Annotated in this window: 53 protein-coding genes, 2 tRNA genes and 1 pseudogene (2 of these 56 running past the window's edge); 33 read left to right on the top strand and 23 right to left on the bottom strand. The window is 64.8% G+C overall.

What is annotated here, in order from left to right:
• The 7 genes from VH571_RS12320 to pknB form a co-directional block, all read left to right on the top strand.
• Positions 1–484, top strand: partial view of an FhaA domain-containing protein gene (locus tag VH571_RS12320; protein WP_423264836.1) — the 3' portion only. 242 nt of this gene lie to the left of the window's left edge; 484 of the gene's 726 nt are visible here — the last part of the coding sequence; its start codon lies off the left edge, out of view; it ends in the stop codon at positions 482–484.
• A complete protein-coding gene (locus VH571_RS12315) occupies positions 481–1,017 on the top strand; it encodes an FHA domain-containing protein FhaB/FipA (RefSeq protein WP_423264835.1) in 537 nt (178 codons plus the stop codon). The genes VH571_RS12320 and VH571_RS12315 overlap by 4 nt, the downstream gene beginning before the upstream one ends.
• 4 nt (positions 1,018–1,021) lie before the next feature.
• Positions 1,022–2,266, top strand: a complete 1,245-nt coding sequence (locus tag VH571_RS12310) for a PP2C family protein-serine/threonine phosphatase (protein ID WP_055964314.1) — start codon at positions 1,022–1,024, stop codon at positions 2,264–2,266.
• Positions 2,259–3,680: an FtsW/RodA/SpoVE family cell cycle protein gene (locus VH571_RS12305; RefSeq protein WP_423264834.1), complete on the top strand. Its 1,422-nt coding sequence runs from the start codon at positions 2,259–2,261 to the stop codon at positions 3,678–3,680. The genes VH571_RS12310 and VH571_RS12305 overlap by 8 nt, the downstream gene beginning before the upstream one ends.
• Positions 3,680–5,134: a peptidoglycan D,D-transpeptidase FtsI family protein gene (locus tag VH571_RS12300; RefSeq protein WP_055964311.1), complete on the top strand. Its 1,455-nt coding sequence runs from the start codon at positions 3,680–3,682 to the stop codon at positions 5,132–5,134. Before VH571_RS12305 ends, VH571_RS12300 begins: the two co-directional genes overlap by 1 nt.
• Positions 5,131–6,918, top strand: coding sequence for a protein kinase domain-containing protein (locus VH571_RS12295; RefSeq protein ID WP_423264833.1), 1,788 nt, complete (start codon positions 5,131–5,133; stop codon positions 6,916–6,918). The genes VH571_RS12300 and VH571_RS12295 overlap by 4 nt, the downstream gene beginning before the upstream one ends.
• A gap of 112 nt (positions 6,919–7,030) precedes the next feature.
• Positions 7,031–8,731, top strand: a complete 1,701-nt coding sequence (pknB, locus tag VH571_RS12290) for a Stk1 family PASTA domain-containing Ser/Thr kinase (protein WP_423264832.1) — start codon at positions 7,031–7,033, stop codon at positions 8,729–8,731.
• 65 nt (positions 8,732–8,796) lie between these two features.
• On the opposite strand, the gene VH571_RS12285 is transcribed toward pknB, so the two are convergent.
• From VH571_RS12285 to VH571_RS12275, 3 genes are read right to left on the bottom strand one after another with little or no spacing between them, the layout of a single operon-like run.
• Complete coding sequence (locus tag VH571_RS12285) at positions 8,797–9,435, bottom strand: anthranilate synthase component II (protein WP_423264831.1); 639 nt, start codon at positions 9,433–9,435, stop codon at positions 8,797–8,799.
• Positions 9,432–9,593: a hypothetical protein gene (locus VH571_RS12280; RefSeq protein ID WP_423264830.1), complete on the bottom strand. Its 162-nt coding sequence runs from the start codon at positions 9,591–9,593 to the stop codon at positions 9,432–9,434. The genes VH571_RS12285 and VH571_RS12280 overlap by 4 nt, the downstream gene beginning before the upstream one ends.
• Positions 9,594–9,596: 3 nt before the next feature.
• Positions 9,597–10,370, bottom strand: coding sequence for a class E sortase (locus VH571_RS12275; protein WP_423264829.1), 774 nt, complete (start codon positions 10,368–10,370; stop codon positions 9,597–9,599).
• Between the two features lie 72 nt (positions 10,371–10,442).
• Here VH571_RS12275 and VH571_RS12270 point away from each other — a divergent pair, with 72 nt between their 5' ends.
• Positions 10,443–10,706: a cell division protein CrgA gene (locus VH571_RS12270; RefSeq protein WP_423264828.1), complete on the top strand. Its 264-nt coding sequence runs from the start codon at positions 10,443–10,445 to the stop codon at positions 10,704–10,706.
• Between the two features lie 229 nt (positions 10,707–10,935).
• On the opposite strand, the gene VH571_RS12265 is transcribed toward VH571_RS12270, so the two are convergent.
• Both VH571_RS12265 and VH571_RS12260 read right to left on the bottom strand, forming a co-directional pair.
• Complete coding sequence (locus VH571_RS12265; protein WP_423264827.1) at positions 10,936–11,781, bottom strand: rhomboid family intramembrane serine protease; 846 nt, start codon at positions 11,779–11,781, stop codon at positions 10,936–10,938.
• Positions 11,782–11,788: 7 nt separating this feature from the next.
• Entirely contained in the window at positions 11,789–12,328 is a 540-nt protein-coding gene (locus VH571_RS12260; RefSeq protein ID WP_194601191.1) for a peptidylprolyl isomerase, read from the bottom strand.
• A 121-nt stretch (positions 12,329–12,449) separates the two neighbouring features.
• Here VH571_RS12260 and VH571_RS12255 point away from each other — a divergent pair, with 121 nt between their 5' ends.
• A complete protein-coding gene (locus VH571_RS12255; protein WP_055964291.1) occupies positions 12,450–13,073 on the top strand; it encodes a hypothetical protein in 624 nt (207 codons plus the stop codon).
• A 323-nt stretch (positions 13,074–13,396) separates the two neighbouring features.
• Here the strand turns inward: VH571_RS12255 and VH571_RS12250 are convergent.
• From VH571_RS12250 to dnaA, 10 genes are all read right to left on the bottom strand, one after another.
• Positions 13,397–13,469, bottom strand: a tRNA-Ala gene (locus VH571_RS12250).
• A 74-nt stretch (positions 13,470–13,543) separates the two neighbouring features.
• Positions 13,544–13,617: transfer RNA gene (locus VH571_RS12245), tRNA-Ile, on the bottom strand.
• 74 nt (positions 13,618–13,691) lie between these two features.
• On the bottom strand, positions 13,692–14,099 hold the full coding sequence (locus VH571_RS12240) for a DUF3566 domain-containing protein (RefSeq protein WP_055964288.1): 408 nt from the start codon (positions 14,097–14,099) through the stop codon (positions 13,692–13,694).
• Positions 14,096–16,783, bottom strand: a complete 2,688-nt coding sequence (gene gyrA / locus VH571_RS12235) for a DNA gyrase subunit A (RefSeq protein WP_084816301.1) — start codon at positions 16,781–16,783, stop codon at positions 14,096–14,098. Before gyrA ends, VH571_RS12240 begins: the two co-directional genes overlap by 4 nt.
• 106 nt (positions 16,784–16,889) lie before the next feature.
• Positions 16,890–18,896, bottom strand: coding sequence for a DNA topoisomerase (ATP-hydrolyzing) subunit B (gene gyrB, locus VH571_RS12230; RefSeq protein WP_194601196.1), 2,007 nt, complete (start codon positions 18,894–18,896; stop codon positions 16,890–16,892).
• 158 nt (positions 18,897–19,054) lie between these two features.
• Positions 19,055–19,564: a DUF721 domain-containing protein gene (locus VH571_RS12225; RefSeq protein WP_423264826.1), complete on the bottom strand. Its 510-nt coding sequence runs from the start codon at positions 19,562–19,564 to the stop codon at positions 19,055–19,057.
• A complete protein-coding gene (gene recF, locus VH571_RS12220; RefSeq protein WP_423264825.1) occupies positions 19,561–20,757 on the bottom strand; it encodes a DNA replication/repair protein RecF in 1,197 nt (398 codons plus the stop codon). The genes VH571_RS12225 and recF overlap by 4 nt, the downstream gene beginning before the upstream one ends.
• A 46-nt stretch (positions 20,758–20,803) precedes the next feature.
• Entirely contained in the window at positions 20,804–21,694 is an 891-nt protein-coding gene (gene gnd / locus VH571_RS12215; protein WP_055964276.1) for a phosphogluconate dehydrogenase (NAD(+)-dependent, decarboxylating), read from the bottom strand.
• 62 nt (positions 21,695–21,756) lie between these two features.
• A complete protein-coding gene (gene dnaN, locus VH571_RS12210; RefSeq protein WP_055964273.1) occupies positions 21,757–22,905 on the bottom strand; it encodes a DNA polymerase III subunit beta in 1,149 nt (382 codons plus the stop codon).
• A 743-nt stretch (positions 22,906–23,648) separates the two neighbouring features.
• Positions 23,649–24,968, bottom strand: coding sequence for a chromosomal replication initiator protein DnaA (gene dnaA, locus VH571_RS12205; protein WP_423264877.1), 1,320 nt, complete (start codon positions 24,966–24,968; stop codon positions 23,649–23,651).
• Between the two features lie 478 nt (positions 24,969–25,446).
• Here dnaA and rpmH point away from each other — a divergent pair, with 478 nt between their 5' ends.
• The 9 genes from rpmH to VH571_RS12160 all read left to right on the top strand — a co-directional run bounded on the left by rpmH (position 25,447) and on the right by VH571_RS12160 (position 31,364).
• Positions 25,447–25,584, top strand: a complete 138-nt coding sequence (gene rpmH, locus VH571_RS12200; protein WP_043595303.1) for a 50S ribosomal protein L34 — start codon at positions 25,447–25,449, stop codon at positions 25,582–25,584.
• Positions 25,585–25,627: 43 nt separating this feature from the next.
• Entirely contained in the window at positions 25,628–25,996 is a 369-nt protein-coding gene (locus tag VH571_RS12195) for a ribonuclease P protein component (RefSeq protein WP_423264824.1), read from the top strand.
• Positions 25,993–26,415 (top strand): membrane protein insertion efficiency factor YidD, encoded by a 423-nt coding sequence (gene yidD / locus VH571_RS12190; RefSeq protein WP_423264823.1) that lies wholly within the window; start codon positions 25,993–25,995, stop codon positions 26,413–26,415. The genes VH571_RS12195 and yidD overlap by 4 nt, the downstream gene beginning before the upstream one ends.
• A 5-nt stretch (positions 26,416–26,420) precedes the next feature.
• Positions 26,421–27,404, top strand: a complete 984-nt coding sequence (yidC, locus tag VH571_RS12185) for a membrane protein insertase YidC (protein ID WP_055964265.1) — start codon at positions 26,421–26,423, stop codon at positions 27,402–27,404.
• Entirely contained in the window at positions 27,401–28,063 is a 663-nt protein-coding gene (locus VH571_RS12180; RefSeq protein WP_423264822.1) for a protein jag, read from the top strand. Before yidC ends, VH571_RS12180 begins: the two co-directional genes overlap by 4 nt.
• 55 nt (positions 28,064–28,118) lie before the next feature.
• Positions 28,119–28,757: a 16S rRNA (guanine(527)-N(7))-methyltransferase RsmG gene (gene rsmG / locus VH571_RS12175; RefSeq protein ID WP_123940071.1), complete on the top strand. Its 639-nt coding sequence runs from the start codon at positions 28,119–28,121 to the stop codon at positions 28,755–28,757.
• 81 nt (positions 28,758–28,838) lie between these two features.
• Positions 28,839–29,768: a ParA family protein gene (locus VH571_RS12170; protein ID WP_423264821.1), complete on the top strand. Its 930-nt coding sequence runs from the start codon at positions 28,839–28,841 to the stop codon at positions 29,766–29,768.
• Positions 29,768–30,718: a ParB/RepB/Spo0J family partition protein gene (locus VH571_RS12165; protein WP_423264820.1), complete on the top strand. Its 951-nt coding sequence runs from the start codon at positions 29,768–29,770 to the stop codon at positions 30,716–30,718. Before VH571_RS12170 ends, VH571_RS12165 begins: the two co-directional genes overlap by 1 nt.
• Positions 30,719–30,779: 61 nt before the next feature.
• On the top strand, positions 30,780–31,364 hold the full coding sequence (locus tag VH571_RS12160) for a GNAT family N-acetyltransferase (RefSeq protein WP_423264819.1): 585 nt from the start codon (positions 30,780–30,782) through the stop codon (positions 31,362–31,364).
• A 359-nt stretch (positions 31,365–31,723) separates the two neighbouring features.
• On the opposite strand, the gene VH571_RS12155 is transcribed toward VH571_RS12160, so the two are convergent.
• The 6 genes from VH571_RS12155 to VH571_RS12130 all read right to left on the bottom strand — a co-directional run bounded on the left by VH571_RS12155 (position 31,724) and on the right by VH571_RS12130 (position 39,649).
• Entirely contained in the window at positions 31,724–32,698 is a 975-nt protein-coding gene (locus VH571_RS12155; RefSeq protein WP_423264818.1) for a D-alanine--D-alanine ligase family protein, read from the bottom strand.
• A gap of 53 nt (positions 32,699–32,751) precedes the next feature.
• Positions 32,752–34,056 carry a PLP-dependent aminotransferase family protein gene (locus tag VH571_RS12150; protein WP_423264817.1) on the bottom strand — a complete coding sequence of 435 codons (1,305 nt, stop codon included), beginning with the start codon at positions 34,054–34,056 and terminating at the stop codon, positions 32,752–32,754.
• Positions 34,057–34,155: 99 nt separating this feature from the next.
• The gene (gene trxA / locus VH571_RS12145; RefSeq protein WP_055964244.1) at positions 34,156–34,482 is read right to left on the bottom strand and encodes a thioredoxin; all 327 of its coding nucleotides are present in this window, start codon (positions 34,480–34,482) and stop codon (positions 34,156–34,158) included.
• Between the two features lie 59 nt (positions 34,483–34,541).
• Entirely contained in the window at positions 34,542–35,525 is a 984-nt protein-coding gene (gene trxB, locus VH571_RS12140; RefSeq protein WP_423264816.1) for a thioredoxin-disulfide reductase, read from the bottom strand.
• A 171-nt stretch (positions 35,526–35,696) separates the two neighbouring features.
• Entirely contained in the window at positions 35,697–37,421 is a 1,725-nt protein-coding gene (murJ, locus tag VH571_RS12135; protein WP_423264815.1) for a murein biosynthesis integral membrane protein MurJ, read from the bottom strand.
• Positions 37,418–39,649 (bottom strand): DUF6049 family protein, encoded by a 2,232-nt coding sequence (locus VH571_RS12130; RefSeq protein WP_423264814.1) that lies wholly within the window; start codon positions 39,647–39,649, stop codon positions 37,418–37,420. The genes murJ and VH571_RS12130 overlap by 4 nt, the downstream gene beginning before the upstream one ends.
• Positions 39,650–39,757: 108 nt before the next feature.
• Between VH571_RS12130 and VH571_RS12125 the strand changes: the two genes are divergently transcribed.
• The 6 genes from VH571_RS12125 to dnaB all read left to right on the top strand — a co-directional run bounded on the left by VH571_RS12125 (position 39,758) and on the right by dnaB (position 45,021).
• Positions 39,758–41,182 (top strand): CCA tRNA nucleotidyltransferase, encoded by a 1,425-nt coding sequence (locus VH571_RS12125; protein ID WP_423264813.1) that lies wholly within the window; start codon positions 39,758–39,760, stop codon positions 41,180–41,182.
• Between the two features lie 126 nt (positions 41,183–41,308).
• Positions 41,309–41,698 (top strand): 30S ribosomal protein S6, encoded by a 390-nt coding sequence (gene rpsF / locus VH571_RS12120; protein WP_055964237.1) that lies wholly within the window; start codon positions 41,309–41,311, stop codon positions 41,696–41,698.
• A 2-nt stretch (positions 41,699–41,700) separates the two neighbouring features.
• On the top strand, positions 41,701–42,273 hold the full coding sequence (locus VH571_RS12115; protein ID WP_123940088.1) for a single-stranded DNA-binding protein: 573 nt from the start codon (positions 41,701–41,703) through the stop codon (positions 42,271–42,273).
• Positions 42,274–42,316: 43 nt separating this feature from the next.
• The gene (rpsR, locus tag VH571_RS12110) at positions 42,317–42,577 is read left to right on the top strand and encodes a 30S ribosomal protein S18 (protein ID WP_055964231.1); all 261 of its coding nucleotides are present in this window, start codon (positions 42,317–42,319) and stop codon (positions 42,575–42,577) included.
• A gap of 18 nt (positions 42,578–42,595) precedes the next feature.
• Entirely contained in the window at positions 42,596–43,048 is a 453-nt protein-coding gene (gene rplI, locus VH571_RS12105) for a 50S ribosomal protein L9 (RefSeq protein ID WP_055964228.1), read from the top strand.
• A gap of 563 nt (positions 43,049–43,611) precedes the next feature.
• Positions 43,612–45,021 carry a replicative DNA helicase gene (gene dnaB / locus VH571_RS12100; RefSeq protein ID WP_055964225.1) on the top strand — a complete coding sequence of 470 codons (1,410 nt, stop codon included), beginning with the start codon at positions 43,612–43,614 and terminating at the stop codon, positions 45,019–45,021.
• Between the two features lie 87 nt (positions 45,022–45,108).
• Here dnaB and VH571_RS12095 read toward each other — a convergent pair whose 3' ends face one another.
• Positions 45,109–45,447, bottom strand: a complete 339-nt coding sequence (locus VH571_RS12095; protein ID WP_423264876.1) for a transposase — start codon at positions 45,445–45,447, stop codon at positions 45,109–45,111.
• 279 nt (positions 45,448–45,726) lie between these two features.
• Between VH571_RS12095 and VH571_RS12090 the strand changes: the two genes are divergently transcribed.
• The 6 genes and pseudogenes from VH571_RS12090 (at position 45,727) to VH571_RS12065 (ending at position 53,316) form a co-directional block, all read left to right on the top strand.
• A complete protein-coding gene (locus VH571_RS12090; RefSeq protein ID WP_423264812.1) occupies positions 45,727–46,149 on the top strand; it encodes a hypothetical protein in 423 nt (140 codons plus the stop codon).
• A 73-nt stretch (positions 46,150–46,222) separates the two neighbouring features.
• The gene (locus VH571_RS12085) at positions 46,223–47,575 is read left to right on the top strand and encodes a hypothetical protein (RefSeq protein WP_423264811.1); all 1,353 of its coding nucleotides are present in this window, start codon (positions 46,223–46,225) and stop codon (positions 47,573–47,575) included.
• A 599-nt stretch (positions 47,576–48,174) separates the two neighbouring features.
• Positions 48,175–49,539: a hypothetical protein gene (locus VH571_RS12080; protein ID WP_423264810.1), complete on the top strand. Its 1,365-nt coding sequence runs from the start codon at positions 48,175–48,177 to the stop codon at positions 49,537–49,539.
• Positions 49,536–50,108, top strand: a complete 573-nt coding sequence (locus VH571_RS12075; protein WP_423264809.1) for a hypothetical protein — start codon at positions 49,536–49,538, stop codon at positions 50,106–50,108. The genes VH571_RS12080 and VH571_RS12075 overlap by 4 nt, the downstream gene beginning before the upstream one ends.
• Entirely contained in the window at positions 50,105–52,033 is a 1,929-nt protein-coding gene (locus VH571_RS12070) for a hypothetical protein (protein WP_423264808.1), read from the top strand. The genes VH571_RS12075 and VH571_RS12070 overlap by 4 nt, the downstream gene beginning before the upstream one ends.
• 162 nt (positions 52,034–52,195) lie before the next feature.
• A pseudogene (locus tag VH571_RS12065) lies at positions 52,196–53,316 on the top strand (IS3 family transposase).
• 250 nt (positions 53,317–53,566) lie between these two features.
• On the opposite strand, the gene VH571_RS12060 reads toward VH571_RS12065, so the two are convergent.
• On the bottom strand, positions 53,567–53,923 hold the full coding sequence (locus tag VH571_RS12060; protein ID WP_423264807.1) for a VOC family protein: 357 nt from the start codon (positions 53,921–53,923) through the stop codon (positions 53,567–53,569).
• Positions 53,924–54,159: 236 nt separating this feature from the next.
• Between VH571_RS12060 and VH571_RS12055 the strand changes: the two genes are divergently transcribed.
• The 3 genes in view from VH571_RS12055 to VH571_RS12045 are tightly spaced (each overlapping or abutting the next) and all read left to right on the top strand, a layout consistent with a single transcriptional unit that may run on beyond the window.
• On the top strand, positions 54,160–55,122 hold the full coding sequence (locus tag VH571_RS12055; RefSeq protein ID WP_423264806.1) for a type II CAAX prenyl endopeptidase Rce1 family protein: 963 nt from the start codon (positions 54,160–54,162) through the stop codon (positions 55,120–55,122).
• Positions 55,109–56,380, top strand: a complete 1,272-nt coding sequence (locus VH571_RS12050; protein WP_423264805.1) for a sensor histidine kinase — start codon at positions 55,109–55,111, stop codon at positions 56,378–56,380. The genes VH571_RS12055 and VH571_RS12050 overlap by 14 nt, the downstream gene beginning before the upstream one ends.
• Positions 56,377–56,474: the start of a response regulator gene (locus VH571_RS12045; protein ID WP_423264804.1), read on the top strand. Its footprint extends 574 nt past the window's final position; 98 of the gene's 672 nt are visible here — the first part of the coding sequence; its start codon is at positions 56,377–56,379; its stop codon lies off the right edge, out of view. Before VH571_RS12050 ends, VH571_RS12045 begins: the two co-directional genes overlap by 4 nt.

The raw sequence follows: 56,474 nt of genomic DNA, 5'->3' as shown, positions 1-56,474 counted from the left end.
CCATGCCCTGGTCGAGAAGCACGCCTCCACGCAGAACTACTCGTTCGCCGGGCCCGTTCGCATCGCTCTCGAAGAAGTCTCGCAGTTGACGGTGGGGATCATCCGCGTCGAGTCGGCCAACGTGCGCGAGGAAGACGTGACGTGGTCCGGGATCCTTGAGATCGACGGCCGTCGCCACACCCTCCCCAAGGGCCGCACCGTCGTGGGCCGCGGCAGCGAAGCCGACATCACCGTCCAAGACACCGGCACGAGCCGCAAGCACGTCGAATTCGTGTGGGATGGCACGCACGCCCAGGCCACCGATCTGGGGTCGACGAACGGGTCGAAACTCGACGGTCAGGCCCTGACGAAGGCGGTCATCCAGCCGGATTCCGTCATTCAAATCGGTCGTACGCGTATCGTGTTCCGAGTGCTTCCCGTCTCGACGCCCCCTCGCGGCTCCGCCGACCCCGGTCGAAGCGGCTCGTCCGGAGGCCGCCGATGACCTCTGAGCTGACTCTTCTCGCCCTCCGCCTCGCGTTCATCGTGGTGCTGTGGCTGTTCATCTTCTTCATCGTCTACGCCCTCCGCAGCGACCTGTTCGGTCAGCGTGCCAAGCGTCTTCCGGCCGACCAGCAGGCCCAGAGCCACCAGGGCGCAGGATCCGCGGCCACGCCGCCCACCCCGACGCCCCAGGTCGCACCCAGCGCACCTCGCACCCCGCCGCCGTCCGTCCCGGCCGGTGCAGCGGCGACCCGCCTCGTGATCACCAAGGGCGCTAAGAACGGCCTCGAGATGCCTCTCGGCGACGGGCCCCTGACGATCGGCCGCTCCAACGAGAGCAACCTGATCATCCGCGACGACTACACCTCGACCCACCACGCCCGACTCATGCTGTGGAACGGCCGCTGGGTGATCCAGGATCTCGACTCCACGAACGGCACGTTCCTGAACGGCGAGCGCATCACCGTCCCGACCCCCGTCCCGTCGAACGCCACGATCACCATCGGCACCACGAGCTTCGAGTTGCGGCGGTAACCGGGTGACGTCGTCGATCAAAAGCGCCGCCCTCTCCAATGTCGGAAAGATCCGGGCCAACAACCAGGATTCCGGTTACGCGGGCAACCACCTCTTCGTCGTGGCCGACGGCATGGGTGGGCACGCGGGCGGTGACGTCGCTTCGGCGATCGCGATCCGGCGCATTCGCGAGACCGACAAGGTCTACAGCTCGTCGGGCGACGCGGAGTTCGCTCTGCAGTCGTCTCTGATCGCCGCGAACCAACTTCTGGCCGAGACCGTGTTCGAGCACCCCGAGCTCACCGGCATGGGCACGACGGTCAGCGCGATGATGCGGGTCGGCGACAGCATCGCCATCGCGCACATCGGCGACTCGCGCATCTACCTCTACCGCGAGGGGGAGCTCAGCCAGATCACGGCCGATCACACCTTCGTGCAGCGTCTCGTCGACTCCGGCCGGATCACCCCGGAGGAGGCCGCCGTGCACCCGCGGCGCTCCGTGCTGATGCGCGTGCTCGGCGATGTCGACGCGGCTCCCGAGATCGACACCGCGACCCTCGGCACGCAGCCGGGCGACCGCTGGCTCATCTGCTCCGACGGGCTCTCGAGCTACCTGGCCGAGGATCGCATCCGCAAGGCCCTTGCCTCCGGCCTCGACGCCGAGGCCGTGTCGCGTCGCCTCGTCAAAGAGACCCTCGACCACGGTGCCCCCGACAACGTCACCGTCGTGGTCGTCGACGTCGACGACGATGACTCGTCGGCCGCCGACCAGCCCACGACCGTCGGTTCGGCCGCGGCGCCGCTGACCTTCGAGGGCCAGGAGGGTCGACGACCGCTGCGCCTCTCGTCGATCCTCGTGCACCCGCTCAAGGTCGCGACCACGCCCGAAGACAGCCACTTCGAGCCGGAGTCCGACGAGTACCTGGCCGAGCTCATCGCCGAAGACCGTCGCCGGGCCCGTCGCCGTCGCATCACCTGGCTCGCCGCCCTCGTGATCGCGATCCTCATCGTGGCCGTCGGCGTGTTCTCGACCTACCGCTGGACCCAAGACCACTACTACGTCGGCGAGCAGGACGGCACGGTCGTCATCTACAAGGGTGTGCAGCAGGCCCTCGGCCCGATCAAGCTGTCGAGCGTCTACGAGACGACGACGGTCTCGGTCTCCGGGCTCTCCGCGTACAACCGCCAGACCGTCGACAGCACCATCAACGCCGACAACCTCAGCGACGCCCGCATGATCGTCGAGAGATTGGCGAAGTCCGGTGAGTGACAGCGCAACCGAGGCCATCAGCAAGCCCACCAACCCGGGCGGTAAGGCCCAGAACCTCACGCAGGCGATCTCGATCCGTCTGCGGCAGCCGGCGAGGCTCCGCAACATCGAGCTCGGTCTCCTGCTCATCGCCTGCGGAATCGCCGTGGGCGCGCTCGTGCTGGTGCAGCTCGGTGCACTCGGCGAACTGCGGACCGACGTGCTCTGGTCCGAAATCATCATCCTGGTGCTCGCCCTGGTGCTCCACGTCATCCTGCGCGTCGTGGCGCGGGAGGCCGATCCGTTCCTCGTTCCGATCGCGCTGACCCTCAACGGCCTCGGTATCGCCGAGATCTACCGCATCGACATCGCCTCGTGGACGACCCAGAATCCCACCCACGCGGGTGAGCGGCAGATCCTCTGGACCACGGCCGCGCTGATCATCGCGATCGCCGTGCTACTCGTGATCCGCAACTACCGCGTGCTCGCGCGCTACCGCTACATCGCGATGTTCATCTCGATCGTCTTCCTCCTCCTCCCCCTCGTGCCGGGTCTCGGTCGCCGCGGTCTCGCCGCGCGCGTGTGGATCGACGTCGGGCCCCTGTCGTTCCAGCCCGGTGAGATCGCCAAGATCACGCTCGCGATCTTCTTCGCCGGCTACCTCGTTCAGGCCCGTGACAGCATCTCGCTGATGGGCCCCAAGATCCTCGGCATGCGCTTTCCGCGGGCCCGCGACCTCGGCCCGATCCTCATTATCTGGGCCGTCGCCATGCTCGTGCTGATCTTCGAGCGCGACATCGGTACCTCGCTGCTCTACTTCGGCCTCTTCGTCGTGATGATCTACGTCGCCACCGGCAAGGGCTCCTGGGTGATCCTCGGCATGATCCTCTTCGTCGGCGGTGCGCTCGTCGCCGCCCTCACGATGAGCTACGTGCACGGTCGCTTCGAGGCCTGGCTCGACCCGTTCTCGACCGAGGCCTACAACCGCATCGGCGGCAGCTTCCAGCTGGTGGCAGGGCTGTTCGGGCTCGCCAACGGCGGTCTGATCGGCACCGGTTTCGGTCAGGGCAGCCCGCAGACGACGCCGCTCGCTCAGAGCGACTACATCATCGCCTCCCTCGGCGAAGAGCTCGGTCTGGCCGGTCTCGTCGCCATCCTCGCGCTGTATCTGCTGCTCGTGTCGCGCGGGTTCCGCATCGGCTTCGTCGGCCAGGACGACTTCGGCAAGCTGCTCGGCGTGGGGCTCGCCTTCGCCATGGCCCTGCAGGTCTTCGTCGTCATGGGCGGGGTCACCCGGGTCATCCCCCTGACCGGGCTGACGATGCCGTTCCTCGCCGCGGGTGGTTCGTCGCTCCTCTCGAACTGGATCATCGTCGCGCTGCTCCTGCGCCTCTCCGACGGTGTCCGCAGCGGCCCGAGGATGGTGGTCGGCTGATGAACAAAGAACTCAAGCGCGTGAGCGTGGTCGTCCTGGCCATGTTCATCGCCCTCCTCGCCTCGAGCACGTACATCACCGGCATCCAGGCCGATTCGCTGAAGTCCGACTCGCGCAACACGCGAGCGATTCTGCAGAGCTACTCCGCCCAGCGCGGCGCGATCCTCGTCGACGGTCAGGCCGTCGCCGAGTCGAAGCCCGTCGACGATCAGTACAAGTTCCTCCGCACCTACTCCGATGGCGACCTCTACTCGCCCGTCACCGGCTATTACACCCTCGGCGAGGGCTCGACGGGTATCGAGAGCGCCCTCAACAAGCAGCTGTCCGGCACGTCCAACTCGCAGTTCTTCGACAAGCTCAACTCGCTCCTCACCGGCAAAGACCCCGAGGGCGCCTCGGTCAACACGACGATCGACGCCACCGTGCAGAAGGTCGCCTACGACGCGCTCGGCGACAACACGGGGTCGGTCGTGGCGATTGAGCCGTCGACCGGCAAGATCCTCGCCATGGTGTCGAAGGGCTCCTACGACCCGAACGCTCTCGCCAGTCACGACCGGGCCAGCGTGCTCAAGGCGTACGACTCGCTGATCAACGACTCGACGCAGCCGCTCATCAACCGGGCGATCCAGGGCAACCTGTACTTCCCCGGATCCACGTTCAAACTGGTCGTCGCGGCCGCCGCCTTCGAGAGCGGCAGCTATACCAAAGACTCGAAGCTCGACAACCCCGCATCACTGAAGCTCCCCGGCTCGACCTTCCGCATCACGAACGCCGAGGGCGGATCCTGCGGTGGCGGATCGAAGGTGACCATCGAGACCGCACTGATCGACTCGTGCAACATCCCCTTCGCCGAACTCGGAGCGAAGCTCGGCTACGACCGCATCAACGACATGGCGAAGGCATTCGGCTTCGACACGGCGTTCGAGATTCCGCAGACGACGGCGAAGAGCGTGTTCCCCGAGACAAGCGACACCGCCACGCTGATGCTGCAGTCGTTCGGCCAGGGCAGCGTGCGTGAGAGCCCGCTCCAGGTCGCGATGATCACGGCGGCGATCGCGAACGGCGGGCAAGAGATGACGCCCACGCTCATCGACAACATCGTGAACCCCGACCTCTCGACCCTGCAAGACTTCCAGGCCGACGAATTCGGTCAGCCGATCAGCGCCGAGACGGCGTCGACCCTGACCGAGCTGATGACGGAGGTCGTCACCAAGGGCACGGGAACCAATGCAAGAATTGACGGCGTCGACGTGGCCGGCAAGACGGGGACTGCCGAGAACGGCACGGGCGACCCGTACACGCTCTGGTTCACAGGATTCGCTCCGGCGAACGACCCCAAGGTGGCCGTCGCGGTCGTCGTGGGGAACGGCGGAGGACAGGGACAATCCGGTGTCGGCAACAGCATTGCCGCGCCGATAGCAAAGCAAGTCATGGAGGCGGTGCTCAACAAATGAGGCCATACAGCGGACTCACTCTCGGCGGACGCTACGAGCTGTCGTCCCGTGTCGCGATCGGCGGCATGGGCGAAGTGTGGCAAGCCACCGACCTCGTCATCGGTCGTACCGTCGCGATCAAGATCTTGAAAGACGAGTACCTGGGCGACCCCGGGTTCCTCGAACGCTTCCGCGCCGAGGCGCGTCACGCCGCTCTCGTCAACCACGAGGGCATCGCCAACGTCTTCGACTACGGCGAAGAAGAGGGCAGCGCCTACCTCGTCATGGAGCTGGTGCCCGGCGAAGCCATGTCGACCGTGCTCGAGCGCGACCGCGTGCTTCCGACCGACAAGGTGCTCGACATCGTCGCCCAGACGGCGTCGGCACTTCAGGCTGCCCACGCGGCGGGACTCGTCCACCGCGACATCAAGCCGGGCAACCTGCTCGTCACCCCCGACGGCCGCGTCAAGATCACCGACTTCGGTATCGCGCGGATCGCTGACCAGGTGCCCCTCACCGCCACCGGCCAGGTCATGGGCACGGTGCAGTACCTTTCACCCGAGCAGGCGTCGGGCCACCCCGCCTCCCCCTCGACCGACATCTACTCGCTCGGAATCGTGGCGTACGAGGCCCTTGCCGGCCGGCGACCCTTCACCGGTGAATCGCAGGTCGCCATCGCGATGGCGCAGATCAACGAGACGCCGCCCGACCTCCCGAGCACCATCCCCGAGGCCGTGCGCAAGCTCGTCTACTCGTGCATCGCCAAGAAGCCCGCCGAGCGACCCGCATCGGCCTCCGCGCTGGCCCAAGCGGCGCGCGCTCTGCGTCGGGGCGACGTCGCGGCAGCCACCGCGGCCGTGCCGATGCTCGGCGTCGGCGGCAACGGCGATGCTGCGACGCAGGTCTTCGCGGCGCAAGACGCTGCGACCAGGATGATGCCGGCGCCCGAGCGCCAGGCACCTCCGACCGCAGCCACGCTGGGCTTAGGATCCTCGTCCACCGGTCTCAACGACACCGTCGACGGAGACGAGCCCGAGAAGAAGAAGCGCAGCGCCTGGTTCTGGCCGCTCATCGTGCTCCTCATCATCGCCGTCGTCGGCGGCATCGCATTTGCCGCCATCTCACTGACCAACGGCGACAAGCCGCAGACGACGACGAGCTCGACGCCCGCGGCGACCAAATCGTCGAAGCCGAAGCCCTCGCCGACGCCGACCCAGACCCCGGTCGCCGACAGCGCCGTGATCAACGGCGCCGACTACACCGGCAAGAACGTCGACGAGGTGCAGGCGTCTCTCGGGCGCCTCGGCTTCCAGACGACGATCTCGCCCGACTCGTCGCCGGCACCCACGGCCGCGCAAGAGAACCAGGTGTATCGCGTGTCTCCGACGGGGCTCGTCAAGAAGACCGAAGAGATCGTGCTCTACGCCTACACGGCCGCTCCGACCGCCGGTGATCCCGGTGCTCCCACGGCTGCGCCGACCGCGATCGACACCACGCAGCAGGCGGTCGTCACGATCCCGACCTACACGGGCTGCCCTGCCGGGTACTCGGTCACCGGCTTCACCTACTCGATCTCGGGCGGAACCGACTCGGCCGGCAAGACGAAGAACACCGTCGGCGCCAACGCGACGAGCGTGACCGTGCAGTCGTCTGACGTGGGCACCCTCACGTTCACCTACCAGGCCAAGTGCGGTTCGTCGGTGACCTCGCCTTCGTCGGCGGGGGTCTCGATCACTGTCACCGCGGCCCCCACCACACCGACCGAGGATCCCACGACCCCGGCCAGCGACCCCGCAGACGGCTGATTTCACTCCGGTCTCGATCGGCCGCGACGCGCACCGGCTCCGACTCACACGGTCCCGCCCAGGTAGACTGGTCGGGACCGTGGCAGTGGGAGGGCAATTCGTGGCTGAAGGCGTGACCGAGGGGATCAGCCTCCTCGCCAACCGTTACCAGATCGGTCACCTGATCGGTCACGGCGGTATGGCCAACGTCTACATGGGCACCGACAGCAGGCTCGGCCGCCAGGTGGCGATCAAGCTGATGAAGTCGCAGCTCGCCTCCGATCCCGCCTTCCGCACTCGCTTCCGGCAAGAAGCCCAGGCGGCAGCCCGCATGGCCCACCCGACCATCGTGCGCGTCTTCGACGCCGGCGAAGAGCAGACCCGAGACTCCATGGGCAACACGGTTCTCGTGCCCTACATCGTCATGGAGTACGTCGAAGGTCGACTCCTCAAAGACATTGTCGCCGAAGGCCCCCTCGACCCCAAAGAGGCTGTCCGCGTCACCGAGGGCATCCTGACCGCCCTCGAATACTCGCACCGGGCCGGCGTCGTCCACCGCGACATCAAGCCCGGCAACGTCATGCTGACCCACACCGGCCAAGTCAAGGTGATGGATTTCGGTATCGCCCGAGCCGTCTCCGACTCGGCGGCCACAGTCGCGCAGACCACCGCAATTCTCGGCACCGCCCAATACTTCAGTCCCGAGCAGGCCCGCGGCGAGACCGTCGATGCCCGCTCCGACCTCTACTCCACCGGAGTCCTCCTCTTCGAGCTCCTGACGGGGAGACCGCCGTTCCGCGGCGACTCCCCCGTCGCCGTCGCGTACCAGCACGTCAGCGAGCCGCCCGTGCCGCCGAGCGTCATCAACCCGGCCGTGTCGCCCGCTCTCGACGCCGTCACGCTTCATGCCCTGGCGAAGAGCCGCTTCGACCGGTTTCAGAGCGCTGCCGAGTTCCGTAACGACGTCGTCGACGCGGGTGCCGGTCACCTTCCGGCCCGCCGACAGCACGTCGATGTCACCTCCCCCGACACCACGCTGTTCGGAGTCAATCCGCGCGCTGCCGTCGGCTCCGAGGCGGCGCTCAAAGAACTCGACAGCACCGACGCGAATCGGCCCTCCCGCACTCAGACCAGGCCTCCGGTCGCGTGGATCTGGGCGGGCATCGTGCTCGTCGTCATCATCGTCGTGGCCGTCGTCGTCTGGGTCGGCCGACTCTCGCCGGTCGAGCTCCCCACGAACGCCGGCGTCGAGGTGCCGATCATCTCCTCCGAGTCGTACGACGCCGGGGCCGCCGAGCTCACCAAGCTCGGCCTCGTCCCCGACCGCAACGACATCGCCAGCGACTCGGTCGACGAAGGCGACATCATCAAGACCTCACCGGTGGCAGGCACCAACGTCGCCAAAGACGAGACCATCAGTGTCTATGTGTCGTCCGGTCCCGCGTCGGTGAATGTGCCCGACGTCTCGGGCAAGTCGACCGACGACGCCTGGTCAGAAATCACCGGTCTCGGCCTTCAGCAGGGCTCCGTCAGCCAGCAGGACAGCCCGACGGTACCCGCCGGCAACGTGATCCAGACGACGCCCGAGTCGGGCACGAGCGTCGACGTCGGCAGCACCATCGACCTCGTCGTCTCGAGCGGCACCGTCGCCGTTCCCGACGTGACGGGCAAACCCGTCGCCGACGCGATGTCGACGTTGAACACGCTCGGCCTCCAGGTGAAGACCGTGGCCGACGGCACCTGCACCGGCAACGTGGTCAAGACCCAAGACCTCCCGGTCGGCGAGCAGCCGCAGGGCTCCACGATCACGCTGACGATCTGCAGCGGCTCGTAGTACCGGGCGTCTGAGGCTCCGCTGCTCGGCTGGCGCCTTGCCGCCTCAACCCCAAGCCGGCCGAGCTACCCCAGGTTGACGAGCGGGCTCAAGCCCTTCGCTGCCTCGACGGCAGACGGAAGCCCGGCCACCGACAGCCAGTTGCCGACCATGCTGTAGCCACCCTCGGTGAGCACCGACTCGGGGTGGAACTGCACGCCGTACACGGGCGCGTCGCGATGCCGCAGACCCATGATGACCCCGCCGGTGGTGCGGGAGGTGACCTCGAGCACGTGGGGCACGGTGGAGTCGACGACGGCGAGCGAGTGGTATCGCGTCGCGAGGAACGGCTGCGGAACGTTGTCGTAGAACGAGCTGTCGTCGTGCTCGACCCGCGAGGTCTTGCCGTGCATCAACTCTTCGGCGTGGGTGACGGTCGCACCCATGGCCTCGGCGATCGCCTGGTGGCCGAGGCAGACACCCAGAAGAGGCTTGTCGACCGCGAGAGCGGCGTGGACGACGTCGACGGACACCCCAGCGGCGGCGGGAGTGCCCGGGCCGGGCGACAGCAGAACGCCGTCGTACTCGGCGATCCGTGCGGCGGCCTCCCCCGCGGTGAACGAGTCGTTGCGCACGACGTCTGTTTCGGCCCCGAGCTGGTGCAGGTAGCCGTTCAGCGTGTAGACGAAACTGTCGTAGTTGTCGATGACGAGAATGCGCGTCATGAAGAACCCACTGTCACTTCAGGCGAATCGATGAACGAGTCGGCGTACGGGAATGCCCAGGTGACCAGGGCGTAGAGAATTACGGCGAGGAGCACGAGGAGGATGAGAACGCGAACCCACCAGGGGCCGGGGAGAACGCGCCAGAGTGCGGAGTACATGCGTCAGCCCTTCACCAGCGACTTGATCTCAGACGGGGCGCCGGCCGAGAAGGGCCGCCAGGAGTCGAAGACACCGTAGGCGATGATTCGCTCGGCCGCGCTGAACTTCGGATTGCAGCTCGTTAGCGTGATGAGTCGATCGCCCGACGTCGTGTCGACCTTCGGTGCGTCGGGAACCTGCTGCAGAACCTGAATCTGAGTGGGCTGCACGTATTGCAGATTGCGGAACGTGTAGGTGTAGTAGCCGGTCTTCGTCTGCACGTAGAAGTGATCGCCCACTTTGAGCTCGGCGATATTGGCGAAGGGCGCCCCGTGCGTCGTCCGGTGGCCTGCAATCGCGAAGTTGCCCACGGCACCCGGCATCTGCGAGGAGTCGTAATGCCCGGCATCGCCCTTGTCGAGGGTCTGCGCCGTGCCCGTGCCCCCGGCGAGAGGTACGCGGTAGTCGGAGCCGAAGCGAGGCACGTAGAGCACACCGAAGTCGACGCCGTCGGCTGGCTTCGGAGTCACCTTGGGCTTGCCGCTGTCGAACGCGACGTTGTTCGACCCGACCGGCGGTGCCGCGTCGTGCAGCTGCTCGCTGATCTTGGACGCCTGATCGCGAGTGCCCTGCGCGACGACGATGTCGTTGAACCACTGCTGCCAGACGATGAAGAGGAGCACGACGACGCCCATGGTGATGAGCACCTCGCCCAGAACACCGATCACCGACGTGCGGCGCCGCTGCGAACGGCGACGGGCGCGTCTGCTGGCGGCGGGCGCTTCTAAATCGGACATGCCCCGATTCTACGGGCGCGAAGTTGCAACGCAGAGGCTATCCACAGACCCCCTACCGGTACACTTCTGCCCATGGCCAGAGAGAAGAAGACCACCGCGAGCACCTCGCGACCTGCCGGCACGACCGCAACCGACTCCCAGTCGAACGCCAACCAGCCGAACGCCGTCTGGTTCAAGCCCGTCATGTTCGGCTTCATGCTGCTCGGTCTCGCCTGGATCATCGTCTACTACGTCAGCCAGACCGTCTACCCCGTGCCGTCGCTCGGCACCTGGAACATCCTCGTCGGCTTCGGCATCATGTTCATCGGCTTCCTGATGACGACCCGCTGGCGCTGACCTTCCGCATAAAGTCAGACCAGTTCGGCCGGGTTGGCCCGACGCGAAGTCGGCCCCGTGGCCGGTGCGATCGCGGTTTTGCCCGGATCCTTGTCATTCATAACGGGGTGTCTTACACCGGTGTAACTATCCCCAATGTGGATGAGCCTGTGGATAACTCTGCCAAGCACCCTGCGAACCAGAAACGCCCCGCTCCTCATTGAGGAGCGGGGCGTTTTCGCGTGACGACCTAGGCGGCAAGCCCGACCAGTGACGCCGAACGGACCAGCAGGATCGCCAGCAGGGCGACCGCCAGCCCACCGGCCAGCAGGCGTTGCTGCATCGCCTGCGATCGATGCTGAGTGCGCATGTAGATGAGGGCTGTCAGGGCCCCGATCGCGGCGGCACCGATGTAGTTCTGCCACGGAGTACCGAAGAAGATGCCGATGACGACGTTGAGGGCGATGATCACCAGAATCTGGACCGCCTGCTCGCCGCGCGACCGCAGAATCACATAGAACGCCCCGAAGAGGCCGAACATGGCCGCTCCGCTGATCAGCACGGGCTGATAGGGGAAGAACAAGGAGGCCGCGACCTCGGCGCCCAATGCACCGAGCAGGTAGAGCCCGATGTAGCGAACCCGGCCGAGCTGCTGCTCGATCATTTGGCCGAACGCCCACAGCATGTAGACGTTGAAGGCCAGCTGGATGATCGAACTCAGACCGCCGTAAACGAAGATGCCCGTGACCATCCGCCACGGTTCGGTGAGAGCGCCCGCTCCATAGAAGAGCAGAGCGCCCTGGGCCGACGGAACGAGGCTCACCAGGAACCCGAGCACCGACAACCCCATCAGCGCATACGTGGCCGTAGGGCCGCCCGAGGTGGCGAGGCTGTTCATGCGGGTGACGACCTGAGGCCTCACCTTGGGCATGTTGCCGCGTGCCTCGCGGACGCACTCCGGGCAGTGCACTCCCACCGCGGCCGGCGTCTGGCACTGCGTGCAGATCGTCCGGCCGCACCGCTGGCAGAGAATGAAGCTCTGCCGGTCGGGGTGGCGATAGCAGAAGTTATCGGAGTTGCGCGGGATGTTCGTCACCGAAGGGTCAGACCTCGTCGATCGTGACGCTCTCGATGACGACGTCTTTCAGCGGCTTGTCGCGCGCGTCGGTGTCGACGGCCTGGATGGCGTCGACGACCTTCTTCGACTCGGGGTCGGAGACCACGCCGAAGATGGTGTGCTTGCCTTGGAGCCACGGGGTCGCGACAGTGGTGATGAAGAACTGCGAGCCGTTGGTGCCCTTGCCGCCGCGGGTGCCGGCGTTGGCCATGGCCAGGATATAGGGCTCCTGGAAGGTGAGCTCGGGGTGGATCTCGTCGTCGAAGTTGTAGCCGGGGCCGCCGGTGCCCTGACCGAGCGGGTCGCCGCCCTGGATCATGAAGTCGGGGATGATGCGGTGAAAGACGACGCCGTCGTAGAGGTTGTCTTTCGACACCTTGCCCGTGCTCGGGTGGGTCCACTCGATGGTGCCGGTGGCGAGGCCGGTGAAGTTGGCGACGGTCTTGGGGGCGTGGTTGCCGTACAGATCGACCTTGATGGGGCCGAGGGTGGTGGTGATGGTGGCGACAGCGGTGTGCGTAGACATGTGTCCGATTCTTTCACAGCGACATGATGATTCAGTCGTCCCCCAGACATCATCCTGTGACCTATCAGGGGAGCCCGTGCCAAGATAGGCGCAACGCCGCAGGAACCATAAGGGAGAGCACATGGCCACGTCACGCAAGAGCACACGCGAACTGAAGAAGCTCCGGAGCGACGCCGCCGGCATCTGGGGTGAGCAGCGCGAGCTTCTCGGCCACGCCGGTGAATTCTGGAAGGCCGCCGGCGCCGAAGCCGCCGAGCGCGCGAAAAACGACCTGGCACCCCGAGTCAAGGCCGCCTACGACGCTCAGGTCAAGCCTGCCGTGTCGACCGGTGTCGCCAACGCCTCCGTGGCAGCCACGCACGCCAAAGACCGCCTGAAGAACGACGTGGCTCCGGCTGTGTCCGCCGCCGTGGCCTCGAGCCCGCTGGCCGAGCACATCGACCTCGACGAGCTCCTCAAGAGCGGCAAGAAGCTCAGCAAGAAGGCCAAGCGCAAGGCTCTGAAGAAGGCCGCGCAGCAGGCTCGCAAGCACCCCAAGGCCACGAAGAACATCGCGAAGACGGTTCTCAAGGCCAAGAAGCTTCAGAAGAAGACGCAGAAGAAGAAGGGCCTGGGCAAGGGTGGGGTCTTCCTCATCATCCTGGGCGTGGTCGGCCTCGGCGCAGTCATCTACGCGGCAGCTCAGACGCTCCGTGCCGACGACGAGCTGTGGGTTGCCGACGACGAAGACAGCCCCAAGGCCTGATCGTCGCGTCACCGCATCGAAGGCTCGCATCCTCACAGGGGTGCGGGCCTTCGTCGTTCCCAGGGCAGTCTCCGACCTCAGGATCCGGCGGCCCCGCCTGCCAGCTTCTGCCCGCCGGGCGCTGCCCCGGGCCTGCCGCCCCGCCCCGCCCCGCCTCTGCCCGCCAGGCCGCGAGAGTGCGCAAACGGGCCGTCCGGTAGCTGTTAGGGGCCCATTTGAGCACTTTCGCCCACACGAGCGAAGCGAGTGCCGCGGCGAAGCCGCCAGACCAGCACAGAACCCACTGCGAGCCCGAGCGAAGCGAGGGCGAGTAGAACAAACTGTGGAGCCTGGGAGAATCGAACTCCCGACATCCTGCTTGCAAAGCAGGCGCTCTACCAACTGAGCTAAGGCCCCGGTCACTGACCAGGAGTTGCACCGAATGGTGCGTGGTCTTGGGGGTGTTTCTTCAGTGTCGTGAAGAGACACCGTGGGGCTAATAGGACTTGAACCTATGACCTCTTCGTTATCAGCGAAGCGCTCTAACCGCCTGAGCTATAGCCCCCTGGACCGAATAAGACAGTACCTTATTCGGCCCGATTCACTAAATCGAGGGGGGCCTCTGAGGCCCCGGCTCGATCAGTTGTTCGTGAAACCGACGAGCAGACCGCCGGTGATGCGCACGCTCAGGTTGTAGAGGAGCGCGGCGATGGCACCGAGGACGGTGCCGATCACGATGTTGAGGATCGCGACGACGATGGCGAACAGCATGACCTGCCCGATCGAGAGGGTGTCTTGGAGCGTGAAGCCCTTATCGCCGAGAACCTCTTGAAGCAGCTTGTCGACGGTGTCGAAGATGCCGAGGCGCGTGAGGATCACGTACACGAGGAACGTCGCGACGACGGTGATGATGCCGAGGGCGACGGCGATCAGGAACGACAGCTTCACGGTCGACCAGAAGTCGATGTAGACGAGCTTCAGTCGGACCTGCTTCGTTCCGACTGGCTTCTTGGCTTTGCTCTGTAGCTTTTCTGCGACGCTAGTCATGCTTCGGTCGTGTCCTCTCCGGCGGTCTCACCCGTGGTGTCGGGCGATGTGTCGGTGCCCTCGACGCTGTCGGCGTCGGAGGACACTGTATCTACAGTGTCACCTTCCGCGCTGGCAGCGCCTCCGTCTACGGTCGCATCTTCGATCGCCGTCTCGTCGTCGGGCCCCTCGAGGTTTCGCTCGGTGTTGCGCGCGACGGCGATGATCCGGTCGTCGGCGGCGAACCGCGCGAAGACGACTCCCATGGTGTCGCGGCCCTTGGCCGGCACTTCGGAGACCGCGGAGCGGACGACCTTGCCGCCCGACAGAACGACCAGCACCTCGTCGTCTTCGGAGACGATCATGGCTCCGGCCAGGTCGCCGCGGGCCTCGGCCAGCTTGGCGACCTTGATGCCCAGCCCACCGCGGTTCTGGATGCGGTACTGGTCGGCGGCCGTGCGCTTGGCGTAGCCGCCCTCGGTCACGACGAAGACGAATCCTTCTTCGCCGACCACCGATGCGGAGAGCAGCGAGTCGTCGTCGCGGAAGGTCATGCCCTTGACGCCGGAGGTCGAACGACCCATCGGCCGGAGTGACTCGTTCGTCGCGGTGAAGCGGAGCGACATGCCATGACGCGAGACCAGGAGGAGGTCGTCGTGCTCGTCGACCAGCAGCGCGGACACGAGCTCGTCACCCTCGCGCAGGTTGATGGCGATGATGCCGCCGGTGCGGTTGGTGTCGTACTCGGTGAGAGCCGTCTTCTTGATGAGACCCTCGCGCGTTGCGAGCACGAGATAGTCGGCGACCTCGTAGTCGGGGATGTCGAGCACCTGCGAGATCTCTTCGTCGGGCTGCATGGCGAGGAAGTTCGCCACGTGCTGGCCCTTGGCGTCGCGGCCGGCCTCCTGCAGCTCATAGGCCTTAGCGCGATAGACGCGGCCCTTGGTCGTCAGGAACAGCAGCCAGTGGTGCGTGGTGGTGACGAAGAAGTGCTCCACAACGTCGTCTGCGCGCAGCTGGGCACCCTTGACGCCCTTGCCACCGCGGTGCTGCGAGCGGTAGCTGTCGCTCTTGGTGCGCTTGACGTAGCCGCCGCGCGTGAGCGTAACCACCATCTCCTCTTCGGGGATGAGGTCTTCGACGCTCATGTCGCCGTCGAACCCGAACATGATCTCGGTGCGACGGTCGTCGCCGAACTTGTCGGTGATGGCCTTGAGCTCGTCGCCGATGATGGTGCGCTGGCGCTCGGGCTTGGCGAGGATGTCTTTGAAGTCGAGGATCTTGCGCTCGAGCTCGTCGTGCTCGTCTTGGATCTTCTGGCGTTCGAGAGCCGCGAGGCGACGGAGCTGCATGGCGAGAACGGCGTTCGCCTGTAGCTCGTCGATGTCGAGCAGCTCGATGAGGCCGGTGCGGGCCTCGTCGACGGTCGGCGAACGGCGGATCAGGGCGATGACCTCGTCGAGGGCATCGAGCGCCTTGATGTAGCCGCGGAGGATGTGCGCGTCGGCCTCGGCCTTGCGGAGTCGGAACGAGGTACGACGCACGATGACCTCGACCTGGTGGTCGACCCATGCCGAGATGAAGCCGTCGAGCGGAAGCGTGCGGGGCACGCCATCGACGATGGCGAGCATGTTCGCGCCGAAGTTCTCTTGGAGCGAGGTGTGCTTGTAGAGGTTGTTCAGCACGACCTTCGCGACGGCGTCGCGCTTGAGCACGATCACCAGACGCTGGCCGGTGCGACCGGAGGTCTCGTCGCGAATGTCGGCGATGCCGGCGACACGACCCTCGCGAACGAGGTCGGCGATCTTGATCGCGAGGTTGTCGGGGTTGACCTGGTACGGCAGCTCGGTGACGACGAGGCAGGTGCGACCCTGGATCTCTTCGACGCTGACGACCGCGCGCATGGTGATCGAACCGCGACCCGTGCGGTACGCGTCGTGGATGCCGCGAACGCCGAGGATCTGCGCTCCGGTCGGGAAGTCGGGGCCCTTGATGCGCTGCATGAGCGCCTCGAGGAGCTCTTCGCGCGTGGCCTCGGGGTTGTCGAGGTACCACTGCGCCCCCGCAGCGACCTCACGGAGGTTGTGCGGGGGGATGTTCGTCGCCATGCCGACGGCGATGCCGACCGAGCCGTTGACGAGGAGGTTGGGGAAGCGCGCCGGGAGAATGGCGGGCTCTTGCGTGCGACCGTCGTAGTTGTCTTGGAAGTCGACGGTGTCTTCGTCGATGTCGCGGACCATCTCGAGCGCGAGCGGGGCCATGCGCGTCTCGGTGTATCGCGGAGCCGCGGCGCCGTCGTTTCCCGGCGAGCCGAAGTTGCCCTGGCCGTGGGCGAGCGGGTAGCGGAGGCTCCACGGCTGGACGAGACGCACCAGCGCGTCGTAGATAGCCGAGTCACCGTGCGGGTGGAAGTTACCCATCACGTCACCGACGACGCGCGCGCACTTAGAGAAGGCGCGATCGGGGCGGTAGCCGCCGTCGAACATCGCGTAGATCACGCGGCGGTGAACCGGCTTGAGGCCGTCGCGCACCTCGGGGAGCGCACGGCCCACGATCACGCTCATCGCGTAATCGAGGTAGGAGCGCTGCATCTCGAGCTGGAGGTCGACCGCTTCGATGCTGTCGCGCTTCAGCTGCGCCGCGAACTGTGCCGGCTCGACACCCTCGGGGATGCCGCCGGTGGTGTCGTCTGTCTCGTCTGCCATCAGGTGTGTTCTTTCGGTAGCCGGCCCATCGGATCCTTCGATCGGCCTGAGCGCCCCGCCCGGGGTCGCGCGTCAGTCAGAGACGCGACCCCAATCGGGGAGCGAATCAGATATCGAGGAAGCGAACGTCTTTCGCGTTCTGCTGGATGAAGTTGCGTCGGAGCTCGACGTCTTCGCCCATGAGGGTGTTGAAGATGGTGTCGGCCGCGACGGCGTCGTCGAGAGTGACCTGACGGAGGGTGCGGGTGTCGGGATCCATGGTGGTCTCCCACAGCTCTTTGTAGTCCATCTCGCCGAGGCCCTTGTAGCGCTGGATGCCGTTGTCTTTCGGAATCCGCTTGCCCTCGGCCTTGCCGGCGACCAGAAGAGCATCGCGCTCGAGGTCGCTGTAGACGTACTCGTGCGGCGCGTTCGACCACTTGATCTTGAACAGGGGCGGCATGGCCAGGTAGACGTAGCCCAGGTCGATGAGCGGACGCATGTAGCGGAAGAGCAGCGTCAGCAGCAGCGTCGTGATGTGCTGACCGTCGACGTCGGCATCGGCCATCAGCACGATCTTGTGGTACCGGGCCTTCTCGGGGTCGAAGTCGTCGCCGATGTCGGCGCCGAACGCCTTGATCATCGCCTGGACCTCGTTGTTGCCGAGGGCCCGGTCGAGCCGCGCCTTCTCGACGTTGAGGATCTTGCCGCGGAGGGGCAGGATCGCCTGCGTCTCGGGGTTGCGGCCCTGAACGGCCGAGCCACCGGCCGAGTCGCCCTCGACGATGAAGATCTCGCTGAGCGCCGGGTCTTTCGACTGGCAGTCTTTGAGCTTGCCGGGCATGCCGTTCGACTCGAGCACGCCCTTGCGGCGGGTCGAATCGCGGGCCTTGCGAGCGGCCATCCGGGCCTGCTGCGCCTGGATGCCCTTCTTGATGATCTCTTTGGCCTGCACGGGGTTCTTGTCGAACCAGTCGTTCAGCTGGTCGTACGCGACCTTCTGCGTGAACGACTTCGCCTCGGTGTTGCCGAGCTTCGTCTTGGTCTGACCCTCGAACTGCGGCTCGCCGAGCTTGATCGAGATGACGGCGGTGAGGCCCTCACGCACGTCGTCACCGGTGAGACGCGCCTCTTTGTCTTTCTCTTTGTCTTTGTCGTTCGTCTTGATGAGGCCCTTGGCGATGCCGTACGAGTTGACCACCGTCGTCAGCGCGGCACGGAAGCCCTCTTCGTGCGTGCCGCCCTCGTGCGTGTTGATGGTGTTCGCGTAGGTGTGGACGCTCTCTTGGTACGAGTAGTTCCACTGCATCGCCACTTCGAGGGCGATCTTCTTCTCGGTGTCTTCGGATTCGAACGAGATGATGTCGGGGTGAACGACGTCGACCTTCTTCGACGCGTTGAGGTACTCGACGTAGTCTTCGAGCCCCTTCTCGTACATGAAGTCGTCGCTCTTGGCCTTGGTGCCATCGGGGGCGTCGTCAGCCACGGGGCGCTCATCGACGAGCGTGATTCGCAGGCCCTTGTTCAAGAAGGCCATCTGCTGGAAGCGCGCCCGCAGGGTCTCGTAGTCGAACTCGACGATCTCGAAGATCTCGGCGTTCGGCCAGAAGGTGATCGTGGTGCCGGTGTCGGAGGCGTCTTCGCCCTGGGCGAGCGGGGCCACCGGAACACCGTTGGTGAAGCTCTGACGCCAGACCGACCCCTGACGGTGCACCTCGACGTCGAGCTCGGTCGACAGCGCGTTGACGACCGACGATCCGACACCGTGAAGGCCACCGGAGACCGCGTAGCCGCCGCCACCGAACTTGCCACCGGCGTGCAGCACGGTGAGGACGACCTCGACGGTCGACTTCTTCTCGACGGGGTGGATGTCGACGGGAATGCCGCGGCCGTTGTCGACGACGCGGATGCCACCGTCTTCGCGCATGGTGACGTGGATGGTGTCGCAGTAGCCGGCGAGTGCCTCGTCGACGGCGTTGTCGACGATCTCGTAGACCAGGTGGTGGAGGCCGCGGGGGCCCGTGGAGCCGATGTACATGCCGGGGCGCTTGCGAACGGCCTCGAGGCCCTCGAGTACCTGGATGTCGCTTGCTTCGTAAGAGTGGTCGGTACCGTCAGGCGAATTCGGTGACATGCTTTGTGGGGCTCCTGCCGTTTTTCTCGTGACGCCTCCGTCACCTGCGCGAAACAGGCCTCCGGACGACCTTCCGAGTCTACCGCAGGAGGCCCTCCTCCGGGGCGAAATCGGCCCTCAGAGCGATTTTCACGAGTGGGTTGACCGATTGAGCCCTGTCAACCGTAAGTATCGCGAGGACCGCGCCCTGGAACAGATCTGGGACCGCGTTTCCAGGTGGGGGCGTTCGGGCCGAGAAAACGCATCGACTGGATGCCCGCCTCGGGGTAGGTGCCCATGATCGACGTGGTGATCTGAGCGCGCATCAGACGCAGCTGCGTGGCCCACGCCGTCGAGTCGCACTGGACGGTCAGCGTGCCGTCTTCGATACCGACCGGAACGGAGTGGTCGGCGAGCTCGACCCCCACCATGTCGGGCCAGGCCGTCATCAGGTCGGACTGCGCCAGGGTGCTGTTCCAGCCGAGCTCAGTGGTCACGCCCAGGATCACATCGGCAATCCCCTTGGGGTCGCGCCCCGACGAGAACGGCTGGCTCGGCGAACCCGCCCGCGCGATACGTCGACGGGCATCTCGCGACCGGGTCGACGGATCGCCGAAGACCTTGCGAAACCGCAGGTAGACGCGCTGCGCTTCGTTGTCGTCTTTCGGCCCGGTGGGCCGCGGGCTCACGGCGACACCTCGGGAACGACTTCAGGATCCGACCCGGTCACCTGGTCGACGATGGTGCCCTTCGAGATCCGCACGGTGTGTGCAGCGAGACGCTCGGGCACGTCTTCTTCGACCGCCGCCGTGATCAGCACCTGCTCGTAGTCGGCGACTGCATCGGCCAGACGTTCGCGCCTCGACCGATCGAGCTCGGCGAACACGTCGTCGAGCACGATCACCGGATCGCCCGTCGACGAGTCGCGGCGGAGGACGGCGGCCGATGCGAGCTTGAGCGCAAGCGCGAACGACCACGATTCGCCGTGACTGGCGTAGCCGCGGGCGGGAAGGCCGTTGAGCGCCAAGAAGAGATCGTCTCGGTGCGGACCGACGAGCGTCACCCCTCGATCGAGCTCCGATCGCCGGACACGGGCGAGCGCCTCCTGGAAGACCGGCTGGATCTCCGCGGCCGGAACGGCCGCGTCGGGCTGCTCCACCGGATCGTCATCGTCGCGAACCGTGCCGCGAATGCTCAGGACGGAACCGAGGTCGGCCGCGTGGTCGTCGCCGGCGACGGCACGGTAGGCCGCACGCACCTCTGGCCGCAGCAGCTCGACGAGGTGTTCTCGGGACGCGATGATCTCGGATCCTAGAGTCACCAGCCGTTCGTCCCAGATGTCGAGGGTCGAGAGCTTGTCGCCCTTGAGCCCGGAGGCCCGGGCCGACTTGAGCAGGGTGTTGCGCTGGCGGAGCACCCGGTCATAGTCGGAGAGGACTCCGGCGAGGCGAGGATTGCGGGCGACGAGAAGCTCGTCGAGGAACCGCCGCCGCCCGCCGGGATCGCCGCGCACCAGCGCGAGATCTTCGGGGGCGAACAGAATGCTCGAGAAGTAGCGAGGCAGCTCGCGAGGCTTGATCGCCCCGCGGTTGATCTGGGCGCGGTTCGGCGACGAGCGGTTGATCTGCACCTCGGCGAGCAGCTCACGGTCGCCGCTCTCGATGCGCGCACGCACGATGGCCGAGTCGCGGCCGGCCCGAATGAGCGCCGCATCGCTCGAGACCCGATGGGAACCGAGGGTGGCTAGATAGCCGAGACTCTCGACCAGGTTGGTCTTGCCCTGGCCGTTGCGGCCGACAAAGAGATTGGGCCCACGCGCGAGGGTCACTTCAGCCGACTCGTAATTGCGGAAGTCGGTCAAACTGAGGTGGAGTACTCGCACGCGGGCCCATCCGGCGCAGCTGCGCCTGCTCGAAATCGAGCGGTGGCTAGTCGGCCTTCTTGACCGCGTGGCCGCCGAACTGGTTGCGGAGGGCTGCGACGGCCTTCATCGTCGGCGATCCGTCGCCCTGGCGGGAGACGAAGCGAGCGAAGATCGAGGCGGAAATGGTCGGCATCGGAACGGCAAGCTCGATGGCGTCGGCCAGAGTCCAGCGGCCCTCGCCCGAGTCTTCGACGTAGCCCGAGATCTCGTCGAACTTCGGGTCGGCCTCGAGGCCGACGACCAGGAGCTCGAGGAGCCAGGAGCGCACGACGGTGCCGCGCTGCCAGGCCTTGAAGGTGCCGGGAACGTCTTTGACGAGGTCTTTCTTCGCCTCGAGCAGCTCGAAGCCCTCGCCGTAGGCCTGCATGATGGCGTACTCGATGCCGTTGTGCACCATCTTTGTGTAGTGACCGGCACCGACGGGGCCGGCGTGCACGAAGCCTTCGGCCTTGGGGCCCTCGGGTCGGAGCGCATCGAAGATCGGCATGGCCAGCTCGATGTTCTCGTCGGAACCGCCGACCATGAGGCCGTAGCCGTTCTTCAGGCCCCAGACGCCACCGGAGACACCGGCGTCGACGTACTTGATGCCCTTTTCGCCGAGCAGCTTCTCGTTATCGAAGTCGCTGGTCCACTTGGAGTTGCCACCGTCGATGACCATGTCGCCCTCGGAGAGGACTTCGGAGAGCTCTTTGACGACGCCCGCGGTGATGGCGCCCGACGGGACCATGGCCCAGACGATGCGGGGAGCGGGGAGTGCGGCGGCAAGCTCTTTGAGGCTGGCGACGTCGGAGACATCGGGGTTGTGGTCGTACCCGGTCACCTCGATGTCGTGCTCGCGCAGGCGGGTGCGCATGTTGTTGCCCATTTTGCCGAGACCGATGAGGCCGATGTGCATGAGAATCCTTCGTTCAGGTGACGCGCGGCCGGTTTTCGGGAGCGCGGCGGTGGAGTGCGCGGCTAGCGCAGCAGGAGATTGGGCTGGAGGAGGTACTTGTAGCTGTCCGCACCGGGCTGATCTTTCGAGGATTGGCTCGTGATCAGTACGGGCCCCGGTTTGTTGGGGTTCTCGGTCTTAGTGAACGAGATGCGGACGAACTCCGAGTGAACGGCTCCCAGTCCGTCCAGGAGGAACTGCGGTTTCAACGAAACCACGGTGTCTTCTCCGGTCAGGAGCGCGTCGATCGACTCTGACGCCTGCGCTTGCTCGCTACCGATCGCCTCGAGGGTGAGGCCATCGATCGTGAACGTGAATCTCAAAGCTGCTTCGCGCTCGAGGACGAGCGACACACGACGGGTCGCCTCCACGAGATCGGCGGTGTTCATCACCGCGTAGTTCTCGACCGTCTCGGGGAACAGTCGCTTGACCGGGGGGAAGTTGCCCTTGATCAGGAGTGAGGTGACGATCTTGTTATCGGCCTGGAAGGCGATCAGCTCACGGTCGTCGGAACCCGTGATCGCCACGGAGAGCGTGGACGCGTTGCCGAAGGTCTTGCCGACCTCCTGCAGGGTGCGAGCCGGCACGAGGGCGGTGAGTGTCTGGGTCGAGGCGGCAGTGCCGGGATCCCAGTCGATGCCGCGGACGGCGACGCGGTAGCGGTCGGTGGCGACAAGAGACAGGGCGTTTTCGGTGACCTCGAGCTGCACACCCGTGATGACCGGTGTGACGTCGTCGCGGCTCGCCGCGACAGCGACCTGCGCGATGGCCAGCGAGAAAGCGTCGCCGGGAACGACGCCCGACTGCTCACCCGGTGCCGGCAGCGTGGGGTACTCCTCGACGGGCATGCTCAGCAGCGAGAAGTTGGCCGAGCCGCACGAGACGCTGATGCGCGTGTCTTCGGTGGTGAACGTGACGGGTGCGTTCGGAAGGCGGTTGGCGATGTCGGCCAAGAGCCGGCCGGAGACGAGGATCGTGCCGGGTTCGTCGACCTCGGCCGCGATGCTCGTCTGAGACGAGACCTCGTAGTCGAACGACGAGAGCGTGAGGCCACCCTCGTGAGCCTCGATGAGCACACCACTGAGGATCGGCAGGGTGGTTCGCTGAGGCAGCAGCTTCACAGCGAACGAGACGGCGTCGCTGAAGACGTCGCGGTTGACCTGGAACTTCACGCGGTGACCCCTATTCGAAAACTGCAGTCGATGCCCGACAGAGCATGGGCCCTGCGAGTGCAGGGCTCCGCCCGTGCAAACCGTGCCCGTGCAGAGCGCTGCCCGGCGGTTAATACTGGCACAGCAATTCTCCAGGTGGTTTCGGTGACTCCCAGGCTGCTCCGGGGTGCCGACTCATCCACAAGGTTGCTTTCTCCCTCATTCATTTCTAAGTAGGAGTAACAGTCTTAACCGTTGTGCACAGTGTGGATAACTTGTTAATAACCGCCTGGCCACTGGGAACTACATCCGTGTGACTTGTTGATGGATTGTGGGATCGAGGCCCCCGACCTGTGAGCGCGACCGACTGACAAATTCGTGTCATTCACACCCGAGGCGTCGGAGTGAACAATCCGTCCCCCGATTCTCCCCAAGTTTCCACAAGTTATCCACACTGGGGGAAACGCCCGAAACCGTGGGGGCGCGTCAGTGGCGCGTGGAGGGGGCATGGGGCCTCCAGGAGGAGGCGCTCAGGCAGGGGTTAACACTCCAGTGCGAGGCCGGGACGTCAGATCCTGGGGCTTCGGCTCGAGCGTTTCAGTTCGGGGGCTCCGCCGAATTTGAAGGAGAAACCTCGGCCCGGCGACGGATTCATCGCGATCGGGCGGGGTCGACCGGCGGTTTTTCCTTCGAATTCGGGGCGGGGCGGGGCCGAGGCAAGGCTAGATCGGGGCTGGGCCAGTCGGCGCCGCGGCTCCGACGGGCTACTTGTAGCGGTGATCCTGCTTGATGCGGCTGGTGAGCTCGGTGACCTGGTTGTAGATCGACCGGCGCTCCTTCATCAGCTCGGAGATCTTCTTGTTCGCGTACATGACCGTGGTGTGGTCCCGATTGCCGAACAGCTGCCCGATCTTGGGCAGAGAGAGGTTGGTGAGCTCGCGGCAGAGGTACATCGCGATCTGTCGTGCGGTGGCGATTGCCTGAGAGCGCGACGACCCGTAGAGGTCGTCGACCGAGAGCTTGAAGTAGTCGGCCGTGTGATTGATGATGTCGACCGGCGCGATGACGTTGTCTTCGTCGAGGGTGATCAGGTCTTTGAGCACCGTCTGAACGAGAGCCATGTCGACGGCCGTGCGGTTGAGGCTGGCGAACGCGGTGACGCGGATGAGGGTGCCCTCGAGCTCGCGGATGTTGCTCGACACCTTCGAGGCCATGTACTCGAGGATTTCGTCGCGCACCTGCAGCTTTTCGCTTTGCGCCTTCTTGCGGAGGATCGCGATTCGAGTCTCGAGGTCGGGCGCCTGCACATCGGTGATGAGACCCCACTCGAAGCGCGATCGCATCCGGTCTTCGAAGCCGGTGAGGTGCTTCGGCGGCAGGTCGGAGGTGATCACGAGCTGCTTGTCGTGGTCGTGCAGGGTGTTGAAGGTGTGGAAGAAGGCCTCTTGCGTCGAGTCTTTGCCCTGCAAGAACTGGATGTCGTCGATCAGCAGGATGTCGATCTCGCGGTAGCGCTGCTGAAACTGGCTCGACCGGTTGTTCGCGATCGAGTTGATGAAGTCGTTGGTGAACTCCTCGCTCGAGACGTACCGGACGCGGATGCCCGGATACATGCTCTCGGCGTAGTGACCGATGGCGTGGAGGAGGTGGGTCTTGCCGAGGCCGGATTCGCCGTAGATGAAGAGCGGGTTGTACGCCTTGGCCGGTGCTTCGCTGACCGCGACCGCGGCGGCGTGGGCGAAACGGTTCGAGGCGCCGATCACGAAGTTGTCGAAGCTGTACTTCGGGTTCAGCCGCGAGTCGGTGCGTTTGCCGGCGGAGGTCTTCTGGACGGGCGCCGGCACGAAGGGCGCTTCGACGTACTGGGCCGGCTCGGCGATCTCGTGCGGCTGGCTGAGCGTGTCGGGCGTGATGTCGGGGTTGACCGTGATGGCGAAGCTGGCGACCGGGGAGTCGTCGAGGGTCGCGATCGCGTCGAGGAGGGGCTCGCGAATCCGTTGCTCGAGCATTCCGCGCGTGAGTTCGTTCGGCACCTCGAGGTACAGGGTGTCGCCGAGCACGCCCTTCGGCTCGACCAGACTCATGAACCCGTGCAGCTGTGGCGTGATCCGGTCGTCGGTGGTCAGGCGCGCGAGAACCGTTCTCCAGAGGCCCTGAACCGGGTCGATGGTGCTGGTCACTGTGTTCTCGCTTCGTGTCTTGGGGGTGACGGGGGCGTGGTCGCGCGGGTGGAGTTCTCCACAGGGTTTTCCACCGGTGGCAAAAAGACCCGAGGATCCGCGCCCACCGACTGCCACCCCTGATGTTCCGCGGCGGAATACGCATTTACAGAGCCCCCGCCGCTGCGGCTCCCCCACCTTAGTTCGACACGGCGGGCCGAACACAACCCAGGTTTTCCACACTGTGGATAATGAGTGTTTTGCTCGTCGTTTGACCCCGGGGCCCCGCTCGCGTAGTTTTAACCAGTTGATTTCAGTCACTTTGGGCTGACAAGACTTCTCGGACTGCGGCACGTGTCTCCGGCGCGTTCAGCTCGGTCCCTTTCCTTCTGGAGACAAAACCATGAGCAAGCGCACCTTCCAGCCGAACAACCGTCGTCGTGCCAAGAAGCACGGCTTCCGTGCCCGCATGCGTACGCGTGCCGGTCGCGCCATCCTCGCTGCGCGTCGTGGCAAGGGCCGCACCGAGCTCAGCGCGTAGATCGACACGGTCTAATCGACCGGTCTGAGCCGGACGAGACCTCATGTTGGCAAAAGCCAATCGGATCGTCCGCGCTGACGACTACCGCAACACTGTGCGCCGTGGCCGCAAGTCGGCTACGGCGCACTGTGTCGTGTACCTAAGGGTGGTTTCCGCGGATCCTTCTCTTTCGGGGGCGTCGGCGCCTGGTCGTTTCGGCTTCATCGTCGCGAAGAACGTCGGCAACGCTGTGGTGCGCAACACCGTGCGGCGACGTCTCAAGGCAGTCGCCCACACGCTGCTCGGCGACGACGCGTTCCCCCTCGAGCGAACGGACATCGTGATCCGCGCACTGCCAGGGTCGGATGCAGTTCAGTGGTCTACCCTGCTCGAAGAGATCACCGGAGCGGTGAACAAGGGTGTGAGAGCGTGAAGATCGTCCGATTCGTGGCACTTCTCCCGCGCAACGTCTGCGTGGCGCTTCTTCGTGCCTACCGCGCGGTCATCTCGCCGCTGTACGGCGATGTCTGCCGCTACTACCCCTCGTGCTCGACCTATACGCTCCAGGCGATCCAGAGTCACGGAGCCCTCAAGGGGATCGCCCTTGGTTCCTGGCGAATCGCGCGATGCAATCCGTGGGCGGCAGGCGGGATCGATGATGTTCCCGAGCGTCACACGGCTCATGGGCACGAAATCAGCGTCTTGACCAGCGGTTTCGTCGTAGCCGCTGACAAAGAGTCGTCCTCTGGTGCGACCAGCCCTCTCCCCCTTAGTCCCCGGCTGCGCTTCGGCAGCGAAAGGCTGCACTTCAGCAGCGACAGGCTGCACTTGCGCAGCGAAAGAAAGGCCTGACCCGCATGCTCGATTTCATAGGCACGATCCTCTGGCCGATCCGCTGGGTCGTCGAGGCGATCCTCGTCGGGTGGCACTACGTGCTCACCTCTGTCGGCCTCGACGCCGACGCCGGTGTGACCTGGGTGCTGTCGATCGTGCTGCTCACGATCGTCGTTCGCGTCTGCCTCATCCCCATCTTCGTGCGCCAGATCAAGAATCAGCGCCGAATGATGGAGGTAGCGCCCCAGCTCAAGAAGATCCAAGACAAGTACAAGGGCAAGAAAGACCAGTTCTCCCGCGAAGCCATGTCTCGCGAGACGATGGCTCTGTACAAGGAGACGGGCACCAACCCTCTCTCGTCGTGCCTTCCGCTGCTGATTCAAATGCCCGTGTTCTTCAGCCTTTACACGGTGCTCCACAATGCTCAGCTCGACAAGGTCGGCATCGGCCTCCTCAACCGTGACCTCAGCAACGCGTTCGCGACGTCCACCCTGTTCGGCGCTCCCCTCAAGGAGACCTTCACCAACTCCGACGTCATCTCGGTCAAGATCATTGCCGGCGCAATGATCGTGCTCATGACGGCCTCGCAGTTCTTCACGCAGCTGCAGCTCACGACGAAGAATATGTCGCCCGAGACCAAGGCGAGCCCCATGTACAAGCAGCAGAAGATGCTCCTCTATGTGCTCCCCCTTGTCTTCCTCTTCTCCGGTCTTTCGTTCCCGCTCGGCGTCATGTTCTACTGGCTGACCTCTAACTTCTGGACGATGGGCCAGCAGTACGTCGTCATCCGCAACAGCCCGACGCCTGGCTCCGATGCCGCTCTCGCGCGTGAGGCCCGGCTTGCGAAGAAGCAGCAGGATCGCGAGGCGCGGGGCAAGGGAAACCCCCTCAAGTCACTCACCGAAATCACGGTGACCGAGATCGAGACCCCCAAGCGAGTGACCACCCAGCGCAGCCAGCCCGTGGGCAAGGCGCGCTCCAAGAAGCAGAACGGCCAAGCACGATGACTTCCGCTCCCCTCCCCGCTGACGAGTCAGCCGACGACCGCCTCGCCGCGGCATCTCAGACCACCGACGAGGCGATTACTTCGAATGGGGCGCTCGAGGTTTCGTCCGTTGTGTCGGACTCCGCACGATCGACCGGCGACGAGTCGGGTGCTTCTGAGGGGCAGAGCGACGTGCGCGACGACGATGGTGTCGACGCGGGTGACGATGCAGGGCCTGACGAGGGCGACATCGCTGCCGACTACATCGAAGAGCTGCTCGACATCCTCGATCTCGATGGCGACATCGACATTGAGACGCGGGCCGGACGCTCCTACATCTCTGTCGACTCATCGGGTGAGAACGACCTCCGCGTTCTGTCCAAGCCGGAGACGGTCACAGCCCTTCAGGAGTTGACGCGTATCGCCGTCCAGGCCAAGACCGGCGAATTCTCCCGCTTGATCCTCGACGTCGGCGGCTCTCGCGCGACACGTGAGCAGGAGCTTGCCGCCCTCGTGGAGCGAGCTGCCGAACGCCTCGAGGAGGGAGCCACCTCGGCCTCTCTGCCTCCCATGTCGTCGTACGAGCGCAAGCTCGTTCATGACATCGTGGCCGCGCGTGGTTTCACCTCGGAGTCCGAGGGTGAAGGCCGCGACCGGCACACTGTCGTGACCCGCCCGTGATCGCAGCTTTCACGCTGATAAGCGTCACCACCGCTCGCATGTTCCACGTGAAACGATGACCGCCGTCCTTCCCGATCTTGAGCCTGAGCCGGCATTCGCGGCTGATCTCTTTGGCGACCGCATTGACGTCGTTCGGCAGTTCACCGCGGACCTCGCTCAGTACGGCGAGGAGCTAGGGCTCATCGGGCCCCTGGAGCTCCCCCGGCTGTGGACTCGTCATGTGATCAACAGTGGCCTCCTGGCGCCTCTTCTCGTCGCCGGGCGAGTGGGTGATATTGGTTCTGGGGCAGGCTTGCCCGGTCTCGTGTTGGCCGCGGCACGACCGGATTCGACGTTGATCCTTATCGAACCGATGGAACGCCGCACGGACTGGCTGCGCGCCGAGGCGGATCGCCTCGGGCTCACCAATGTGGAAGTCGTTCGCGCTCGCGCCGAAGAGGCCGAGATCTCTCCGTGGCTCGATCAGGCAACCGCCCGCGCTGTGAGCGCCCTCTCGAAGCTCATCCCGCTCACTGTTCCATTGGTAAAGACGGGCGGTCAGTTGCTCTTCCTCAAGGGTGCTCGAGTGGCTGACGAAGTGACAGCAGCGCGCAAAGTAATCGCCAAGAACCACCTCAGTGACGTCGAGGTACTGGAGCTTGGGGTCGGTGTACTCGACGAAACCACGAGAGTCTTTCGGGCTACAGTTGACTGACTTGCGGTAACGAGCTGGCTGTTTTTGCGCCACTCTCAATGACCGTTTCACGTGAAACACAGCGATTCGGAGACGCATCCGGTGACTACTGCCTCCACCCCTTCTGAGCCCAAAGGGCCGGTCGCTTTTGACGCCACCACTCCCCTGGCTCGTGAGTTGGCCGATTTGTCGCGACGCCGTGAGGCCCTGCGGGCGGATCACCTCCCCCGACCCGAGCGCACGCGTGTGGTGACGATCTCGAATCAGAAGGGCGGCGTCGGTAAGACGACGTCAACCGTGAACTTGGCCGCGGGTCTGGCGCGCGGGGGAGCTCGAGTCCTTGTGATCGACCTCGATCCGCAGGGTAACGCCTCTACTGCACTGGGAGTGGAGCATCGCGCTGAGACGGCGAGCGTCTACGACGTTGTGGTGGGCGAATCCGCCATTGCCGACGTGATTCAAAAGAGCCCTGAGTTCGACCTCCTCTTCTGCGTGCCCTCCACGATTCACCTCGCGGGAGCGGAGATCGAACTCGTCTCGCTCGTGGCGCGTGAGCAGCGACTTCGCACGGCTCTAGATGCCTTCCTGGCGGCCACCGAGGAGGCCGGAGAGCGCTTCGACTACGTGTTCATCGACTGTCCGCCGTCGCTAGGTCTCCTGACGATCAACGCCTTTGTTGCCGCTCAAGAGGTTCTGATCCCCATCCAGTGCGAGTACTACGCCCTCGAGGGCTTGAGTCAGCTGCTCCGCAACATCCAGCTCATCGAGAAGCACCTGAACCCGGCGCTCACGGTCTCAAGCATCCTGCTGACCATGTACGACGGTCGCACGAATCTTTCGCAGCAGGTTGCTGCTGATGTGCGCGAGCACTTCCCGAAGGAGGTGTTGAAGACCATGATTCCGAGGTCTGTGCGCATCTCTGAGGCACCGGGATACGGCCAGACAGTGATCAGCTACGACACCAACTCCCCCGGCTCGCTCTCGTATCTCGAAGCCGCCGCTGAAATCGCACACCGAGGAGCACCCGCCTGATGGCAACAAAGAGAACTGGGCTCGGCCGCGGAATCGGCGCCCTCATTCCCGTTACCGACGAGACTCAGGGTCGCCCCGTTGACGTGTTCTTTCCGACGCGCGAGCAGACGGCGGAAGAGCTGGTGGCCGTTCCCGGGGCGCGTCTTGCCAACCTCAACCCGCTCGACATCGTGCCGAACGCGCAGCAGCCCCGGACTGAGTTTCGCGACGAAGAATTGCGCGAACTCGTGGCGTCGATCCGCGAAGTCGGCGTTCTCCAGCCAATCGTTGTTCGAGCCATCAAGGATCCGGCACAGGGTTCTGCCCCCTATGAGCTCGTCATGGGTGAGCGGCGCCTGCGGGCCACCAAGGAGCTCGGCCTTGCGACGATTCCGGCGATCGTCAAAGACACGGCCGACGACGCCATGCTCCGGGATGCCCTTCTGGAGAACCTGCACCGCGCACAGCTGAACCCCCTGGAAGAAGCATCCGCGTACCAGCAGCTACTGGCTGACTTCGGGATCACCCAGGAAGAGCTGGCCGGTCGCATCGGCCGAAGCCGACCGCAGATCACCAACACCATTCGTTTGCTTCGACTCCCCTCCCCCGTGCAGCGTCGAGTGGCGTCGGGTGTTCTCTCGGCCGGTCACGCTCGCGCAATCCTCTCGGTGGGTGATGCCGCCGGCATGGAGCGGCTGGCCGACAAGATCGTCAACGAAGATCTCTCCGTTCGAGCGGCAGAGGCGGCCGCAGCCGGAATCTCGACGAAGCCGAAGAAGGCCAGTTCGACGTCGGGTGCGACACAGGGCCATCTGAATGAGGTCGCTGATCGACTCGGCGACCGACTCGACACGCGAGTGAAGGTGACCCTGGGTGCTCGCAAGGGCTCGATCACGATCGACTTCGCTTCGGTGGGAGACCTCAACCGAATTCTGAGTGAAATCGGGCAAGACCCCTTCGGTGTGGTTTAGTCAAGGTGCCGTTGATCAGGGTATTTACCGGATTCGTAGCCCTGCGTCGATCTGAGGGTCGATGACTCAGACCGAGACCGTGCTTTTCGGTTCAAACCGGCATGACGAGTTGCTCCAAAGCGGCTTTCTTCCCGTGGGAGAGTCATGGGGTGCCCGACTCGAGGTGAGCCCGTCGGTCTTGTCGTTGTGCAGAGAGATTGTGGTTGGAGCCGAGGCCAGCGCCTTCATGTGCGGAGAGCTCGGGCGGTCTGATCTCGGAGATGTTGTTCATGTCGAGTCGCTGGTTGCCGGCGACTACCCCAGCACTCCCTCAACAGTCCACGAGGCGCCGAGTCTGCGGGAGTTGGAGGCGATGTGCGATGGAGGCGTGCGGTCCTTTGGAATTCGCTACGAGGGATCCTTGGTAGCTGTCACACTGGTCGGCCTGGCTGCAGATCGGGCGGAGACCGAGTTCACATCGGTGCACCCCGAGTACCGGCGGCAAGGTCTAGCCAAGGCTCTGAAGGCATCGTCGATCTTGACCTTGGCGCTCGAGGGTGTGGAACTGTTTGGAACCGGGGGCTCCGCGGTGAACGAGGCCAGCGTTCGGATGAATGCGGCCTTGGGCTATCGCATAACGGAGCGATGGGTGAGTCTCGAGCGCTAGGCGCGGCAGTGTTTCACGTGAAACAACTGCGGGGCGGTGGGGTAGGCGGGCGGCGGTGCCGGCGCCAAATCTCGACATTGGCTTGGACCCCCAGTAGCGACACAGACCCGCTAGGCCGGCAGACACCCGTGACATCGGCACAGACCCCCGATGCGGGCACGGACCTGCAAAGGCGGCGTAAACACCGAGCCTAGGGCGGGTGTTTACGCCGGTTGTGCGGGTTTGGGCCGAGTGGGCGTGTCTAGGCCGGGCGCGTGGGGTTCAGGTCGAAGGGGCGAACCCAACGTCAACACAGAAAGCAGGGCTGCTACCAGCACCAGCACCAACCCCAGCACCAGCACCAGCCCCAGCACCGAACCTCAAGCGCTGTGGTCAGCGATCGCCTTCTGCGCGAGCTCGGCGTAGACCCATCCGAGGTCGTAGCCGGCCGCCTCGAGGGCCTGCGGCACCAGCGACGTCTCGGTGAGCCCGGGCAGCACGTTGACCTCGAGGAACCACGGCGTCCCGGCCGCGTCGACGATGATGTCGACGCGTGACAGGTGGCGAAGCCCGAGGGCCTCGTGCGCGGCCACCGCAGCGGCGGCGGCAGCCTCGGCAACCGACGACGACAGGCGGGCGGGCGTGAAGAAGCGGGTCTCCCCCGCGTTGTACCGCGCCTCGAAGCCGTAGAACCCCGACGTCGGCACGATCTCGACGGCCGGCAGGGCTACGGGGCCGTCGCCCGTGTCGATCACTCCGATGGCGATTTCGGTGCCGACGATCTTCTGCTCGACGATGACGTCTTCGCAGTACGTGTAGGCATCGACCATGGCGCGGGGCAGACCAGCGACGGTGTCGACGACCGTCACACCCTGCGCTGATCCGCCGCGGGCCGGCTTCACGACGACGGGCACCGGGTGCTCTTCGGCGATCGCCTCGAGCACGCCGGCGGCGCCGAGCTCGCGGAACGAGTCGTGCGACAGGGTGATGCTCCGCGGAGTGTGAATGCCGGCACGGGCGACGAGGGCCTTGGCTGTCGGTTTGTCCCAGGCGAGGCGAGCTGCAGTTGCGCGAGACCCGACGAACGGGATGTCGACGGCCTCCATCAGGCCGCGCAGTGCACCGTCTTCGCCGCTCGCCCCGTGGAGGACCGGCCACACGACGTCGGGGCGGGTCGTGCGGAGGTGCTCGAGCAGTGTGGCATCGGGGTCACGCAGCTCGACCTTCACCCCGTGCGACACCAGGCTGTCGGCCACGCGTCGGCCGGAGCGGAGCGAGACGTCGCGTTCGTGGCTGATTCCGCCCGCCAGGACGGTCACGGTTCGGAGGGAGGCGGGGACGAGGGGCGTGGTCATGAGAGTGGCGCCTTCATTTCGGTGCGTGGGGCTGGATCCTGCGTTTTTGCTGGTCAGAGAGTGTTCGGCGGCGGGTTGCCGACACTCTGACGCGAGGGAGTCTGCGTGGTCATCGACGCACCCGAGAAAGTGCGCAGCAGATCGAGCTCGCCGTTGATGACGGTGGCGAGACGTGAGACTCCGAGGCGGATCGACTCGGGCGTCGGGTAGCAGAAGGAGAGACGGATGTTGTTGCGACCCTGACCGTCGGAGAAGAACGCCGTGCCGGGCGTGTACGCGACCAGCTCTTTCACTGCGCGCGGCAGCATGGCCTTCGCGTCGAGCTCGTCGGGCAGGGTGACCCAGACGAAGAAGCCGCCGTCGGGTTTGGTCCACGAGAGGCTGGGCAGGTACTCCCCCAGCGCCGAGAGCATCGCGTCACGACGTTCGGCGTAGATTCCGCGGAAGGTGTTTATCTGGCCCTTCCAGTCGGTCTGGTCGAGATACTCGGTGATGACGAACTGACCGAACGACGACGGCGAGAGCGTGGCCGACTCGTTGGCGAGAATCAGCTTCTCGCGGATGGCGTGGGGGGCGAGTGCCCAGCCGACCCGGAAGCCCGGCGCCAGCGTCTTCGAGAACGAGCCGAGATAGATGACTCCCTCGTCGTCGACCGAGCGCATTGCCTGGGGTGCCGGCTGGTCGAAGTAGAGCAGACCGTACGGGTTGTCTTCGAGCACGAGGATGCCGTGCGACCGGCAGATGTCTAGGATCTCGAGGCGACGAGCCCAGGTCAGAGTGACGCCCGCGGGGTTGTGGAAGTTGGGGATCGTGTACAGGAACTTGATCGGCTTGCCCGCGGCTTCGAGAGCGGTGATCGCTTGGCGAAGGGCCTCAGGATCCAGCCCCTCGTCGTCCATCTCGACGTGTACGACGTCCGCTTGATAGGCGCGGAACACGCCTAGCGCACCGACGTAGCTCGGAGACTCGGCCAGCACCACGTCACCGGGGTTGATGAACAGGCGCGTGACGAGGTCGAGGGCCTGCTGCGAGCCGGTGGTGACGACGACGTTGTCGGCACTCCCCCGGATGCCCTCCATGGCCATGATCTCCATGATGTGCTCGCGGATCGCCGGGGTGCCCTGGCCGGAGCCGTACTGCAGGGCCATTGCGCCGTTGTCGCGCATGACCTTCTCGATCGAACCCATCACCATCTCTTTGGGCAGGGCCGAGACGAAGGGCATGCCGCCGGCCAGGGAGACGACCTCGGGGCGGGAGGCGACGGCGAACAGGGCCCGGACCTCAGAGGCGCTGAGGCCTGCGGTGCGGTCGGCGTAGCTGTCGTACCACGGATCGAGGTTGGTGCCCTGGTTGGTCATGCGATGCCCTGTCTGTGTGAGGGGTTTCGGTCAAGGTTAGTGAGTTAACAAAAGAAAGCCCGCCCAGCGTGGTTGCTGGGCGGGCTTTCTGACGGTTGTCTACGCCAGGAAGTCCGCCAGGTCGGCCTCGAGGGCCGGCTTGGGCTTGGCGCCGATGACGGTCTTGACGACCTCGCCACCGCGGTAGACCTTCATCGCGGGGATGGAGGTGATCTGGTACTTCATCGCGGTCTGCGGGTTGTCGTCGACGTTGAGCTTGACGATCTTGATCTTGTCGGAGTGCTCCGACGCGATCTGGTCGAGGATCGGCGAGACGGCGCGGCACGGGCCACACCACTCGGCCCAGAAGTCGACGAGGATCGTCTCGTCGGAGTTGAGGACTTCGGCCTCGAAGTTGGCGTCGGTGACTGCTGTTGCGGTGCTCATAATGTTCCCCTTTCGTGGAGAGTCAAAGATGGTGAAGCGAGAGGGTCAGGCGGCCTGAATCAGGCGCTGACGGTGACGGGCTCGGCGGGCTGCTCACCCAGGGCCTGGGCCACGAGCTGCTGGTCGAGACCGGCGAGGTAGTGCTCGACGTCAAGGGCGGCGACGGTACCGGAACCGGCGGCGGTGATCGCTTGACGGTAGGTGATGTCGATCACGTCGCCCGCGGCGAAGACGCCGGGGAGGTTGGTCTTCGACGAGCGACCCTGGACCGCGATCGTGCCGTCTTCGGTGAGGTCGAGCTGACCGTGCACGAGGTGCGTGCGCGGGTCGTTGCCGATCGCGATGAAGAGGCCCTCGAGGTCGAGGTGCGATTCGGTGCCGTCGACGGTGTCGGTCAGCGTGACGCCGGCCGCCTTCTCGTCGCCCGTGATCGCCGTGACCGTCTTGTTCCAGAGGAACTCGATCTTCTCGTTGGCGAACGCGCGATCTTGCATGATCTTGGAGGCACGGAGGGTGTCGCCGCGGTGGATGACGTAGACCTTGGTTGCGAAGCGCGTGAGGAACGTCGCCTCTTCCATAGCCGAGTCGCCGCCGCCGACGACCGCGATCTCTTTCTGCTTGAAGAAGAAGCCGTCGCAGGTGGCGCACCACGAGACACCGCGGCCCGACAGACGCTCTTCGTCGGCGAGACCGAGCTTGCGGTAGGCCGACCCGGTCGCGTAGATGACGGTGAGTGCCTCTTCGACGGCTCCCGAGCCCAGCGTGACCTTCTTGACGTCACCGGACAGGTCGACGCTGACGACGTCGTCGAGCAGAACCTCCGCGCCGAACTTCTCGGCCTGCTCCTGCATCTTGAACATGAGCTCGGGGCCCTGCAGACCGTCGGGGAAACCGGGGAAGTTCTCGATCTCGGTGGTCTTCATGAGCTCACCACCCGCCTCGACGGAACTGGCGACCACAAGGGGCGCGAGACCGGCTCGACCGGCGTAGATCGCAGCGGTGTAACCGGCTGGGCCGGAACCGATGATGATGACCTGGCGCATTCGGAACCTTTCGATTGGGTGGCAGATCGAATTGGCCGATCGCCTGTGCGGTGAAACCCATCCTAACTTCCGGTTATTCCGCGCGTCCGCGCGCTCACAGGCGGCGTCAAGACAGCGGGCCAGGGCGCAGGATCCGGGGGAACGCCGCGGGTGGTCAGCGCAGGGAGCCGCTTAGCGCCGCAGCAGCCTCCGTGCCTTGCGGAAGACCGGCTGCGTCATGGCCGACAGCTCGGGAATCCGGGCGCCGGTCAGGAGGAGGAAGTACACGAACACCATGATGAAGCCGGCGACCAGCATCGTGATCAGGGCACTGGCCGGGTTGGATTGTCCGAAGCCGTCGGGGCTGTAACCCCCCATACCGGATACGACGAGGAAGCCGATCGCGCCAGCAATGAGCGAGAACAGCAGGAACTGCACGTGGCGGCGCAGCACCCAGCGGCCGTCCATGCCACCGAGCTTGCGGCTGACGAGGCGGAGCGCCACGACCGTCTGGGCGCTGCCGGCGATCGAGGTGGCGACGGCAATTGCGACGGCGATGCGATCGGCCGGCACCGTAACCGAGCAGACGACCACGATCGCGACGAAGACGCCCGACTGGATGAGCTGCAAGAAGAAGACGGTGCGCTGATCGTGGAACGCGAAGAAGACCCGCTGCACCAAAAACAGGATGCTGAAGAGGATGAGCCCGGGCATGAACGCCAGGATGACGTGGGCCATCGACTCGACGTTCGCGAACTCCGACTCGTAGATGCGGGCGAAGGGGAAGGCGACGACCGAGATGGCTACCGTTGCGAAGACGATGAAGAGGCCGATGGTGCGCATCGAGTCGGAGAGGTTGTTGCGGACGGCCCGACGGTCGCCGCGATCGGCGTGCTTGGTCATGCTCGTGAAGTAGGCCGTGGCGATCGACACGGTGACGATGCCGTGCGGCAGGAAGAAGATCAGCCAGGACGCCGCGAGGGTCGCGTTGGACGCGCCGACGTCGGTGCCGAGCGACGCGACGCGACTCTGGATGATGCCGGCGAGCTGGGTGACCAGGATCAACGCGAACATCCAGCCGGCTGCGCGACCGGTGTCGCGGAGGCCCACCCCGCGCCAGTGGAAGTCGGGCGAGAAGGTCAGGCCGGCCTTCTTCCAGAAGAAGAGGAGGAACCCCGCCTGAGCCGCGACTCCGAGGGTCGCCGTGCCCGCGAGCACGACGGTCTTGGCGGTCGTCCAGTCGTCGACGAGGGTGTTGCGCGATCCGAACAGCACGATGAAGACGACGAGCCCGAGGATCGCGACGACGTTGTTGACCACGGGAGCCCAGGTGAACGGGCCGAAGACTTGACGAGCGTTGAGGATCTCGCTGAGCAGCGAGAAGACCGCGTAGAAGAGGATCTGCGGCAGACACCAGTAGGCGAAGGCCGTGGCCAGGACGATGCCGCGCTCGGTGAAGCCCGCTCCCCCGTCGGCCCCTCTCGACGAGGCGTAGAGGTTCACTAAGAAGGGCGCTGCCAGGGTGGCTATCAGCGCGACGGCGACGAAGGCGGCGAGACCGAGCGTGACGATCTTGTTGATATACGTCTGACCACCGTCGGCGCCCTTGCTCGCGCGGACGATCTGCGGGATCAGGACTGCGCTGAGGAGGCCACCCGCGACCAACGCGTAGATGGTGTTCGGCAGCTGGTTCGAGACGGCGAAGGCGTCTGCCACGCTGCTCCCGCCCTGGCCGATCGCGACGGCGAGCACGGCCGTCTTCGCGAAGCCGAGCACGCGCGAGATGATCGTGCCCGAGGCGAGCAGGGCGCTCGCACTGCCGAGGCTGCGCGGAGCGGGCGTGCGGATGACGGGGATGACGCCGGTCGAGGGGTCAGGATCCGACGCGGACGCGCTGGTGGGATCGATGGCGGTCACTCGTCGGTCACTTTCGCCGTGGGATCCTTCGTGTCTGATTGTGCGGGTGCCTCGGCGGCGCCGGCGGTCGCGCCGCGCCCGCGGCGACGCCGGCGGATGTTGCGGTAGATGCCGCCGCCGAACAGGGCGATGACGGCGGCTGCGAAGACGAGGGTGATCAGGGTCTCCCAGCCGGCACGCACATTGATCTCGACCTGCGAGGGCGTGGAGATGGTGGTTCCGTCGCTGCTCGACAGCGTGAGTGTGAGAGTGACCTTGCCGTTTGCGACCGACTGAACCGGCACGGTCACGCTCGTGCGCGACTTGGCCTGGATGGTCACCGCGACGTCGTTCTTCTCGACGTTGAGGTAGCCGTTCGAAGGGACGACGCGGAGCTTCACCACCGCTGCCGAGTCGGTGTCGTTCTGCAGCGAGATCGGGAGTGACGACCGGTCGCCGAGCACGTTGATCGGGCTGCCGTCGACGACCGAGATCTGGCGGGTGATCGAGTCGGCCCGCGTGACGGCCTTGGTGATCTCGGTCTTCAGGCCGCTGATGTTGCCGCTCCACGCGTTCGACGACAGCGCGAGCATGCGCAGGCGCTCTTTCGCGGTGACGACGGCGGGCTCTTTCAGAGCGGAGGCGAATTCGGCGACGTCTCTGTCGGCCTCGATGAGAGGACGGAGGGCGTCGACCCGGGCCTTGGCGGCCGACTTCGACTGGAGCGACGCGCTGGAGGACGTCGCACTCAGGGCTCGGGTCAGCGTGTTCGGCTTCGTCCAGGTCAGCTTCGACAGCGCGCGGAGCGTCGACTCGAGGCGGGAGCCGGTCGTGGCCCAGTCGCGACCGACCGTCGCGAAGAGAGCGCGGGCGTCGCTCGGCCGTTCGTGCGTGAGGGTGGCGAGCTCTGCCGACAACTCGGCGATGTCACCGCGCCACTCCGGGGTCGTCTCGGCCGAGACGGCGTCTCGCAGGAGGCCCGAGAGAGTGGAGTCGGAGACGAGCGCCCCGCGCCCGCTGATCGTCGTGGCCGCGTTCTCGGTCGCAGTGCCACGCAACTTGACGTTCGTGCTGGAGAGGATCGTCGTCGAGTAGCCGCTGGAGGAGAAGACGGGGAGGTCGTCGGATGAGACGGTGCCCTCGATCGGCCAGGCGACGCCGTCCTGGGTGTAGTCAAAGGCGAGGAGCGAGTCGGTGGTAGGCACCTCGGAGGTCGGCGGGATCGTGGTCGCGGTGGGGTCGGGAGTCGCGGTGCTGCCGGTGCCGGTGGAGTCGGGGGCGGTTGTGCCGGATCCTGAGGTCGCTGTGGCGGAGGGGGCGTCGGACGCCGGGCTCGCCGACTGCTCGGAGGTATAGGAGTCGGGCTCGCTCTTCTGCTGCGCAGCGATCTCGGCGTCGAAGTCGATGGGAGTGGCGAGGGTGGTGGCTCCGGCCTGGCGCGTGCCCGAGATGTCGGAGTCGGCGTAGGCGAGGGCGAACGTCTGGTTGGGAGAGGTCTCGAGCCGATGCAGCCACTCGACGGCCGACGGCGGAGCGACGTTGCCGAGGATTCGGATGGACGCGAGGATCATCGGGTCGATGCCGAGGGCCACCGTGCGGCCGCGAACGGCATCGAGCTCTTGCGTCAGGATGCCGTTGCGCGAGGTGTACGACGCCAGGGCCTCGGCGGAGATGAGCCCGCTGGTCGACTCGGGCACCGTGATCGGCACGGCGATCGCCAGACCCGTCGGCTCGAAGCTGTCGTTCGGGTAGTAGACGACGCTGGAGTGCGCCTCGGTGATGTCGATGCCGTCGGCGCTGTACCGCGCGCCGAACGCCTTCGCGCCCCAGTCGGATCCGGCGAACGACAGCGTCGACTCGGGGATCGTGACGGGAACCGAGGCGCTGGTGCTGCCGGCCGCGAGAGCGGGAACGGTGACGGTCGTCATGAACGAGCCGAGGGCATCGGTCACGTCAGAGGGCGAGCGGTCGAACCACGACTCGATCTGATCGCGGCTGGCAAAGGTCGCCCGGTCGAGATAGAGACGAACCGCCCCCTCGCCCAGATCGTCGTCGGTGCCGTTGGTCACGGTGATCGTGGCCTTGAGGTCGTCGCCCTCTTCGATCACGCCGCTGGCCGCGGGCGCGACCGACACCGTGACGTCGTCGCCGGTTGCCGCGTCGGCAGGGCTCGACGACATGCCCGGCAGACCGGCCACGAGGGCGACGGCGGCCAGGAATGTGACGGCGGCGGCGGCAATTTTTCTCATAGATAAGGAGTGCGCCCTGCGAGCGGTGGATCTCGTGCGGGCAGGCACGAGTCTAGAGAAAGACTCCAAGGAACCCTGGGCGCCGTGCCTATGGCAAGCTTGGTCGTCATGGATTCCGTCGCGGAAGCACTCGAACGACTCGGCCAGCTCGCCGAGACGAGCCGTGTCGACCGCCTCGCTCGGGCCTTCCACAAGGCCGGTCACGAACTGGCCCTCGTCGGCGGACCGGTGCGCGACGCCTTTCTCGGCCGCCGGGTCAACGACCTCGACTTCACCACCTCCGCCACCCCCGACGAGATCCTCGCGATCGTCGTGCCGATCGCCGAAGCCCACTGGGATGTCGGTCGCGCTTTCGGCACCATCGCCGCCCGCATCGAGGGCGAGACCGTCGAGATCACGACGTACCGGAGCGACGTCTACGACGGCGAGACGCGCAAGCCCGAGGTCGAATTCGGCGACACCCTCGAGGGCGACCTGATCCGCCGCGACTTCACCGTCAACTCGATGGCGCTGCGCCTGCCCGAGCGGGTGCTGGTCGACCCGTCCGGAGGCGTCGAGCACCTCCTTGCACGCACCCTCGAGACGCCGGGCACCGCGGTCAACTCGTTCCGCGACGATCCCCTCCGCATGATGCGCGCGGCCCGCTTCACCTCGCAGCTCGGCTTCACCGTCTCCCCCGCCGTGCTCGCGGCCATGACCGACCGCGCCTCGACCCTGTCGATCGTGTCGATCGAGCGGGTCAACGACGAGCTCTCGAAGCTCCTCAAGACGAAGGATCCCGTGCCCGGCGTCCGCCTGCTCGTCGAATCGGGCATAGCCGACCTCGTTCTCCCCGAACTCCCCGCGATGATCCTCGAGCGCGATGAGCACCACCACCACAAAGACGTCTTCGAGCACAGCCTCACCGTGCTGACCCAGGCGATCGGCTACGAGGCCGAGCGCCACCCGGGCGATGCCCCCGACCTCACCCTCCGGCTCGCGGCCCTGCTGCACGACTGCGGCAAGCCGGCCACCCGCCGCCTCGAGCCGGGCGGAGTCGTCACCTTCCACCACCACGACGTCGTCGGAGCCAAGCTCGCCAAGAAGCGCCTGAAGGCGCTTCGCTTTGACAACGACACGATCGCGGCCGTCTACCGGCTGATCGAGCTGCACCTCCGCTTCTTCGGCTACACCGAGGGCGCCTGGACCGACTCGGCCGTTCGGCGCTACGTGCGCGACGCCGGCGACCAGCTCGAACGTCTGCACATGCTGACCCGCGCCGACGTCACCACGCGCAACCGCCGCAAGGCCGATCGCCTCGGCTTCGCCTACGACGACCTCGAGACGCGCATCGCCGAGCTGCGCGAGCAGGAAGAGCTCGACTCCCTCCGCCCCGACCTCGACGGCGTGCAGATCCAAGAGATCCTCGGCATCAAGCCGTCGCGCGAGGTCGGCGAGGCGTACCGCTATCTCCTCGAGCTGCGCACGGAGGAGGGGCCCCTCGGCGCCGAAGAGGCCACGAGGCGGTTGCTCACCTGGTGGTCAGAGCGCTGACCCGGTAGGCTGTCAAGGTTGCTTACGGTGGGCGCGGATCCTTCGCGCCTTCCCCGAGCAGCTATGCAACTACCCTCCTGCCACAGAAATACTGTGGCCGTTAAGTCCGAAGGAGGTGGGTTAGACATGCATCAGTACGAATTGATGGTGATCCTTGACCCCGAGATCGACGAGCGCACTGTCGCTCCGAGCTTGGACAAGTTCCTCAACGTCATCCGCAACGACGGTGGATCGATCGACAACATCGACATCTGGGGCCGTCGTCGCCTGGCCTACGAGATCGCGAAGAAGACCGAGGGCATCTACGCCGTCGTCAACCTGACTGCGAACCCCGACGCCACCAAAGAGCTCGACCGTCAGCTCGGTCTCTCCGAGGCCGTTCTGCGCACCAAGGTCCTCCGCGCTGAAGAAGGCATCGAGATGGTCGCCAAGGCCAAGAAGCTCGCCGACGAGAAGGCCGCCCGCAAGGCTGCCGCTCCCGCCAAGGCGCCCGCCGCAGCTACGGCTGCCGAGTAGTCATGGCCGGCGAAACCGTCATCACCGTCGTGGGCAACCTGACTTCCGACCCCGAGCTGCGCTACACGCAGAACGGTCTCGCAGTCGCGAACTTCACGATCGCGTCGACCCCTCGCACGTTCGACCGCGCGTCGAACGAGTGGAAGGACGGCGAGGCGCTCTTCCTGCGTGCCAGTGTGTGGCGCGAGTTCGCCGAGCACGTCGCCTCCTCGCTGACGAAGGGCTCCCGCGTCATGGCGCAGGGTCGCCTGAAGCAGCGCTCGTACGAGACCAAAGAGGGCGAAAAGCGCACCTCGATGGAGCTCGAGATCGACGAGATCGGCCCCTCGCTCCGCTACGCCACCGCTCAGGTGACTCGTGCCTCGTCGTCTCGCGACGGCGCCGGCGGCGGGTCGTTCGGCGGCGGTCGTCCGCAGGGCCAGGGTGCAGTCGGCGGAGGCCAGCAGGCCCCGGCCGGCGAGCCGTGGGGTCAGCCCGCGGGTGCCGGTGCGTCACAGGGCGGCAACACGTCGTCCGGTGATGTCTGGAACACCCCCGGCGGTGGCGGCACCTACAACGACGAGACGCCTTTCTAGGCCCTCGATCCTCTTCACTTCTTAAGACTGAAAGCAGAACACAATGGCTGGAAAGAGCAGCGGCGACCGCCGCAAGCCCCTCCGCGGAAAGGGCGGCAAGAACGCCGCTCCCGCGAAGGCGATCCGCGTCGGCGTCATCGACTACAAAGATGTCGCGACCCTTCGCAAGTTCATCTCCGAGCGCGGAAAAATCCGTGCTCGCCGCATCACCGGCGTCTCCGTCCAGGAGCAGCGCCTCATCGCCCGTGCCGTGAAGAACGCCCGTGAAATGGCGCTCCTCCCCTACGCCGGCTCCGGCCGCTGATCCGCTAGGGAGTAGCGAATGTCCAAGGTAATCCTCATCCACGAGGTCTCCGGCCTCGGTTCGGCCGGCGATGTCGTCGACGTCAAGAACGGTTACGCCCGCAACTACCTCGTGCCCCAGGGCTTCGGCGTCGTGTGGACCCGTGGCGGCGAGAAGCAGGTCGAGCAGATCAAGTCGGCCCGCGCCTCGCGCGAGCTCAAGACGATCGAGGAGGCGAAAGACATGAAGGCCCGCCTCGAGGCCGTCAAGATCACGCTTCCTGTCAAGACCGGTACCGGCGGGCGCCTCTTCGGCTCCGTCAAGCCGGCTGACGTCGCCAACGCCGTCTCGGCGCAGGGCGTCGGCACGATCGACAAGCGCAAGGTCGAGATCCCCAACGCCATCAAGCTGACCGGTGAGCACGAAGCCACCATCCGTCTGCGTGAAGACGTTGTCGCCACGATCGCCCTTCTGGTCGTCGCAGCGAAGTAACACCTCCTCTGCGCCTCGCAGAGACCCAGTAGCGGGAGACACTCCGGTGTCTGCCGCTACTGGCGTTTAAGGGCCCCGCAACCCGGTCTGATCGACGGGTACAGACGTGCTGGAGCTACCCCCGCAGGGGACAGGCTGTCAAGTGTTTTGTGCACAGGGGCGACTTGTTTCCGCAACCTTCAACCCCGCATTCACACAACTTTGCGCACAGCCTCTGTGGAAACAGAAACCCCTGGTCAGGATCCTAAATGGTCACCAATATTCTTTTCTCTCCACAGGTCTGTCCACAGTTCTCCCCAGGTTGCCCCGGCGTTTCTCCCACATTTTCCACAGAGTTATCCACAGGGGCATTTGGTCTCGTGGGGGCCAAGTCTCTATGGTGTGACAGCGCCCCTCAGCGGGCCAGCGATCATCGCCCGACACGATGGCTCAGGGGTGTTTACTGCCTGTGATCTCGGGGAGTTCTGCCGTGCCCGGCGGCGTGGTCGTCGTGCTCTTCGGCTGTGGTGTCGGAGGGTGGCGGTAGAACGGATTTTGTTACTCAACGTTTGCAGGAGGCCCCCGTGTCGATAGCCCATCTTGGTCTCGCGCCCAACGCTTCCGGCGACGGTCGAGGCGACAAGCCGGGTTACGACGGCGGCAACGGTGGCGGCTACGACCGCCGCACTCCCCCGCACGACCTCCTCGCCGAGCAGAGCACCATCGGCGGCATGCTGCTGTCGAAAGACGCCACCGCCGACGTGATCGAGACGGTGCGCTCGGCCGACTTCTACTTGCCGAAGCACGAGGTCATCTTCAACGCGCTGCTCGGGCTGTACTCGCACGGCGAGCCGACCGACGTGATCGCGGTCACCGACGAGCTCACCAAGGCGGGCGAGCTCAGCCGCGCCGGCGGGGCCGAATACCTGCACACGCTCACCGGGCTTGTGCCGACCGCAGCGAATGCCGGGTACTACGCGTCGATCGTCGCCGAGAAGGCAGTCCTGCGCCGCCTCGTGGAGGCCGGCACGCGCATCGTGCAGATGGGCTACGCCAGCGAGGGCGAGGTCATCGACCTGGTCAACAACGCGCAGGCCGAGGTCTACAACGTCGCCGGTGGCGTGCAAACCGAAGACTACGTGCCGCTCACCGACGCCGTCACGGTCGCCATCGACGAGATCGAGGCCGCCAAGGGTCGCGACGGTCAGATGACGGGCGTGCCGACCGGCTTCGCCCAGCTCGACGCCCTCACCAACGGCCTGCACCCCGGCCAGCTGATCATCGTCGCCGCGCGCCCCGCCCTCGGTAAGTCGACGCTCGCCCTCGACCTGTGCCGTGCCGCGTCGATCAAGTACGACCAGCCCTCCGTCTTCTTCTCACTCGAGATGGGGCGCTCCGAGATCGCGATGCGCCTGCTCTCGGCCGAGTCGAGCGTGCCCCTGCAAAACATGCGAAAGGGCACCGTCGACGCCCGCGACTGGACCACCATCGCCCAGACCCGGGGTCGCATCAACGACGCCCCCTTCTACATCGACGACTCCCCCAACATGACGCTCGTCGAGATCCGCGCCAAGTGCCGTCGCCTCAAGCAGCAGGTCGGCCTCAAACTCGTCGTGATCGACTACCTCCAGCTGATGACCTCGGGCAAGAAGGTCGAGAGCCGCCAGCAGGAGGTCTCGGAGTTCTCACGTGCCCTCAAGCTCATGGCGAAAGAGCTGCAGGTGCCCGTCATCGCCCTCTCGCAGCTCAACCGTGGCCCCGAGCAGCGTGCCGATAAGAAGCCCGCGATCAGCGACCTCCGCGAGTCGGGTTCGCTCGAGCAAGACGCCGACATGGTCATCCTGCTCCACCGCGAGTCGGCCTACGAGAAAGACAACCCGCGCCAGGGCGAGGCCGACTTTATCGTCGCCAAGCACCGCAACGGCCCGACCGACACCATCACCGTGGCCTTCCACGGCATGTTCTCGCGGTTTGTGGATATGCCTAGCGCTTAGTTTGTCGCCTGTAGGGTCCGGGTGATAACTGCAGTCTGCCTAAGCGCATTGCAGTGAGGTTGCACGTCCTCGATAACTGATTGCGGCTCAACTGCACCTGATGCTGACACGGGTCCTCGCGAGAGCGCCGGCTATCGGTGGACCCTTTTGGGTGCGGACGGTCCTCTCCGAAGAGCTTCGATGCCTTTTCCAGGATCGCGACTTCCTCCTCGAGCTGTTGGATCCGTTTCTTCGCTTTGGCCCGCTCGATGTTCCCGGCGTGGTGATGCCGGGACGCTCGCCGCGGTCGATCTGGTCCTGACGGACCCACTTATGAATGGCAGCTGCACTCACGCCCAACTCAGCGGCAGCAGTGGCAATCGGGTTGCCGGCCCGGACGAGCGCGACGGCTCTCCTACGGAACTCGTCAGGAAACGGTCGTGGCAGGGCTGAAGCCTCTCAGGACAAGCCCGATCCTCAGACCATTGCGGGTAACCGAACCGTGGGACACGTCTTCGAGTGAACCAAACCGACAGCAGTCCCGAACGGCATACGAACTCCCTAACGCAACAGTTTTGGAACACGTTCTGGGTGCTTTGCATGGCGCTTCGTATGCGGTAGATGGCTGGTGAGCTCGCGGTGTTCCTGAACTGATCGTTTTGGAACACCGTTAGATAGCGGACTCGACGGCAGTTACGCGTCGCTCATCCCCGCTACCCTCGGCTCATGGCACTGGAGAGTGAGCGCTACGTCCTCGACCTCTGCGATGAGGTGCTGGGCACGGCGGGTAGAAGGCAGCACGCCTTCGAGTGGCTTCAAGGTGACCCCTCCCCCAGGACCGGCCGTCGCAAGGCTCTTCCGGTGGATGCGTACTACCCCTTACTGCGCCTCGTGGTGGAGTTCCACGAGAAGCAGCGCTCCGAAGCCGTCAAGCACTTCGACAAGCCGTCTGTACTCACTGTCTCGGGAGTGCATCGCGGCATCCAACGGCGCCTCTACGACGACAGGCGTCGTGAACTTGTCCCAACTCATGGGTTATCACTAGTCATCATCCCCATGAGTGACTTCACGGTGCGTGGTCGGTTCATCGTTAAGCAGCACGAAGCGGACCTCGAGGTTGTTCGCAACGCTCTTCGAGATCACCTATGACTCCTGTACACGGACACCGCGTTGACCGCAATCGAGCAACACCCCACCAAACGTTCTGGAGGACTCCCGCACTATGACTGCCCAAACAGAGGTCCATGCGATCAGCAAGCGCCGGTTTGACGCCTTCGTGGTCTGGGCCCGAGGGACCGGCATGCTGCCCCCAATCACCGAAGTCGAATGGTTGGAGATTCAGCCAGCGAAAGTGCTCGGGACAGTGTTCGTTGATAAGACGGACAGGGATCTTAACAGCGCCGTGCTCGCGCCCGACCTGGCGGGCCGGTACCGCGCGGTAGAGACATTGGAAAGCTACACAGACGTCCGTGAAGTGATAAACGCCACAGCTGCAAGCATGGTTGTAGTCCTTAACGACTACGACAAGGTAAGAACGCAAGGTGACGAGAAGCAAGCGGTGGACTTCTTCGCGAAAGTAGCGAAGGAGAGCAATCTTCACACGCGATTCCAGTACCTCCGAGACAGCACCGGCGCAGTTGCCGCTAGGCGGCTCATCGAGGTCGCGATGCGCTGGTATGAGAACCAGGATGGCTCTTACATCGAACAGTTTCAGACGACGGGCTTCGATGCGCGGGTCTGGGAGCTCTACCTATGGGCAGTGCTGAGAGAGGCGGGCCATCGGGTCGAGCAGCCAAAGCCCGCACCCGACTTCCTTGCTCGGGGCATGGTCGGCGACTTCTACGTGGAAGCCACCACATCGAACCCGCCACCCGCCAACCAGGCCGTACCGCTCCCCAGGAGCGAGAAGGACATCTTCGAGTACATCCACAACTATCTGCCGACTCGATTCTCTGGTCCGCTGTGTAATAAGTTGACCGAGAAGGGGTACTGGACGCGCGAAGGATTTGACCTGACGATCCCGTTCGTCATTGCCATCCAGGACTTCCATCAGCATCTTTCCATGACGTGGAGCCAGTCCGCGCTCTTCGAGTATCTTTACGGCGTGCGTATCGAGGAAAGGGAGTCGGGTGGCGAGGTGCAGAAGGTTGAAGTGCCGGTTGCTCGAATCAAGTGGGGGACGAAAGATTTCTCTTCGGGCTTCTTCAAGCTGCCGGACTCTGAGCGGGTCAGCGCTGTAGCTTTCAATGCCGCGGGAACACTCACGAAATTTAACCGCATGGGCATCGCGGCTGGCATGGGTGATCCGAGTGTGACCGTGCAGCACGAAGGCCGCCGCTTCATGAAAGACGACACCGGAGTCGAAGAGGCGTTCTCGCAGACGGTGACACCGGGGTATGAAGAGGACTGGATCGACGGTCTGACTGTTTTCCACAATCCGAACGCACTCAATCCGCTCCCCTTCGAGGCGTTCCCCGGAGCGGCCCACGTGTTCGAAGAAGACGGCCTTCTCCGTCAGATCTTCCCCGCCGGTCACCTCATCTCCAGTACCTCCAAGATCATTGTTCGAGAGTAGGGCTCTCCGCACACGACTCGACGCTTACCACCGGAAATTGCGAGGCCACGGGATCGACGACCGTCGGAGCCACACGGATCATCATTAGTGATCCCGGAAACTCTTGCCTAGCTTCTACATGGCGGGGTTTTGCTTTCCCTACTGAGAAGCGGTTTTGAGCCACCTCCTGGGCTGTTCCGACCTCATTGTTGAACGAGTCGAAATCCCGACGGTTGAACGAGCGAAGCGAGACGAAACGCGCTCTTAGGAGCTTCTGCCGGTTTTGTGCCAGAAGCAGGCAATTGCGGGTGGGTGTCGACGGTATGCCTAAGAATTATGGCAACGACCAGGAGCGAGATCGCGCCCCGTAGAGTCTGGCCGAAGAACGCGAACGGCATCAGGATCAACGCAATTCAGAGCATCCAACGACGGCAGTTGGGAGGTGGGGCTGCGGTGCGTGTGATATTCGCTTCGCTGCGGTTCGCGTGCTACTCTCCTCGCTCCGCTAACGGCTTGGAGGTACATGCGCGGCCATCAGCGGAGATCCACTATATTGAGCTCGCACGCGTGTTCAACGACCGAAGACGCGCTCAAAGAGCCACCCGGGGGGGATCTGCAAATTGGCGAAAGCAGACGCACTGCTGCAAATCGAAGCTACTGACGACGTTGGAGCACGCACTGCCGATCTCTTCCATTGGCAGGCCGCGATGGCAACCGCCGACGGGATCGCTGCACTCTTGGTCGAATTGGACGAGAGACTGGACGTGCCGCAGGAATCTCCATCCGCGGTCATCTGCGAACACCACGAAGACTGGGTCGTCCGCATCGAAGACGATCTTGAGATCGTGTCAGCCAAGCATCGCGAACCGAACGTCGGCACATGGGCTTCTATCACCGTACTGATAGGCGACGGCGGCATTGGTCATCTGTTCACTAGATGGCTCCGGCTGGAGCGCAAGGTGTCCGCCCGGCTTGTTTCCTGCGCAGCACTGAGCAACGGTGAAGCCTCCGAACTTGTTGACTGCTCCACGCTGCTCCGTCGCTCGCGCACTGGCGAAACACTGGCGGCCTCCGAAGTGGAGTTGGTCGATAGGTGCATCGACAAGTTCAGTCGGGCGCTGATGATGCACCGCAAAGATATGCCGCTGGAGTGGCGGGCGCCCAAAGATGCGCGTGCGAAGAAGTTGGACCCGCCACAAGACCTGCGGGATGCCGTTCGTGACTTCCTGGTCATACTGAATCTTGATGTCGGCCGACCTGGACGAGAGTTCACTTCACACGCCGCGCCGGGCCTTTACGCCGAACCATTGGCAATCAGAATGAATCAGACGGCTGCGCTCGCGCCGATTATCTGGAACGCCGTCCTTCGCCTGTTCGAAGTTCGCATGCGAGCTCGCGGTTCAACACAGCGCGGCGGACTGCCGACAGTGGCGGCGACCATCGTTCGAGGTGATCTCGTCGCCGGTGCAGACGAACTCGAGTCGCGAACTGTGACAACCCGTGACATTTTGCTCGCCGTTCGCAGTGCTATCCAAAACCCTGGCGCTTACCTGCCTCTAGCTCGCCCTGCGAAATTGACGAAACTGAGCGTGAAGATGGCCAATGGCGGGTGTTCTGATACGAGTATCGCGCGCGCTGAACGATTGCGTCTTGACTACGCTCGCTACCGAAGAGCGAGGGAAGCCACTGTCCCTGGTAGCTCGGCGGAGCGAGCGGTCATTGAGCGCCATCTGATGCGCATGGCGGACGAGGAAACTGCACGCTCTCGCAATGGCACCGGCCGATGGGGTGCAGACCTCTGGGGAGCGATGTCTGATCGCTTATCCGATGCTCCGCCTCAGAATCTTCCGGCTGGTCTCGAGGGCGAGATTGCTCTGGGCGGAGTTGCAGATCTCGCGTCACGGTGCCAGGTGTGGTTCAGCCCTAGGTTCGATGTCGACGGCGCAATCGCCGCCGAGAAGAGAGTTCGAGCGCAGCAGTCATGAAGCAAGACCCAATCGCGGAGCACCTCGCCGCTCTGCAGGAGGACCTTGCATACCACCAGACTCGCGTCCTTCTCCTAGTTGCTGCAGTGAGCTCGACGGATGGTCACGCTCGCAAACTCGATGGCCTCACCAAGCTTGCCAAGCTCGATTTTCTGACCAGGTATCCCGGACTCGCGTCCGTCGTGCTTCCCAGCCTCTCCACAAAACACGACCGCATGCATATCACCGAAACCGAAGCGCTCAAACCTACCGACGTGGAGGATCCAATGATTCGATATAAGTACGGCCCGTGGGATGACCGCTACTACCCAGTCATTGGTTCTCTTGTTGGGCGGAGCCTAGTCAAATACGTGCGCGGTCGACAGGGCAGCGTAGCCCTCGCGCCCACGCCAGCAGGGAGGAAGCTCGCCGCCGAGGTCGCCACCCTTCCGCAGTGGCGCACTGTGCAGGCGCGGTGCGAGGCCATAGCCGAGGCGTCCGCTGGGCTTACGGGCAATGCTCTCAAAGAACTGATCTATCAAAGACTTGCTGACCTGATGGACCGACCTCACCGGGAGCTGATCAAATGACTACGCCGTTCCGCCTTGAGTCCGTCCTCGTTCGCACGGTAGCGGGCAACGTCACTTACGCCTTCCCCTCAGCGCTGACCGTGCTAGCCGGAAGCGTAGGGGTGGGCAAAAGTACGCTTTTCGAGTTGATCAAACACGCGCTTGGCGGGAACGCGTTGCTCGCTGAGGTGGTCCGATTGAGCGTGCTCGACGTATCCGTGGATATCAGGATCGGGTCCGATCACTTTCTCCTGACACGATCTGTAGATCCTGCAAGCTCTTCGGTGGTTCGAGTCAGAGACCTCACTGAGCAACTGGATCTCGAAGATCGCCACACCGATAAGCGAGAGCCCAATCTCAGTTCGCTGCTGCTCTCCTCGATGGGCGTTCCCGACGACATGCGCGCGGCCTCGAAGGCGACGAACAGCACCAAGCAAGGTGCACGCATTTCTTTCGCGGACATCTTCAAGTACATGTACGTGTCTCAAGGGGACATCAATAGAGAAATAGCTAGCAGCGAGGATAGCTACTACACACCGAAACGAAAGGCAGTCTTCGAGCTGCTATTCGGGCTGACAAACCCTTCGATCCTCGATTTTCAGTCGTCCGTAGCAAGGGTGAGGGGCGAGTACGAGGATGCAGTACGGGAGCACGCCGTTGTGTTTCAGTTCTTGGTGGACGCTGGCGCGCAGTCTCGCTTTGAGGCCGAGGTGAGCCAGGCGGACGCACAGGCGCAGATTCGCGAGTCATCCATCGAGCTCGAAAGGCTTAGGGAGGCAATTCAGCCCGCGATTGATAGAGAAACGCGGACCCTTCGAGACCTGCTTGGTGAAGCGGAGACGAGCCTCGCAGAGGCCGCCATCGCAAAATCCCTTACCGAACAGCAACAGACGGACTTCGCCGCCGAGCGCGCGCAAGTCCGGCAGGATATAACTCGGCTCGAACGCATGGCTAGCGCAGGAGAGCGGCTGGCGCAGATCGAATTTTCTGTATGCCCGCGGTGCATGCAAAGCCTCAAATCGCGGGAGGCGCCTCCGGAGCTCTGCAGGCTTTGTCTGCAGGAGGATCCACTAGTCGGCGCCGAGCTCTCAGAACAGACTACGTATGAAATCGTCCACCTTAGGGAACAAGAACTGGAGCTGGCGACTCAGGTCCTTACTCTCACTGAGGAACTCGAATCCACCGCTAAGACGCTTGCTGATCGCGCCCGTCTGGTCGAGGAGCTGTCGCGAGCGATCCAGGACCGAACACGTAATCGAATTACGCCTCAACTTCAGGCGTACACGGATGCCACGGCCCGACTCGCGAGCGCGGAGGGACGATCCCGCGAGCTTGAGCAAGTCATGAGATTCTGGGATCGCGCGGATGATTTCGAAGCGAAGGCCTCGGGACTTGGCGCGGAACTTAATCGTCTTCAGGATGAACTCAACGTACGCGCGGCCGCACTTGCCGAACGGCGAAGAGAAGTATTTGATGAGCTTGATGAGGAGTTCTCCCAGAACGTAGCAGCCATCGGAGTCCCGGGGGTTCGGTCCACCAAGGTTGACCGAGAAAACTACCTGCCAGTATTGAACGACCAGCCGTTGAAGGAGTTCAGCCCTGTAGGTGGTGTGAGGACGGCAACGCAAGTCGCATATTGGGTAACACTCCTGAACGTGGCGCTTCGGAGGCGAGACACTCTGTTCCCGGGATTCCTTCTCATCGACAGTCCTCGTACCTCTCTCAACGACAATGACGAACTCTCAGCTGCCCTCTATCGCCGACTTGTGACTGCCGCTGACGCCGCCGACGGTCGCGTGCAACTAGTCATCGGTGACAACGAATTGCCTGCGACGTATCGTCGGGATTATGCCCAGATGAACTTCGACTACGGTCATCCGACTATCGCCACAATCCCTCACCCTGGTCGGGATGCAGTTAAGACCATCGCGGGCGAGTCAGTCTGACGGCGCGCGTGCCGGATCTGTGCCGGTAGCCCATTAAAACAACCCTCAACCAGCCGCGACCAACAATGACAACTTCCGCAGAATCACGACAACGGCGACCAGCGAGCACCCAGTACGGGGACTGCTGTCCGTCTGTTGACTCCTGCGCCGTGAGGATGCTGGATCTCACGGAAGGATGGTCAACGTGCCAAAGCATTTGCACTGGAGTTCCGTCGCGACGTTGTCGCGGTCGCGCGTCGGGGCGAAGCCCCGGTCAGCCGGATCACGAAAGACTTCGGGATCTCGGAGTCCTGCCTGCAACGCTGGCTCAAGCTCGCGGACGTCAAAAACGGCGGCAAACCCCGTGTAACACAGGCTGACGGGGCCGAGCTTCTTAAGGCGAGGAAACGTATCAATGTCCGCGCTAATCCCCCAATTGATGTTCCCGCTGGCCCTTGACCTTGCCGCAGATCGGATTCTGATCAAGGTGGCCTGCCGGGTGCCGGGCTGCAGCAAGCAAGCCTTCATCAAATAGCAAGCCAATCCTGTGTCGGGTCGGGACTCGGACAACGCTCACCTCACGAATGTCGCGATCGTTCTGCCGCACGACGATCCCGGACTCGGGTGTCGATCTATCTCCGACGAGGTCAAGGCTGAAGTCGGCCTAATGGCGTCGGAGCGGTGCGTGTAGCGGCTGTGTTCCGAGTAGCGGCTCCGGTCGCTGCACCCGAAGAAGCGGGGCCTGAACAGGACGGGCGACCGCCCGTCCACGATGATCTCGTACTCCGCGACTTCACCGCGATCGAAGTGAATCAACTGTGACTCACCTACATCACCGAGCACTGGATCGACGAAGGCAAGCTACATCTCTGCGCGATCAAAGACGACTACTCGAACCGGATCGTGGGCTACTCGATCGATTCGAGGATGACCGTTGAGCTGGCCGTGGGCGCGCTTCAAAATGCGGTCGCCCTCCGAGACACCAGCGGGACGACACTGCACTCGGACCGCGGATCACAATTTGGTTTAGGCAGTTCGTCGAACACCTCAAGGATTTCGGGATAACCGGGTCCATAGGCCGCGTCGGCGCCTGCGCCGACAACGCAGCCATGGAATCCTTCTTCTCACTCCTGCAGACGAACGTGCTCAACCGGCAGCGGTGGCACACGAGGCAGGAACTTCGGCTCGCAATCGTGACCTGGGTCGAGCGGACCTACCACCGGAGACGACGACAACGGAGACTCGGACGGCTCACACCGATCGAGTTCCAGATAGTCGACTCACAAGCCGCTCACGCAGCCTGAAAACCCCGAACAAGACGAGTGAAACAAACCGACAGCAGTCCTCTCGACCAACACGTCCACCGGTCCGTACGCCGTTGCTACCTGCTCGGGCAACAGCTAACCAAGCAGCAAACAATAAGGCCCTCTCCGGCGCACGTGAGTGCGGCGAAGAGGGCCTCTCTGTTTGCCAGACCTTCATCGGTCTCTTACACGTAGGCCAGCCTCGGGCTTGCTGCCGGCTTACATGCATTGGCGAAGGTGATGCCGGCTGCTAGCCCTGCGGCGGCGAGTACAGCTGCAGGTCGTTGCCTTCGCTGTCTTTGAACGGCAGGATCCGCCCCCACGGGTGCTCACTGATCTCGCCTTGGATGTCAGCGCCGTGGTCGTTGAGGCGAGCGAGCTCGTCTTCGATCGAACCGTCGGGCTGGAACGAGATGACGGCGCCACCCGACGACGACACTGAGGCGTCTTCGCGGCCGTTGAGCCCGATCATGAGGCCGCCCGCGTCGAGCTCCGACCAGTCGGTGTCTTCGCTCTTCACTTCGAGTCCGAGAGTGTCGCGGTAGAACGCAACCGCTCGTTTCATATCCGTCACAGGAACCCAGACGGTTGCCACTCCATGTGCCATGTGTTCATCCCCACTCTCTCGGGTCAGCACGTCTGACCCTCACTTAGCTCTACGCCCCTTGAGCGAGAAGTGCCGCGAGCACCGAGGTGAGATGTCTGCCTGGTGCGGGAGGTCGGATCCTTTGCATCTTTCGACGCAGGGTTCAGCCGTGCGTTCTTTTGCCGGTCGTTCGGGGGAGGGCCCGTTCATAGCGTTGGGGTGTGGTCGTTCCGGGCCACCCGACGAACGGAGGCATCATGGCGACGATCATCGAGAACCGCCCCAAGACCGGCACGGAAGCCCCTACACGAGGAGGGATCGGCGGCGTCATCGCCCGGCGCCCCCTCGTCAGCTTCTTCGCCCTTGCGCTGGGCTTGAGTTGGCTGGCGTGGGTGCCGTACATCCTGTCGCCGCACGGGCTCGGGGTGTGGAACATCCATTTTCCGGAGTTTCTCGGGTCGGCTCAGTTCTCTGGCGTGCTTCCGGGGGCTCTTCTCGGGCCGCTGGGCAGTGCCTTCCTGGTGACAGCGGTCGCCGACGGGCGTCCGGGCCTTCGACGGTGGGTCGGCCGGCTCTGGCGGTGGCGGGTCGGCTGGTACTGGTACGCGCTGGCTCTCGTGGGCGTGCCCGCTCTGATCGTGCTCTCGGGGCTGCCGTTCTCCGGCGGCAACGTGCAGGCGCCCTCGGCCCTCGCGCTGGGCGCCCTGGTGCCGGGGCTGATCGTGCAGATCTTCTCGACCGGGCTTTCTGAAGAGCCGGGCTGGCGTGACTTCGCCCTGCCGCGCCTGCAGTCGCGCTTCGGCGCCCTCGGTGCCGCGGCCGTGCTCGGACCGCTCTGGGCCCTCTGGCACATGCCCCTCTACCTCAGCGACTGGGGCGGCTGGCCGACCGCGCCCTGGACCGACCCTCTCGTCTTCATCGCGTTCACGATCACGTTCAACGTGATCATGATCTGGGTGTTCAACCGCACCGGTCAGAGTCTGCCGCTGGTGTTGCTGCTGCACGTCGGCGTGAACAACACCATTTCGACACTCTGGGCAGACATGTATCCCGGGATCACCGCCTCGACGATGCTGATCGGCCTCGCGATCCTGTCGACGATCGGTGCGACCCTGCTGCTGGTGATCACACGGGGTCGCCTGGGTTACGACCCCGCCCGCGACGACGAACCGACGGCCGCCGAGGCCCGACTCGTAGGATCGACCGATGACCTCCGATGACGCACGCCGGCGACGAACGACCGTCGCTGTTGCGAGCGGCACGGCCCTCGTCGCCATCGGCCTCCTTGTCGGCCTGCCCGCCCTCGACCGGGTCGACGAGGTCGGGCCGGTCGGGTCGTACCCTGCACCCCTCGGTGGGGAGTGGATCGGCTTCGCCCTCGTGCTGCTCGCCCAGGCCGCGGCGCTCCTCTCTTCGGGGCGCACTCCCCGAGCGACGCCGGTGGCGGTCGCCTTTCTCGCAGTCGCAGGATCCGCCGTCTCGCCGGGCGACTTCCACACCCTGGCGGAACTCGCCGTCATCGTCTCCGTCGCGCTCGCCGTCGTCCGGGTGCGGCTCGGCGTGCTCTGGCCCGCGCTCGCCGCGACGGCAGGCCTCGTTGTCGTTGCGGAGGTGACCGGTGGGATCCTTGGGGCGGATGCGCCGTTCGCGGCGGCCCTGGGGCAGGGACTTCTGCAGGCGGCCGGGACCGTCGGACTGCCTCTGCTCGTGGCCCTCGTGATTCGCTCGCGTCGTGACGAGCGATCAGCCCGCACCGCGGAAGCATCAGCAGTCGGTCGAGAACAGGAAGCAAGGATCGACGCGGCGGTGTCGCGGGAACGGACCGCCATGGCGCGCGAACTGCACGACATCGCCGCGCACCACCTCTCGGGGATCGCACTGATGGCCGCTGTGATCGACCGGCAGATCGACTCCGACCCGGAGCGGGCCCACGAGGGCGTGCGGCAGGTTCGGGAGGAGAGCACGGCCGTTCTCGACGACCTGCGCCGACTCGTCGGACTGCTGCGCGACGACGCCCCGGCCGAGCGGGCTGTCGAGACCGTCGCGGGGATCCTGGACCTTGTGGAGCGGACTGCGTTGCGATCTGATGTGCGGCTCGAGGTCCGCACCGCCGGCGATCAGACGCACCTTGCCGCCGGTGTCGGACCGCTCGCCCAACTCGCCGCCTACCGCACCGCTCAGGAGGCGCTGGCGAACGCCGCCCTGCATGCCGCGGGTGCTCCGGTCACGGTGACCATCGACGATCTCGACTCGGCCGGTGTGACTATTCGGATCGAGAACGGACCGGCTGCTACGCCGGCCGCCTCGACCTCGTCTTTTGGGGGGAGTGGCGTGCGCGGAATGCAGGAGCGGGCCGACCTCGTTGGAGCTCGACTGCAGGCGGGGCCTACCGACGACGGCGGTTGGCGGGTGGAGCTGACGCTGACCCGTGAGGCGCCGCTGGACGCCGCCGACGAGGGCCTTGGGGTGCAGGCATGATCCGGGTGCTCGTCGCTGACGATCAGCCGCTCGTGCGCGCCGGGATCACCGCGCTTCTCGGCGCTGAGGCGGACATCGAAGTGGTGGCCGTTGC

Source organism: Frondihabitans sp. 4ASC-45, from assembly GCF_049472575.1.
In the GTDB taxonomy this organism is placed as follows: domain Bacteria; phylum Actinomycetota; class Actinomycetes; order Actinomycetales; family Microbacteriaceae; genus Frondihabitans.
Note: the sequence above shows the minus strand (reverse complement) of the source record. Positions and strands in the feature narration are given on the sequence as shown.

Excerpts from the sequence above, each read along its gene's own strand:
- VH571_RS12315 (WP_423264835.1), top strand. The coding sequence starts at position 481 with ATGACCTCTGAGCTGACTCTTCTCGCCCTCCGCCTCGCGTTCATCGTG.
- VH571_RS12300 (WP_055964311.1), top strand. The coding sequence starts at position 3,680 with ATGAACAAAGAACTCAAGCGCGTGAGCGTGGTCGTCCTGGCCATGTTC.
- VH571_RS12295 (WP_423264833.1), top strand. The coding sequence starts at position 5,131 with ATGAGGCCATACAGCGGACTCACTCTCGGCGGACGCTACGAGCTGTCG.
- VH571_RS12285 (WP_423264831.1), bottom strand. The coding sequence starts at position 9,435 with ATGACGCGCATTCTCGTCATCGACAACTACGACAGTTTCGTCTACACG.
- VH571_RS12280 (WP_423264830.1), bottom strand. The coding sequence starts at position 9,593 with ATGTACTCCGCACTCTGGCGCGTTCTCCCCGGCCCCTGGTGGGTTCGC.
- VH571_RS12275 (WP_423264829.1), bottom strand. The coding sequence starts at position 10,370 with ATGTCCGATTTAGAAGCGCCCGCCGCCAGCAGACGCGCCCGTCGCCGT.
- VH571_RS12270 (WP_423264828.1), top strand. The coding sequence starts at position 10,443 with ATGGCCAGAGAGAAGAAGACCACCGCGAGCACCTCGCGACCTGCCGGC.
- VH571_RS12260 (WP_194601191.1), bottom strand. The coding sequence starts at position 12,328 with ATGTCTACGCACACCGCTGTCGCCACCATCACCACCACCCTCGGCCCC.
- VH571_RS12255 (WP_055964291.1), top strand. The coding sequence starts at position 12,450 with ATGGCCACGTCACGCAAGAGCACACGCGAACTGAAGAAGCTCCGGAGC.
- VH571_RS12240 (WP_055964288.1), bottom strand. The coding sequence starts at position 14,099 with ATGACTAGCGTCGCAGAAAAGCTACAGAGCAAAGCCAAGAAGCCAGTC.
- gyrA (WP_084816301.1), bottom strand. The coding sequence starts at position 16,783 with ATGGCAGACGAGACAGACGACACCACCGGCGGCATCCCCGAGGGTGTC.
- gyrB (WP_194601196.1), bottom strand. The coding sequence starts at position 18,896 with ATGTCACCGAATTCGCCTGACGGTACCGACCACTCTTACGAAGCAAGC.
- gnd (WP_055964276.1), bottom strand. The coding sequence starts at position 21,694 with ATGCACATCGGCCTCATCGGTCTCGGCAAAATGGGCAACAACATGCGC.
- dnaA (WP_423264877.1), bottom strand. The coding sequence starts at position 24,968 with ATGAGTCTGGTCGAGCCGAAGGGCGTGCTCGGCGACACCCTGTACCTC.
- rpmH (WP_043595303.1), top strand. The coding sequence starts at position 25,447 with ATGAGCAAGCGCACCTTCCAGCCGAACAACCGTCGTCGTGCCAAGAAG.
- VH571_RS12195 (WP_423264824.1), top strand. The coding sequence starts at position 25,628 with ATGTTGGCAAAAGCCAATCGGATCGTCCGCGCTGACGACTACCGCAAC.
- yidC (WP_055964265.1), top strand. The coding sequence starts at position 26,421 with ATGCTCGATTTCATAGGCACGATCCTCTGGCCGATCCGCTGGGTCGTC.
- VH571_RS12180 (WP_423264822.1), top strand. The coding sequence starts at position 27,401 with ATGACTTCCGCTCCCCTCCCCGCTGACGAGTCAGCCGACGACCGCCTC.
- rsmG (WP_123940071.1), top strand. The coding sequence starts at position 28,119 with ATGACCGCCGTCCTTCCCGATCTTGAGCCTGAGCCGGCATTCGCGGCT.
- VH571_RS12165 (WP_423264820.1), top strand. The coding sequence starts at position 29,768 with ATGGCAACAAAGAGAACTGGGCTCGGCCGCGGAATCGGCGCCCTCATT.
- VH571_RS12160 (WP_423264819.1), top strand. The coding sequence starts at position 30,780 with ATGACTCAGACCGAGACCGTGCTTTTCGGTTCAAACCGGCATGACGAG.
- VH571_RS12155 (WP_423264818.1), bottom strand. The coding sequence starts at position 32,698 with ATGACCACGCCCCTCGTCCCCGCCTCCCTCCGAACCGTGACCGTCCTG.
- VH571_RS12150 (WP_423264817.1), bottom strand. The coding sequence starts at position 34,056 with ATGACCAACCAGGGCACCAACCTCGATCCGTGGTACGACAGCTACGCC.
- trxA (WP_055964244.1), bottom strand. The coding sequence starts at position 34,482 with ATGAGCACCGCAACAGCAGTCACCGACGCCAACTTCGAGGCCGAAGTC.
- trxB (WP_423264816.1), bottom strand. The coding sequence starts at position 35,525 with ATGCGCCAGGTCATCATCATCGGTTCCGGCCCAGCCGGTTACACCGCT.
- VH571_RS12130 (WP_423264814.1), bottom strand. The coding sequence starts at position 39,649 with ATGAGAAAAATTGCCGCCGCCGCCGTCACATTCCTGGCCGCCGTCGCC.
- VH571_RS12125 (WP_423264813.1), top strand. The coding sequence starts at position 39,758 with ATGGATTCCGTCGCGGAAGCACTCGAACGACTCGGCCAGCTCGCCGAG.
- rpsF (WP_055964237.1), top strand. The coding sequence starts at position 41,309 with ATGCATCAGTACGAATTGATGGTGATCCTTGACCCCGAGATCGACGAG.
- VH571_RS12115 (WP_123940088.1), top strand. The coding sequence starts at position 41,701 with ATGGCCGGCGAAACCGTCATCACCGTCGTGGGCAACCTGACTTCCGAC.
- rpsR (WP_055964231.1), top strand. The coding sequence starts at position 42,317 with ATGGCTGGAAAGAGCAGCGGCGACCGCCGCAAGCCCCTCCGCGGAAAG.
- rplI (WP_055964228.1), top strand. The coding sequence starts at position 42,596 with ATGTCCAAGGTAATCCTCATCCACGAGGTCTCCGGCCTCGGTTCGGCC.
- VH571_RS12090 (WP_423264812.1), top strand. The coding sequence starts at position 45,727 with ATGGCACTGGAGAGTGAGCGCTACGTCCTCGACCTCTGCGATGAGGTG.
- VH571_RS12085 (WP_423264811.1), top strand. The coding sequence starts at position 46,223 with ATGACTGCCCAAACAGAGGTCCATGCGATCAGCAAGCGCCGGTTTGAC.
- VH571_RS12075 (WP_423264809.1), top strand. The coding sequence starts at position 49,536 with ATGAAGCAAGACCCAATCGCGGAGCACCTCGCCGCTCTGCAGGAGGAC.
- VH571_RS12070 (WP_423264808.1), top strand. The coding sequence starts at position 50,105 with ATGACTACGCCGTTCCGCCTTGAGTCCGTCCTCGTTCGCACGGTAGCG.
- VH571_RS12060 (WP_423264807.1), bottom strand. The coding sequence starts at position 53,923 with ATGGCACATGGAGTGGCAACCGTCTGGGTTCCTGTGACGGATATGAAA.
- VH571_RS12055 (WP_423264806.1), top strand. The coding sequence starts at position 54,160 with ATGGCGACGATCATCGAGAACCGCCCCAAGACCGGCACGGAAGCCCCT.
- VH571_RS12050 (WP_423264805.1), top strand. The coding sequence starts at position 55,109 with ATGACCTCCGATGACGCACGCCGGCGACGAACGACCGTCGCTGTTGCG.